The sequence below is a fragment of the Desulfatiglans anilini DSM 4660 genome (genome assembly GCF_000422285.1).
Classification (GTDB): domain Bacteria; phylum Desulfobacterota; class DSM-4660; order Desulfatiglandales; family Desulfatiglandaceae; genus Desulfatiglans; species Desulfatiglans anilini.
On sequence record NZ_AULM01000019.1, the window covers coordinates 1 to 57,671 of the forward strand.

Sequence of the window (57,671 nt, forward strand, 5' to 3'; positions counted from 1 at the left end):
CAGACCCTGACCCAGAGCAAGAGCATCGAACTGCAAAAGACCGGAACCCTCCAGGACAACGACGGCACCCCGGGCGTGAGCGCCGGTGACACCATCTCCTACACCTTCTCCGTCAAAAACACCGGCAACGTCACCCTGACCAACGTCACGATCACCGACCCGAAGATCACCGTCTCCGGCGGACCCATCGCCTCCCTGGCTCCGGGCGTAACCGACTCCACGACTTTTACGGGATCCTACACCCTGACCCAGACCGACATCAACGCCGGCACCTTCACCAACATCGCCACGGCTACGGGCACCCCGCCAAGCGGTGGAAACGTCATCGACACCGATGACGACACCCAGACCCTGACCCAGACCCCGGCCATCGAATTGCAGAAGTTGGGTGATTACATCGACAACAATCCGATCGGCGTGTACAACCCGGGCGACGAAATTTCTTATGCCTTCAGGGTGAAGAACACCGGGAATGTGACACTGACCAACATCACCATCAGCGATGCCATCCCCGGAGTGACCGTCAACGGCGGCCCGATCAATTCCCTGGCTCCGGGTGAAACCGACACCATGACTTTTACGGGATCCTACACCCTGACCCAGAATGACATCGACGCCGGGGAATTTAAAAACACCGCAACGGCATTTGGCACGCCGCCAAGCGGCCCAAATGTCAGCGACGATGACGATGACACGCAACCCATGACAACCAGCCCGGCGCTTGATCTCGTCAAGACGGCCGACCCCATGGAATATGGATCTATTGACCAAGTAATCACCTATACCTTTGAAGTCACCAACATCGGCAACGTCACCATCAAGGGACCCATCACCATCAACGACGACAAGGCCACCGACGAGTCCTGCCCCGCCGGCGACCTGCCTCCGGGCGGCTCCATCACCTGCTTGGCGACCTACACCATCACCCAGAATGATCTCGATTTCGGGTCCGTCACCAACACAGCGACCGCCTCAGGTCAGTACGACGAGCAAACCATCATCTCCAACGAGGACACGGTGACCATCGTCGCCGCGATAGGAGTGTGCTGCCTGCCTGACGGACAGTGCGTCATTCTCACCGAACAGGAGTGCACTCAACAGGACGGGATTTTTGACGGCACGCTTCGGTCATGCGTAGGTGTAGACTGCTTCATTGCGCAGGGGCTGGGGGCCTGCTGCCTGCCTGACGGGACTTGCGTCGACAGACTTCACGAGGCCGAGTGCATCGATCGCGGCGGGGATTTCATGGGCGTTGGCGTCGAATGCACACCGGGGCTCTGCCACCGGCCCGCCTTGCCCGTGCCGACGATTTCGCCCTGGGGGCTCATGCTGTTGTCCATGCTGACGGGAGGACTCGCGGTTCTGGCCCTGCGCCGCAAATCGAGAAAGAGCTGAAGCATTTCCTGCTGAATGTCGTTCAAGAGCCGATGAGGCCTTCGGGTCTCATCGGCTCTTTCCCCGCCCGCCCCGGCGGCTGCATGAATGATGCACCGGGACCAAACCCTCTGTGTGCGGCGTCCTGCCTGACGCAAATGTCCTTTCATACAAAAAAGACAACGACTGCTGCTGCTCTTCGAGCAGCAGTTCCATCCACATTTAAACCGTTTGAACCCTGAAAAAAGAGTCGTTCCCATTCAAGGCTTTTCTAAAGAAATCAAGTGTGAATGTTTTACGACAAACAATGCATGCTCGATTCATTCTATATTTTCCTTGACTTAAAATGAGGCGCCCCCGGCCGCATTTATCGCGGCTGCGGCCAGCAGAGGGGCCGAGCGGGAGGAAAACGCCGCCGAACCATCCGTTCGGAAAGGGTTTTCACACTGGCGGATTTACACGAAAAGGCAGGAAATATCCCCAAACATCAGTCGACGGCAGAAATGTCGAATTTGCGGAGCTTGCGATAGAGCGTCGCCTCGCCGATCTGCAGCAGTTTGGCCGCTTTTCGGCGGTTGTACATGGTCTTTTCGAGGGCATTCTCGATCGCCGCCCTTTCATAGTCGCTGTACGTGTCCCCCATGACCTGCTCACGGTGATTCCCGTCGTTCGCATCCGATCCTGCGCCGGTCAAATCCAGATCTACAGACCGGATCTCCGCATGCCTGCCGAGGGCAACGGCGCGCCGGATGACATTCTCCAACTCCCGTACATTCCCGCGCCATTCCTCCCGCGCGAGAAGATCGAGGGCATCTTTCGAGATGGACTTGACAGGAGAGCGGGCTGTCTTGAAGCGTTCCAGGAAGTAATCAGCCAGCAGCGGGATGTCGTCACGCCGCTCCCGGAGGGGCGGAACATGCATATTCACAACATTGAGGCGGTAGAGGAGGTCATCACGGAAACGGCCGAGGGCCGCCTCTTCGCTCAAGTCCCGGTTCGTCGCGGCGATGATCCTGACATCCACTTGATAACTGCAGCTGCTCCCGATCGGACGGACCTGACGCTCCTGGATCGTGCGCAGGAGCTTCGACTGCAGATTCAAGGCGAGTTCCCCGATTTCGTCCATGAAGAGCGACCCCCCTTCGGCGGATCGAATCAGCCCTTCGGAGCTCTTGTGGGCGCCCGTGAAGGCCCCTTTGACGTGGCCGAAGAGTTCGCTTTCGATGACGGTCTGCCCGATGGCTGCGCAGTCGACGGGGACGAAGACCTCGCCGGCCCGTTGGCTGTGATGATGAATTGCCTTCGCCACGAGTTCCTTGCCCGTGCCGGTCTCGCCCTCGATGAGCACGGTGGCGTCGGTCGGCCCTACGCGGGCGATGAGGTCTTTCAACCTCAGCATGGGAACGGACCGGCCCACCAGGGGAGCGAAATCGAAGCGGGGAGAGGCCTCAGATTCCAGGCTGCGGCGCTCCTCTTCGGTGGCTGCACACTCGGCGATGTTCGCTATACGCTCGAGCAGCTGGTTCGGAGTGAAGGGCTTCTGCACAAAATCGACAGCGCCGGCCTGCACCGCCTCCACGGCCTCCTTGACGCCGCCTATCCCCGTTAAAATGATGACAGCAGTCTCCGGATGCAGCATCCGGATCTTCTTGAGAAGCGTGATCCCGTCCGTGTCCGGCAGGCCCAGGTCGACGAGCGCCGCATCGAACTTGTGGGAAGCCAGCATCCTCAAGGCCTTCCGCCCCGTTTCGCAGGTCATTACGTCGTAAGGTTGGGAGCTGAAGATCTCCTTCAGAAGCATCAGCACAACCCGGTCGTCATCGACGACCAGCAGGGAAAATCTGGAGGGTTTCTCGCTGGTTGAACTGTTCATATCACCTGTCCCCAAACAGAGATTCGCTCCAAAGACCCTGAGGACCCACCCGGAGTCCGAGAACGAACGGGCAGGCGCAGGACACTGCCGGACCCTTCCCCTGAGGCAGGAGGGACGCCGAGCCTCGGAACGAGCAGCATTCTGAATTGAGTCGGATATCGGTACGTGGATGCACAGCGGCTCTTGACGGCATCAGCATCGGGGTCACCCCCTGCCGGGGGGGTAACCTGCCAAAAGCGCTGTTCAATATTTGAACCACTTATAATACAAAACGTTGATTTTGTCAAGAGAGTTGGGAAAGATTCGCTCGAAACAAGCCGCATCCGGCATCTGGGCAATGCCATCTTTCCGCACATGTTCCTGGGTGCGCCTGCTCCCTGCGGGAAAAATCTCCAGCCCAACGAATCTCCGGTCCGGAATTGGCCGCAACCCCGTTCGGTCATTTTGAAAACGGTTGACAAGAAGCCGTTCAAAAGATAGGGTTTCCACTACTCATAATAATTTTCCAGAGATTGAGGCCGCTCCAACCGACGCGGCTCGGATCGATGTTGTGTGCTGTGGCTGCTGCACCCGCTCCGATGGACGATGGATAAGGAATCACTCCGAACCCTCGTGATCCTAGATCAGACTCCATCGCTCGATCCGCCCTCTCCCTTGCCGACACCAAAGCGGGGCCGGCCGTTTTCCTAGAGTCGCTTTTCAGCTTGAACCAAAACACCGTGCAAATTGAGGCAGTTCCGAGTGTAAAACGCTGTTCTCAGCGCTCGAACCGACGCAGGGGGTGATCCCGGAGCGGCACCGAACCCCACGGACCAGGCGGCCGGCTCCGCCTCCCGGAAGGCAGGCGGGTGTTTTTAACCCGGGAAGGCAGGATCTGCCTGCGGGCGGGACAGATAAGGCAGTCTGGCGGGTGGCAAAACGGTTTGAACCTTTTAGGACATGGAGGTGCATGTGAGAAAGCTGATTCTTTCGTTCCTGTGCGGGGCGGTTCTGCTGTTCAGCGGGTCCGCTTTCGCCGCCGTTCCGGTTCAAGACATCTATTTGACCGGTTCCAGAACCACCCCGGAAGCGTCTGGGGTGAATGCGACCGGAGGCTACATCGAAGAAAACGGAGGGTTCAAGATCGCCTGGGAGATCTGGTTCGACGGGTCCTACTGGAACTATCAGTACACCCTGACCGACAAGGACGGGTCGACCATCCACCCGGACGTGAGCCACTGGATCGTGGAGATCAGCCCCGAGATCCCCCTCGATGAAATCACCGATTTCATCTTCAACGCCAACGCCACCATACAAACCCCGGGAAAGGGTGTTTGGGGCGCCGATCCAAACTTCCCGAACACCACCCAAGCGGGCGAGAACTCAGGCAATCCGAACCTGGGGACCGACCTGATCGGCGTCAAGCTCGACACCGGTTCCCAGGCAGTCGGCGGGGTCTACTTCTTCCAGAGCGTCGAACCTCCGGTCTGGGGCGACTTCTACATAAAGTGAGGGGGGAACCCTGTTTCCACGGCGTGGAACACCGGCATCGGCACAGACCCCGACACGAACACCGAGAATTTCATCGATTGGATCCCCACCCCCGACAGCGCCCTGATCATCGACCTCGAGCCGCCTACAGCCGTCAACACGGTGGGAGAAACGCACGAGGTCATAGCCACCCTCACCGACAAGGACGGGATGGCTCAAAACGGGACCGTGATCTTCTTCACCGTCATTTCAGGGCCGAACGAGGGCCTGAACGGGACGAACTCGACCAATTCTACCGGGCAGGCGGTCTTTTCCTACACCGGTTCGACGAACGGAACGGACACGATCCAGGCCTGCTATGAAAACTCCGCCGAGCAGAGGATCTGCTCCCAAACCGTGACCAAGGTATGGAATCCGTTGATTATCGACCCGCAGCCACCCCACATCGACCTTACCCCTCCCTATGATTTGAATCTTGTCGGCCAGGAGCACAACGCCACCGCAGCCATCACGAACGTCAGCGAGGACCTGCCCGTCACGATCACCGTCATCAGCGGCCCCAACCAGGGCATCTCGACAAACGCGACGATGAACACGAACGGAACCCTCTCGCTCGTTTACAACGGGACGGCGGGCATCGGCGTCGATCGCATTCAGGCGTGCCTGGTTTTTGAGGGGCAGGAGATCTGCTCCGACATCGTAGAAAAGGAATGGACCATCGAGGTCATCGAACTGGATCCGCTCCTGGATACCAACCCCGTTGAAACCGACCACACGGTCACAGCAACCATCAAAAATCTCAAGAATGGCGATCCCATTCCGGATGTTCTGGTCTCTTTCGAGGTCAAGGCCGGCCCGAACGCAGGCCAAACCGGGCAAAACGCGACGAACGGGACGGGCCAGGCGAGTTTTACCTACACAAGTAATGGCGACACGGGGACGGATGCCATCCGGGCCTGCTTCACCAACGCCGCCCAGCAGCAGGTCTGCACCGATTACGGCGACACCTTCGACAAAGACGCCATCAAGCATTGGGAGGACGATGGCCCGGTCTGCCCGGCTATCAAACCGAACCCCGCGTTCCTGCCTGACGGCCGCATCGGAGAACCCTACAGCCAGACCATCACCGGGTTCGGGGGCTCCGCGCCCTATACGTTCGAAGTCACGGCGGGCGAACTGCCCGAGGAACTGAGCCTCGATCCCGATACAGGCCTTCTTTCCGGCACCCCCATCGAATCAGGGGTCTTCACCTTCACCATCACAGCCACCGACGACAATGATTGCACGGGCGAAAGAGAATACACCCTGACCATCTGCCCGGGCATCGTTCTCTCCCCTGACACGAAGACGCTGCCCAACGGCCACGTCGGTGTCTTCTACTCGCAATGGATCACCGCCAGCGCCGGCAGCGGCGCTTCGCAAGGGCTCGGCTCCAACGGCGGGCAAGGCCCCTATCTTTACGCTCTGACCGCCGGGAGCCTGCCGGACGGCCTCTCTCCCGAGCAGGGACCGGGCGGGCTGCGGATTTCGGGATGGCCTACGACAACCGGGACATGGCATTTTACCATCACGGCCACCGACAGCGCCTTCCCGAGCTGTTCCGCATCGCAGGACTATGCCATCTCCATCGGAGAGGCCCCCGCGCAAGTCCCCGTGCCCGCCCTTTCGGACTGGGGGGTCCTCATGGCTGTCCTCCTGCTGCCCCTGGCGGGATACCTGGCCTTGAAACGCCGCTCAAACCGGCAAAACAAAACGTCTTCACTGTAGGGATTCGAAGCACAATCCCCTTTGAACGATCCACCGAGAAGTCCGGGTTCGAACCCCCGCCCGGGCTTCCTCGCTCTATGAACGACGCCACATCCTGGAATGGCCTTGTTCGTCGATCCCGGCGTCAAGCTGCGCATCTGCCTGCGAGGTGGCCTGCAGGTCGCCGCACGGGCAATCGCTTGATCTTCCTTCGATCTGAAAAAGCCGTGACCCGCCGCCGTGTGGTGGAACGGACCATCCGAAGCGTGCCGGGTTGCACCGGGAAATCATTTCCATATCATCTTGCCGTCCTTCGATTTGAAACGAATGATAATGTAACAGCCGGTCAAGCCCTTGCGGAGAGCTACTTCACATAATTTATCTTGACAAATATCTTTTGAGGTGTTAGCAGCAAACAAATTTCAGCTTAGCCTTGGAGGAGCTGTGCAAATGAAAGATGTGGTGTCTTGTTTTGTCGTTGCAGTGTTCTGTTTTTTGCTCCTCGACAGTATGGCCTGGGGGGCCTATCTTCAGGAAGTCAATAAGAATTTAGTTCAAATTCCTGATGAAACGAATGAAGAGATTAAAAAACAAGGTACTTGTGAAGCTGACGGATTTGCTCAGGCCAGATCAGAAGTTGAAGATGATTTTGCTGAGGTTAATGCCATAAGTTGGGCGACGGTCAGTGGTGATGAAACATGCACTGCCATTTCTTATTCTTCTTCCGTTGCGATAGCTGAACTCGAACTGATCGTACAACCGGATCAAAATGATGAAATCGGTGATTGCATACTAATATCTTATGCAAGTGCTTATAACTTAACAGCAGACACAAACGGAACCGGATATGATGCCAAAGCCTTCGTTGGCGGTGGCGATGATTTTCGCACGCCTGTTCAGATCGTTCTGGATGAGGGCAACCGCTCCTGCGCAGTGCTTCAATATGGGCCCAAGACCGTTAAATACGGCCACGATGAAAACTTTTATTCAGGCAGCTTCATTGCAAGAATCGGGGACAAGATTGTTCTGAAAATTGCGACTCGATCCCTTGCCGAGGGGTCCGGTGTGGGCAGCGCCTTCTCAATGGCACTCGGAGCTTCGATTTCGATCAAAACCGAAGATTTAGGGCCGTGCGACGCGCCCAGTCCTTGCGAACCGGCCGTTCCCAAGCCGGTTCCGGCTATGGGCTGGTATGGGTCCGGGATTCTCGTGATTCTGCTGAGCGCTGCTGCCGTACTTTTCATGAGACGCAGAAGACTTCATCGGTAACGGAGCGCGTTCAGGCCCTATTTTAGGAGGGCTTTGCAGGTCGGGCAGAAGGAGAGCGGCAGACGGTCGAGGGCTTCGAGGTCCATCGAAAAGTGCATCAGGCACTGGTCGTCAAAGCAGTGAACGAGGTCGAAGAGGTGCGCGGCCTCGTGGAGGGCGACCTTGAGGAGGCGGTCGAGGATCTGCGGACCGGGCGGCCTTTCCGGATGGAGGTCCTGGCCCAGCCGGTAGAGCGAAACGAGGGCGCAGGGGCCGCCTTCGCGCGCCTCCCCGAAGACGTGGGTGAAGACCGGGACGAAGAGATCCACGTTGAGGACGGCCACGATCTTGGTGCAGCCCGGCACAGGCATGGCCTCGAGGGTCCTGAGGATCGTGGCCGCGTTGTACTGCATGCGGTTGCGGTCGAAGGCGTAGTCCGGTTCGGCCAGGGGCGCGAGGACGGCCGCCTCGAGGCCGAGGACGCTCCTCACATGCGCAGCGACGGCGCTGCACGCCGTCTCCGGCACCTTCCCGATCGGCAACACTCCAATCGATCCGTTCACGGCCTTCGTTTCAGTCCCTGGAGTTCGATCATCTCGCCCGCAGTTCCCGCCGCTGTAAGATTGTCGAGATCATCACGATGAAAAGAAACCACAGAGATGCTCGAAAGGAACCTGGCGGGGCGGGCTCTCCCGTCATTCGGAGCGCTTCAGGCCGCGGCGCTTGATCATCCTGTGCGCACTTCCCACGGCGGCACCCCGTTTTCATCGACATTTTCAAGAGAAAGCCGAAACACGATCCAACGGCAACAGGGGGGCTCGACCCTCTGTCACTCGGGGCGTTTCAGGCCGTAGCGCTTGATCATCTTGTGCAGGGTGACGCGGTTGATCCCGAGGGCCTGCGCGGCGTGGGAGATGTTCCAGTCCTCCTCTTGGAGGATCTCCTCGACATGCCGCTTTTCCATCTCGCGGAGGTCCCTGGGGCGGTCCGGGCGCAAGCGGGCTCCGCCGAGGAAGGCAAAATCCTGCGCGTCCAGGGTGCGCGATTTCGAGAGCACGACGGCCCGCTCGATGGCGTTTTCGAGCTCCCGGACGTTGCCGGGCCAGGGGTACTGCTTCAAACACTCGAGGGCCTCGTTCGTCACGTGGTCCACCTGCTTGGTGGTCTCGTGGCTGTACTTGCGCAGGAAGTGGCGGATGAGGAGGGGGATGTCGTCCCTGCGCTTGCGGAGCGGCGGGATCTCGAGGCGGATCACGTTGATGCGGTAGAAGAAATCCTCCCGGAAGCGACCCTCGGCCACCTCCTTTTCGAGGTCGCGGAGGGTCGAGGAGATCAGGCGGAAATCGACGTCGATCGGGTGCCGCTCACCGATCCGGAGGATCTTCTTCTCCTCGAGGACCCGCAGCAGGTCCACCTGCATCTTGGCGCTGATCTCGCCGATCTCATCGAGGAAGAGGGTCCCGCCCGAGATGACTTCGAGGAAGCCCTTGCGGTTCTTGTCCGCGCCGGTGAAGGCGCCCTTCTGATGCCCGAAGAGCTCGCTTTCGAGGAGGCTTTCCGGCATCGCCCCGCAGTTGATGGCGATGAAGGGGCTGTTGGCCCGGTGGCTCTTGGCGTGGATGGCCTTGGCCACGAGTTCCTTCCCCGTGCCGGTCTCCCCCGTGATGAGGACGGAGGAATCGCTCTGGGCCACCTCGGGGATGAGATCGAAGATGACCTGCATGGCTTCGGACTGCCCGATGATGTTGTCGAAGCGGGTCTTCTCGGCCAGGAGTCCCTTGACGTAGCGGTACTTCCCGAGAAGCTCCCGCTGGCCGGCGATCTTCTCGAGGACAAGGGTCATCTGATCGGGGCGGAAGGGCTTGAGGAGGTAGTCGCTCGCCCCCATCTTCATGGCATCCACCGCCGAGGCGATCGAACCGTAGGCGGTGATGATCACGACCGAGGTGTCCGGATACTCCTGCTTGACACGCTCGAGCAGTTCGAGGCCGCTCATCTTGGGCATCTTGATGTCGACGAAGAGGACGTCGAAGGGGACCTTCTCGAGCTTTTCGAGGGCCTCGAAACCCGAGGCGGCGGTCTCGACCACGTGGCTGAACTTCTTGAACCACTGGTAGAGGGACTCCCGGACGATCTGTTCGTCGTCGACCACCATGATCTTCAGCTTTTCCTGCATGTCACTCCCCCTCTTCCGGGTTCAGGACGGGAAAGCTCAATGTGACGCGGGTCCCGCGGCCCTCATCGCTCTCGACCCCGATCCGCCCGTCATGCCCCTTGACGACGCCAAAGACGATCGACAGCCCGAGACCGGTCCCTTTCCCCTCCGGCTTGGTGGTGAAAAACGGGTCGAAGATCTTGGAGAGGGTCTCCTTCGCGATGCCGCAGCCGGTGTCCTCCACGCTCACCTCGGCCCAGTCGCGGCCCTCCTCGGCGGCCGCCCGCGACCGGATGGCGACCGTCCCTCCTTCGGGGGTCGCCTCGATGGCGTTGAAGATCACGTTCAGAAAGCACTGCTGAAGCTGGTTCGGATCGCCGCGGATGAAGAGCGGCCGGCCGGACAGGGAGAGGTCGAGCGTCAGGTCCTGGAGCTGCATGTGGTGCCTCGTCAACGTGATGACGGACTGGAGGGTCTCGTTGATGTCCACCTCCTTCCGCTCCATCGAGGACTCCCGGGCGAACGACAGGAGCCCGGATACGATCCGTCCGCAGCGCTCGAGTTCGCTGCACATGAGCTCGAGGTACTGCTTGAACTGCTCCAGATCGCCCTGTTCGGGGAGGGCCTTCTCCTCGAGGATGGTGCGCATCAGGTGCCCGAAGGTGAGCATTCCCTGGATGGGGTTGTTGATCTCGTGGGCGCAGCTCGCCGAAAGCTTGCCGAGGCTCAGGATCCGATCCTCCTGGACGAGCTTGCCGAGGTTCGTCTTCAACTCCTCGAGGCGCATCTCCCAGCGCGACGGGAGTTCCTGGGTGATGTCGCGGCGGATCTCGATCACCCGCACGACCTTCCCCGCCTCGTCCTTGACCGGGTAGGTCTCGAGGGTGGCGTAGGCGCTGCGCCCGTCCGCGTCGATCCGTTCGTGGATCACGTGCGCGCGCTCGCCGGTGCGCATCGTCTCGAGCATCGGGCAGGGCATCTCCGGCTGCCACTCCGAGCAAGGCGAGTTGAACCCGTAGATCGTCTCGTAGCAGCGCTTCCCGACCGCCTCCTTCAAGGACCGGCCGACCGCCTGCAGATAGGCCTGATTGGCGTCGAGGATCGTGAAATCCGGGTCGAGCAGGATGATCGCCTCGTGGGTCTGGTGGAAGAGGAGGTCGGCCATGCTTTTTTCGAGGAGCACCTGCCGGTCGGCGTCCTGGCAAAGGGTTTCGCCGGAAAGGAACCGCTCCTGCAGGAAGCGGAAGAGGTCGCGGTCGACCACCCACACGCCCTGCGGACGCCGCCGCACAAGGTCCACAAAGACCTGCGGGTCGCGCGTGAGGTCGAGGATCCCGTCGAGGTCCGGCGCAGCGAGGACGGAGGCGTAGTCCTCGGCCGTCGGGATGCCCATCTCGGCGGCCAGCCGCATGCCCTCGGCGGAGGGGTCGGGGTCGCAGACGGCGCGGATCTCCACCTTCACCCGCGAGATGGCCGGCTCCCGCACGGCTTCGAGAAGGGAGCGACAGGTCCGTCCGCCGCCCACAACGGCGAGGCGGAGGACGGATCGGGATGGACCGGTGGATCGTGCGGCGGGCGCTTTCATAGGCAGGCAGGTCCCCGATTCAAAACGTTTTTTTGTCTCATCGAAGCAGCATAGACTATTTCGAGGCCGTGCACAACCAGGGCCCCGAAATATCGGGGTGCGCACCTACGAATATCGGCACGACCTTCGGGTCATTCTACAAGGCACAACCAGGACGGCGAAATTTCCTGGCGCGCACCCCCGGGGCGGAGCCGAATCTCGGGGCAGGCTTGACGGCTCCGGGTACCCCTGGGGCCCGCGCCCTTGGGCGGATGGCCGGAAGCAGAATTCAGATCTGGTCGATCATCGCCATGATCTGGGCGTCATCGAACCCTTTCAGGCGGATGGCGCCGCTCCGGCAGGAGGAGACGCAGAGCCCGCAGCCCTTGCAAAGGGCCGGGTTCACCTCCGCCGGACCCTTTTCGGAGAAATGGGGCGCATTGAACGGGCAGACCGTCACGCACACCCCGCACTGGCTGCACAGGCCGGTTGCCACCTCGGCGACGGTGCCGCTCACCGAGACCTTGGCCGCCGCGAGGTAGCCGGTCGCGCGCGATGCGGCCGCCAGGGCCTGCGAGATGCTCTCGTCGAGCGTTTTGGGGTAGTGGGCCAGGCCGCAGAGGAAGACCCCCTCCGTCGAGAAGTCGACGGGCCGCAGCTTCGCGTGGGCCTCGATGAAGAAGCCGTCGCTGCTCGTCGGGATCTTGAAGAACTGCGCCAGGGCCGTGCCGTCCGGCGGGACGATCGCCGTCGCGAGGACGAGGAGGTCCGAGCGCAGCTGCAGCGGGCGCTGCAGGACCGGGTCCGTCACCGTGATGTCCACCCCCTCGGGCGTGGTGCCCACCCGGGGCTTGTCGTCCGGCTCGTAGCGGATGAAGACCACGCCCGCCTCCCGCGCCTGGTGGTAGAGCTCCTCCCGCTCCCCGTAGGTCCGCAGATCGCGGTACAGGACCGTGACGGCCATGCCGGGGTTCAGCCGCTTCAGCTCGAGCGCGCTCACCATCGAGTGGGTGCAGCAGACGCGGCTGCAGTAGGGCCGCTCGGGCTCGCGCGAGCCGACGCACTGGATGAAGACCGCCGAGCCGATCTGCGCGAGGGACGGGTCGCGGTCGAGGAAGCGCCGGTCGAGCTCGAGGTGGGTCAGGATCCGCGGGTCCGTGCCGTAGGCGTATTCCTGCGGGCGGTGCTCGACCCCGCCGGTGGCGATGACCGCGACCCCATGGCGGATCTCCACCGGGCCGGCGCCGTTGCCGTCGATCCGGGAGACGAAGTTCCCGACGAAGCCGTCCACCCCGGTCAGCTCCGCCCCGAGGTGGAGATGGATGTGCGGGTGCCCTTCCACTTCCACGACCAGGCCCTTCAGGTAGGACTGGATGTCCTCCCCCTTCCAGGTGCGCGAGAGGCCGAGTGCCTGGCCGCCGAGGCGCGGTGAGCGTTCGACGAGGTGGACCTCGTAGCCCTGGTCCGCCATGTTCTTCGCGGCGACCATGCCCGCCACCCCGCCCCCGACAACGAGGGCCGACGGTTCGACGCCGAGCTGCTCCTCGCGGAGGGATTCGAGGAGGCCGGCCTTCGCCACCGCCATGCGGACGAGGTCCTTGGCCTTTTCGGTCGCGGCGCGCGGGTCGTTGCTGTGGACCCAGCTGTCCTGGTTCCGGATGTTGGCCATCTCGAAGAGGTACTTGTTGAGGCCCGCGTTCTGGAGCGTCTCCTGGAAGAGCGGCTCGTGGGTCTTGGGCGTGCAGGCGGCCACCACCACGCGGTTGATCCCCTGCTCCCGGATCACCTCGGCCATCTTGACCTGGGTGTCCTGCGAACAGGTGTAGAGGTTGTCCTCCGCGTAGACCACGTAGGGGAGCGTTTTGGCGTACTCCCGGACGGAGGGGACGTCCACCACGCCGCCGATGTTGATCCCGCACTGGCAGACGAAAACGCCGATGCGCGGAGGCTCGCCGACGACCGGGCGCTCGGCCGGGAGGACCTTCTCCTGCGTGCAGCTCCAGCGGGCGCCGCACAGGGAGCTGCCGGCGGCCGCAGCGGCGGCCGAGGCCTCGGTGACCGACTGCGGGATGTCCTTGGGGCCCTGGAGCGCACCGCAGACGTAGACGCCGGGGACGGAGGTCGCCACGGGGGCGAAGCTCGTCGTGGCGGCGAAGCGGTTGGGGCCGAGCTCGACGCCGAGGCGCTCGGCGAGCTGCACCGCCGCCTCGGGGACCTGGAACCCGGTCGAGAGGACCACCAGGTCGAAGACCTCGCTTTCGAGGTTTCCGGCCTCGTCCGCATAGCGGATCACGAGGTCGCCGTTGCCCGCCGGCTCGACGCTGTGGACGCGGGAGCGGATGAAGCGGACGCCGTGCTCATCGCGCGCGCGGTCGAAGTACTCCTCGAACTCCTTCCCATGCGTGCGCATGTCCATGTAGAAGATCGCCGTGTCGAGCGTGCCGTGGGCGTGCTGCTTGGCGATGACCGCCTCCTTGATGGCATACATGCAGCAGACCGAGGAGCAGTAAGGCTTCCCGCCGTTGTGGCTGCGGGACCCCACGCACTGGAGCCAGGCGATCTTGCGCGGCTCCTCGCGGTCGTAGGGGCGCATCAGGTGCCCGCTGAAAGGCCCCGAGGCGCTCAGGATGCGCTCGAACTCGATGCTCGTGATGATGTTGGGGGACTCCCCGTAGCTGTAAGGCTTCAGGTCCGAGGGGTCCATGACCTCGCTGCCCGTCGCGAGGACGACGGCGCCGATCGTGACCTCGCTGTGGCGCGGCTGGTCGTCGTACTGGACGGCGTCGGCGAGGCAGACCTTCTGGCACATCCCGCAGCCGATGCAGAGCTCGCGGTCGATGATGTAGGCCAGGGGGACCGCCTGCGCGTACTGGATGTAGGTGGCCGTCCGGCGGCCGAGGCCGCAGTCGAACTCGTTTACGGCCGTCACAGGGCAGACGGCGGCGCACTGCCCGCAGCCCGTGCACTTCGCGGGGTCGATGAAACGGGGGTTGATCTTCAGAGTGGCCCGGAAACGACCCGGTTCCCCTTCCAGGCTCTCGACTTCCGTGTTCGTCACCAGATGGATATTCAGATGCCGGCCGACCTCGACCAGTTTGGGTGAGATGATTCACATCGCACAGTCGTTGGTCGGGAAGGTCTTGTCCAGCTGGGCCATCATCCCGCCGATGCTCGGCGCGCGATCGACCAGGTGGACATAGTACCCGGCGTTCGCGAGATCCAGGGCCGCCTGCATGCCGGCAATACCGGCGCCGACGACCATCACCGAACCTTCAACTCCGCCTTGATTCCCTGGAAGCATGGCATTCCTCACTTGTCTTGTGCTGCGGTTTATGCTGTCGCCGCGAACCTGAGGGGTGTTTTCGTCGCACCCCGCCAGATGGGCGGCGTGGGTTCTTTGCTTCATCCTGCGCTTCAGGCAGTCGCCGCGAAACTTGGGACTCGTTTCGTCGCACCCCACTGGGTAGGCGGCGTGGGTCCTCTGTCGATTCCCGCGCTTCAGGCAGTCGCCGCGAACCGGGGGGTCGTTCCGTCGTACCCCGCAAGGTGAGCGGCGTGGGTCCTTTCGAGATCATTCAGCCTGACGGAAGCCGCGTGGATCGGCAGCCCGGTTTCGAAGGCGATGTCGCGGAGGCTCATGGGGCCTTCGGCGAGCGCCACCAGGATGAGCGCCTTCTGGAACTCCTCCTCGATGGTCTGCCGGAGCATCCGTTCGTAGGCGGCCTCGTCGTAGTGCTCGCCGTAGACATTGCCCCGCTCCGTGATCTGGATCTCCATCCCCGTGAGCCAGCGCAGGCGCGGGGTCGAAAGCGCGCGGAGCGCCGCGTCGAGCGTGCCGGCTGCCGCCTCCGTGTCGAGGGGGCCGATGGCGCCGAGCGTCTCGGTATACTCCCGGACGTACTGGGCGAAGACCTGCCCCTCCGCCGCACTCACCCAGCGGAGGCGGACCCGGTCCTTTCCGAGCCCCGCCGTCTCGAGGAGGGTCTCGACCGTCTTCATCTCGCATGCCGCGTAGACATTACCAGACTGGTAATGGCATTCCCCGATGTGTCAGCCGGAGACGAAGACGCCGTCGAAGCCGCTCCTGAGCCCCTTGATGACGTGGATGGGGTCCACCCGGCCGGAGCACATCACGCGGACGGTCCGGAGGGAGGACGGGTACTGGATCCGCGAGACCCCGGCGAGGTCCGCCCCGGCATAGGCGCACCAGTTGCAGAGAAACGCGAGGATTTTCGGTTCGAAGGTCTGTGGCATGGCTTCTCCTCCTGAAAGGTCAGGCATCCGTCCTGAGGAAGGTCTTGACGAGCCGGTCCCAGCCGAGCTCGGGGAAGTGGCCGAAGAGGTCCTTCACCGGCTCGCCGCCGGTCGCGGCCAGTCGTTCGTATTCCGGGCCCAAGAGTTCGAGCAGTTTCTTCACCTCGCCGTCCAGCCATCGGCGGCTCTCCTGCCCTTTGCGGACCCGCGTCGGGTCGATGTAAGGGGTCAACGGGTCGAGGACCAGGAGCCAGCCCTTGTCGTACGGGTCCTCCGCGACGAGTTCAGGGTGTTCGAGGGCCTCGCGGTTCACCATGAAGACCTTGCCGGTCGCCGGCCCCAGGAAGTCCGCGCGGTTCCCGTTGCGCCGGATACGCCAAGCGCGGCGGTCCAGGCGGAGCGTGGATCCTTCGGGCGGCAGTTCGATCCGTTGGGCCGGACCGAGGACCTTGCCGGCGAAGTCGTCGATCCCGACCCGCAGACGTCCGCCCTTTTCGATGCGCATCCAGGTGTGGCCCACGTGGTAATAGTAGTCGTCGGCGACCCGGTAGCCGGAGACGGCGTAGACGGGGCGGGTGGCGGCCTTCAGGCGGCGCTTGGCCTCGAGGGCGCTGTCGCCCCCGGCCTCGACCGCGGCGATGATCTGCCGGTCGCGGAAATGGACCATGTCGATGGCCTTCTGGGGGCAGCCGGCCGCGCAGACGCCGCAGCCCTTGCAGAGGGCCGACAGGTTCCGCGCCCGGTAGCCCTTGCCGGTGACCTTTTCGAGTTCGATGGCGCCGAAGGGGCAGGCCGAGGCGCAGTAGCCGCAGCCGACGCACTTGTCGCGGTCGACGGCGGAAACGAGCGGCTCGACCTCGACCTCCCGTTTGACCAGGAGGGTGGCCGCCCGAGAGGCGGCGGCGCGGGCCTGTGCGATGCTCTCTTCGATGGGCTTCGGATAGTGGGCGACGCCGCAGGCGAAGAGGCCGTCGGAGGAAAACTCGACCGGGCGGAGCTTCGCATGGGCCTCGAGGAAGAACCCGTCGTCGTTCAGGGGGACCTTGTAGAGCTGGGAGAGCCGGTCCTGCCCGGACGGGATGATGGCCGTGAAAAGATTGAGGTAGTCGACCGTGAGCGACAGGGGCGCGCCGAGGACGTGGTCGCGGACGCGGATCCGGAGCCGGTCGCCGTCCACGGCGACCTCGGGTTTTGCGTCGAGGTCGTAGCGGATGAAGACGACGCCCGCCTCGCGGGCCTTCCGGTAGAGTTCCTCACGCTGGCCGTAGGTCCGCATGTCGCGGTAGAGGATGTAGACGTCGAGCTCGGGGCGCCGCTCCTTCAGTTCGATCGCCTGCTGGACGGAGGCCGTGCAGCAGACCTTGGAGCAGTAGGGCCGGCCGCCCTCGCGCGACCCGACGCACTGGATGAAGGCCACCGCTTCGGCCTCGGCCAGGGCGGCGGGCTCCGCGTCGAAGCGCGCCATCAAGTCGTGCCAGCAGGTGACCCGGTCGCTCTGCCCGTAGGCGTATTCATCGGGCCGGAGGTAGTCCCCGCCGGTGGCGAAGACGGCCGCGCCGTGCTGGATTTCCTGCGGGAGGCCGCCGGCGGCCGCGACCGTCGTGACGAAGTTTCCGACAAAGCCCGAGGCGGACTGGATCTCCGTGTCGAGGAGGACCTCGATCCGCGGGTGGGATTCGACGCGCTCGATCAGCCGGGCGGTGTAGGCGGGGATGTCCTCGCCCTTCCATGTCCGGCCGAGCCGGAGGCCGTAGCCGCCGAGGCGGGGGGCCCGCTCGACGAGATGGACCATGAAGCCCTGGTCGGCCAGATCGAGGGCGGCATTCATGCCCGCCACCCCGCCGCCGACGACGAGCGCCGACTGCTGCATGGCGAGCCGGATCCGTTCGATCGGCTCGAGGAGCGCGACCTTCGAGACCGCCATCCGGACGAGGTCCCTCGCCTTGTCGGTCGCCGCCTCGGGCTCCTTCTGGTGCACCCAGGCGTCCTGGTCGCGGATGTTGGCGAACTCGAAGAGGTACGGGTTCAGGCCGGCCTCCCGGATGGTCTCCCGGAAGAGCGGCTCGTGCGTCCGCGGGGTGCAGGCGGCCACCACGACCCGGTTGAGCCGGTGTTCGGCGATGGTTTCGCGGATGATCTTCTGGGTGTCCTCGCTGCAGGTGAAGAGGTTTTCGCCCGCGTAGACGACGTTCGGCAGGCCGGCGGCGTAGTCGCGGACCGCTGGGACATCGACGACGCTGCCGATGTTGATCCCGCAGTGGCAGACGAAGACGCCGATCCGCGGGGCTTCGCCGGCGACGGGGGTCTCGGGCGGATAGGTCTTTTCGTGGATGAGGGTGTTCCGCGAGGCGGCCAGGAGGGCGGCGGCTGCGGAGGCGGCGGCCGAGGCGCTGACGACGGACTGCGGGATGTCGGCCGGGCCGCCGAGTGCGCCGCACGCGAAGACCCCGGGCCGGCTCGTCTCCACAGGGCCAAGGCAACCGGTCTGGACGAAGCCGTCCGCGTCGAGGGCCACGCCGAGCCGCTCGGCCATGGCGCGGGACTCGGCGCCGATCTCGAGGCCGACCGAGAGGACGACGAGGTCGAAGCGCTCGCTCAGGCGGGCGCCGTTCTCATCGACATAGGTCAGGACGAGGTCGTCGGAGCCGGGTCCGGCCGTTTCGACCGTGTGGATCCGGGAGCGGATGAAGCGGACGCCGGCCTCGCTGCGCGCCCGTTCGTAATAGCGGTCGAAGTCCTTGCCGTGGGTGCGCATGTCCATGAAGAAGATCGCGGTGTCGAGGGCGCCGCCCGCATGCTCCTGGGCGATGACGGCCTCCTTGACGGCGTACATGCAGCAAACGCCCGAACAGTAGGGATGCGCCCCTTTGGTCGTCTCGCGGGAGCCGACGCACTGCAGCCAGGCGATCTTCTCCGGGGTCTTCCCGTCGGAGGGACGGGTGAGGTGCCCGCGGAAGGGCCCGGTGGCGCTCAGGATCCGTTCGAAGGCCATGCTGGTGATGACGTTCGGGAAGCGGCCGTAGCCGTAATCCTTGTAGAGGACGGGGTCCAGGGCCTGGGAGCCGGCCGCGAGGAGCACCGCGCCGACATCGACCCGGTGGGTCTTGGGCGTCTGCTCGAAGTCGATCGCCCCGGCGGGGCAGAACTTCTCGCAGGCGCGGCAGGTCCCCTTCTCGAAATAGATGCAGTGGTCCCTGTCGATCGCATACTTGAGGGGGACCGCCTGGGGGTATTGGACATAGATCGCCTTGCGTTTGGCGAGGCCCTCGTTGTAAGGGTCATCCACCTTGCGGGGGCACTTCTCGGCGCAGACGCCGCAGGCGATGCACTTCTCGGTGTCGACGTAGCGGGGGGCTTCCTGGAGAACCGCCGTAAAATGTCCCGGTTCCCCTTCGAGCGCCTCGACTTCCGTCAGGGTATGCAACGCGATGTTCAGATGCCGGCCGACCTCGACCAGTTTGGGTGAGAGAATTCACATCGCGCAGTCGTTGGTCGGGAAGGTCTTGTCGAGGGCGCTCATGAGCCCCCCGATCGCAGGCCCCTTCTCGACCAGGTGAACGAAGTATCCGGAGTCTGCCAGGTCGAGGGAGGCCTGGATACCGGCGATCCCCCCGCCCACCACCATCACGGATCCTATAGAAACGGGATTTTCACTCATTGAAGACTCCTTGCTTTTTTCAATTCAAGGCTTTCTGCGAAAGCCCCCGGCCGGTTGGCCTGCCGAGGCTCTCATTCTTTTAGAGACTCATTCGGAGACTCATGGTTTTCGTGGTTTTTTTACCCAACGCCTCCTGCACCCACCTCCCCGGGAGGCCGGCCCTCGACGGAGCCGTTCTCCCGCCGCTCAGACGCCGGTCGCGCAGTGAACCGAGGTTGTTCCCGCACTCGGCTAAGGCTGCCTACGGCTGACGCCGCCTGCTTGAAAGAGGCGCCCGCGTCCACCACCCCGCGCGCCGCCTTGCCCCGCCAAGTCGCGGAGCGCGCACGCCGGGCACGGTGAAACACCAGCGGCAGGTGCCTCACCCGGCGTGCGCGTCCGGACCGGCGGTCCGCAGAAAGGTGCGCACCAGGGGATCCCAGCCAAGCTCGGGGAAATGGCCGTAGATGTCGGAAACGACCTCGCCGCCGGTGGCCGAGAGTTTTTCGTAGCCCGGACCCAGCATCGACACCAGTTCACGGGCGTCGTGCTCTATCCAGAGCGCGGCCTCCGCACCCGAGTAGAGGCTCTGGGCCTCATGCTTCAGATCGTAGGGCTCCATCTGGAAGAGCCAGCCATCGCCGTAGGGGTCGTCGGAGACGGTCGCAGGCGCTTCGACCACCTTCGGATTCACCGCCAGGATCCTGCCCGTCAACGGGCAGAGGACCGGGGCGCGGTGGCCGCCGTGGGACAGCACCCAGCCGGCGCGGGTCCGTTCGAGATCGGAGCCCGGTGCCGGGATCTCCACGCCGTCGATCGGCCCGAGGAGCTTGCCGACGAAGCCGTCCACGCCGACCCGCACGCAGCCGCCGTGGATGACATGCACCCAGGTATGGCCGAAGTGGTAGTAGTAGCCGTCGGCGACCGGGTAGCCGGTGACATTCCGGCTGGCCGGGCGCTCGATGGGGCGCGGCTTGCAGGTTTTTTCACCGGCGATGGCGCGGTGCGTCGGGCACTCGTGGCAGGCGTAGTTGGAGGCGCACAGCGGCGGGGCGTCCGTGCGGCCGATCAGGGCATAGATGCAGGGCCGGATGACCGGCTCGACGGCGGCGCCGATGGCGGTCAGGACGGCGTCCCCGGCCTTCGGCGGACCTTCGAGCATGGCCGCGCGCATGCTCCGGTCGAACTCGCAGTGGTAGCAGTCGTAGTCGTTGTCGCAGAGGTGCATGCCGATGATGCCGGCCTTCATCCAGACGCATTCGTGGTTGGGAAAGGGAAAGCCGAGCGGCCGCTCTTCCGCCTGGGCCGCACCGGACTGCTGTTCATCGCGGCGAGCGGCGATGGACTGCCGGAGCGGTTCGTAGCCGAGCGCGAGTTCGACCGGGCAGCTGTCACAGTCATAGTCGCGCAGACAGGCCTCGGGTGCGCCGCTCCGTTGATCGAGGAAATACACGCAGGGTTTTTGCCGTCCGAGATACCGGCTGCGCATGGCGGCCGGCCAGCCAAGCGGCCGTGCGCCGGCGCTGCGCGGTTTCTGGGCGTCCATGGCGGCCCGCATGGCCCTGTCGAAAGGACAGTTGAAGCAATCGTAGCCGCGGTCGCAGGTGCGGAAGTTGACCACCCCGGCCTTCATCCAGACGCATTGGTCCGCCAGCACCTTGAACCCTGGAAGATCTCCGCCTTCTCTGTGGTTTGTCATATTCTCGTTCATCGATCAGCCTCCTTCGGGAAGGTTTTCTTCCGGGCAGGAGCGTTTCTGACCGCTGACAGACCAACGCATGGACGCTCCACTCCCGTCTTCGAGCACCGATTTCACAAGGTGCTCCACGTGCGCTCTTGATATTGCAAGGATGGGGCCAGAAAATGTAAAATTGGCAACAGTTTGATATGTTTCATATTTTATATGATGATCGCCCTCCTGAGACAATGGCGGACAACCGCTGAGAGTAGCTTTTAGCTACACTGCTTCACATCTTTGGAGGGAAAATCAGGGCAGAGGCCGGAAATTTAAGGGAAACAGAGGAGTGATTATATTCGCTACACCCGGTGTAGCTTTTTTTCGGAAAGGACGGCCGCCTTATTCCGCCTCATCCCTTCCTGCGGTAGAGATAAGCACCGCGTGACAGGTGCTCTATCCAATAGGGATATGGGAATTCCGCTATGATCTCGTAGCGTTCAGAGATCCACTCCCTGCTGGTCGGCGAAAAAATGCCATCCCAGGAAGCCACCAGATATTCAGGATTCCATCGCGTGTAAGGAAAATCCATGTCGCCGGAAAGGATCCTTTGAGCAACCTGCGGGCTCGTAAGGCCGAGGAGATCGATGACGTGGTAAGCGGGCCCCAGATTGAACCCAACTACACCGGGCTCGGCCATCGCCAAAGATGTGCCGTGGGGAGCGTTTGCTCTCACGTACTCGACGACAGGATCATAAGCATGAATATGCGCATTCGCGGCACTGCCGGCCGCCCACAGATGGAAACTCGACAGTGAGGCAACCGCTGGAGCAACGGCTGCGAGCGATGCTGTAATCAGGAGAGGCTTGAAGAAACGGGCGGATTGACCTTTTCTCACCGGCTGCAGGAGGATGAAAACGGAGACAGGGGCGGACAAAAACAGCAGGAGCAGCACAGGGGTGTAGTACCACCACCAGGCGGTGATGCGGATAAGGTGGTAAAAGACGGCCTGTCCTGAGGCGAAAGCCCCGAAAGAAAGCAGAAAAAGCATCCCGGACGTCTCGAAAAAGCGGCGGAACGACGCCTTTTTCGCAAAAACGACGAGTATGCTCAAGAGCGGCAGTAAAAACAAGAGCGAGGCTGCGATCGGCCCAAACACCCCGAGCGACTGTTCAACAAGGAGGGAAAGGGAGTAGGTATCCCAATGTCCGAGCAGCACCTGGACCTGTTTAGCCTCCAGCGTCACGGGGAGCCATGTGCCAAAATACGACCTGCAAAAGAGCATCCAGCCCGATATCGGCGCCAGATAGGCAGCGAGAAAGATCAAAACCCGCCTGGCCGCTGCGGATCCAAGGCAAGACCGAATGAAGAGGAAACACGCTGCGATGAGGAACGCCAGGAAGCAATCGGGCCTGACGGTGGTGGCGAGCACGAGGATGAACGCCGGGGCCGCAGTCTTCTCGAGAAAATAGATCAGGTAAAATGCAGTGAAGATCAGCGAAAGATAAAAAAGAGTTTCATGGCCAGAGACGGAATTGAGGTAATGTGCCGGATAAAGCATCAGGGCTGAGGCCAGGGCAAGAATGGCGGCGGCGGCCTTGCCTGCTGTCCTCTCCCCTATCTTGAATAGAATCCAGACGATCATTCCGAGGGAGAGCGCTGAAAGCGCGTGCGCCAGAAACGGGATGGTCGTCCCGCAGGTCGCGAGATGTCCTTCAAATCGAATCGATCCGCGGGTCGGAAAGTCGATGAGAAAAGAGGCCACCCCCAGGATCAGGGCGAGACCCATGGCGGTCGAACCGAAATGCCTCTCCCCGGGGTTGAAGCAGAGACCCTCCCCGGCGGCGAGATTCTGTGCATACCGGAAGGTGATATAGGAATCGTCCAGACCGTAGTTGAAGTTATGCCTGAACCACAGGAGGGACAGCCCGGCAAGCACCAGGAAAACGACAAGGTCGGTGACTCTCGAGTAACGGAACGGTGCGGCCGGTGGCAGGGTCATGCTGAATCCTCAGCCGGTTTCCGTCCAGAAATGAGCTTTCTGCCCAATCTCTGCGTCAATCTGCGCGCTTGCCTGTGCGGCGACCAACAGGTCGCCTATGCGCAATCGCCTGATTTCCTTGATCCTGGCCAAACCGGGATCCGCCGCGAAGGGGGGGGGTCCGAGCACCCGAAGGGTGGCGGAAAATGCTCATTTTCGGATTGGAAACCGGGTTCTACTGCAAAATCGTGTCCGGATGGATGACAGCTAAACTGAAAGGGTTTTAACTAATATATCCTTGTGATGCCTGTCAAGAGCAAGTCTCGGGACAGGTTCTTCGCCAGGGTCTTCCCGGCCTCGAGTCGTTTCGGACCTCTTATTCCCTGACCAGCACCGACGTAAGCACGAATCGCCAACGAATTCCGCTCATTCGATCACGATCCAGCCACGATTCTTCTGAAACGGCAAAAGCGCCCCGCTCCCAGTGAAGGAGCGGGGCGCTTTTCATGCGGTCGACCATCCTGCCGCGAATCCCCGGTCGGTGAGACATTCCGCCGGCAGCGGGGATGCCCGGGAGGCAGGCTTGCAGATCAAGATTGGGTTTCTTCCTGATGCAATTCCTCCATGCGTTTCGTGATCGCGTCCAGTTCGGCCTTGACCATGCGCGCCTGCTCCTTGAGCATGGCGACCTCATCCTGGCTGCTCATCGGGTAAGAGGCGCCGTACGGAGGAGCATAGCGTCCGTAAGGCGCCGGGCCATAGGCCCCGCCGTAGACCCCGGCCCGGCCGAAGCCGCGGCCGTAGCCCCGGCCCCAGCCGGCGCCGCCGCCCGCGCGATAGCCCCGCCCACGCCCGTAGCCGTAACCGGCACCATAGCCCGGACCATAACCGTAGCCGGCCCCGGCCGGGTTGCAGTAGCCGTGTCCACCGCCCGTCATGGGGCCTTCGCCCCAGGGCCCTGTTCCGTCGAATCCTGGCATAATTTATGCCTCCTTTCTGAATCGTCGAACATCTCAGGTTCGGGATGAGTCTTCACCGAAGTTCCTGCAGCGCGCAGCCTGCGCTCACCATCCCAGGCAGCGAAAGCCACGGCGTCCGCCGAAGCCGCGTCCGCGGCCGCGGGCAAAGCCGAAGGCGCGGCCGAACCAGCCGCCCCGGGCAGCGGGGACAAAGGCTGGGGCGGCTCCGTAGCCATAGCCACGGGCGCCGTACGTCGCCGGCAAGCCACCGTAAGGCCTGTTCGCCAAAGCAGAAGGGTTGCAGTTTCCGCGACCCCATCCCGTCATGGGCCCCATTCCTGCGGGACCCGTTCCATCGAAAGCCGGCATGCCATCCACCTCCTTTCATGCTGCGTCCGAATGCGGGGAAATGCCTTGCAGACCATTCCCCGTGCGAACGATTTATGAGCTTACGCCCATAACATATACCCTGGAGTTCTTTTGTCAAGGATTTTTTTGGGCATGTGCTCATAATTGCTTGGCGGGGCCAGATGCTGCGGCTGGTTTACCCTTGCATCGCGGGTTCTACTGCACCGTCGAACCAAGGCGCAGCAAGATCTTTTACATGTTCGAGCCAAGAGAGAGTCTTTGCCCTGTCAAGACAAGGCGCGAGCGGCATGGCAGGCCGGATGGCGTTCGGCCGGCCCCAACGGATCAGATTGTCCGGGGTTTTTTGGCGCCGGGGGATTTCACCGGCGGAGCGCAGCGATTTTGCGTAACGGGGCGGCGTGCGCAGCGTGAGAAAACCGCCGGCACGAGGTCGTTTGGGAGGCCTTCAGCAGGCAGGGCGTCGCCGCAGCGCGGGACGCGGCACCGCGGCGGCGTGCGCCTGTCGCTTATCTGAAGTTGAAGCTGCGGGACCCAGCCTGCGGTCAACGAGCGTTTTATCGGAAATCCCCCTTGCAGGGCGCGGCCTGCAGTCAACAGGCGCCAGGCACGACGCAGGCCTCGCCGAGTAGTTCTAAGCGATCTTTTTACCGGCGTCCGGTCCGGGAGAAACCGAAAAGATATCTGTGATCTTGATCACCACCGCGCCCTTGGATTTGAGCGGAAGGCCCAGCTTTTTGCCCTCTTCCTCCGTCCAGGCGGCGGTGTCGTTGAAGATCGGTCCCTCGGTATGGATGGTGGCCGAACCTTTGAACTGGTAGCCGGCGAAGCCTTCCCAGACGGAGATGGCACAGACCGGATTTTCCTTGATGTTGCTGAACGTCTTCGTCATGAAGACAGCCGAGGCGAGGATCGTCTCGTCATCCAGAAGCTTCATGAAATTGATGGGAACCACGTTGGGAACCCCCTTCTTGTCGGCGGTCGCCAACTGTTTGAGCCCCGCGCGGTTGAACATCTCCTGCATTTCCTTCGTCATCTTTGCCATGGTCATTTCTCCTTTCTGTTGCATTTTTTCTGGTTTCAGATCCCGCTTCCGCGCGGAGACAGCCGCGGCAAGGCTGCAAGCTGTCGAACCGGCCGGGAAGCTTGCTCTGAAAGTTGTGCAGGGCAGTGGAGGCCGTCCCCCCAGGCCCTCAGAAATAGGATTGCGGCGCCCTGCTCACGTCGTGCTGCGCTTTTTGGCGAGCGTGCGCTTGTCGGGCACCTGATCCGATTCATCGACAATCTCGCTTCCGAGGATCTCTTCGAGGATATCTTCGAGGCTCACGACCCCGGAAATCCCTCCGTATTCGTCCAGTACGACGAACAGATGCTGCCGCAGCTGGAGAAACTCGGTCAACAGTTTATTCAAAGGTGCTGTTTCGACAACAAAATGCACCGGGTGCATCAGATCCTCCAGACGCGACTCCTTCCGGTCGGCGGCGAAGGCCATGAAAAGTTCCTTGGTGAGGACAATCCCCACGATATCTTCGGAACCCTGGTCATAGACCGGAAAGCGGCTGTGCTCCCAGCGTTTCTCTTGACTGCAGACCTCTTCCACCGTCAGGTGCGCGCACAGCGAAAACACGACGGTGCGGGGCGTCATGACATGCCTCACCTGCTTTTCGTGCAGGGTCAGGATGCGCTCGATCGTCGCCTCCTGGTATCCTTTGATGCCTCCGCACTGACGGCTCAGCCGAGCCAGGGTGCGGATCTCGTCGGCGGTCACGACGTCGGCGGTCTTCCCCTTCGAAACCCAATGGGTCAGTAGGGAGCTCACCCAGATGAACGGCGCCATGACGACCACCATCGACCGGATGATATACCCGCAAAAGCCGCCGATCGACCTTCCGTACACGACGCCGATCGTTTTGGGAAGGATCTCCGAAAGGGTCAGGACGAGGATGGTGAAGACCGCGGAAAACCACCCGAGATATGCCTGCCCGAAGACGGCTGCAGCGGCCGAGCCCGCGAAGGCCGCGCCCGCGGTGTGCGCAATCGTGTTGACCGAAAGGATGGCCGCAATGGGCGCATCCGGTTCAGCGCGAAGAGCCCGGAACACCCGCCAGTGGCGGTTGCCGGACTGGACTTTGGCCTCGATGAAGCGGCGGGGGACTGAAAGGAGGACCGCTTCGAAAACGGAGCAGCCCCCTGAAACAATCAGCACGAACAGGACGATCAATACAAGCTCGAGCATGTGATTCCTCTTTGTCATTCATCCAATCGCGCCCGTGGTCACCCCCGCTCCGCGATAAGACGGTGATTGCCGATGGTGTTCATGGAGTCAGGGGCAAGGTGGAACCTCGATCCCGTAGAGCGAAGAAAAGGCGCTCGGGGGTGATAGGCAGCGTGTCGATCTTGATCCCGGTCGCATGAAGAATCGCGTTTCGGACGGCAGGTGCGACGGAGACGATCGGAGGCTCCCCGAGGGCCTTGTTTCCACAAGGCGCCGTGGACTCGTCCGTTTGAAGGAAAAATGCGCTTACAGCCGGGTAATCGATGGCGGTCATGATCTTGTAATCCGCCAAATTCGGGTTCAAGGTGCGCCCGGTTTTCCGGTCGAACAACAACTGCTCCCACAAGGCGTAGCCCAGGCCCATCTGAACGCCTCCCTGGACCTGCCCTTCGGCCGCCACCGGGTTGACGATCCGTCCGGAGTCATGGACGTTGTAAAGCTCGAGTATAGCCACCCTGCCGGTCTCCGTATCCACTTCGACCTCGACAAAGGTGCAGCCGAACGCGAGCGCGTTGGTCTTCACGTTGCAGCTCACATCGGCGGCGATGCGGGAGGCCGTGTCCGGATTGTAGTAGCTGTCGAGGGCAACGTCCACGACGGGCACGAGCCGGGCGCCCGCGCGGCGCTCGACCACCCATCCGTCGGCGATGTCCAACGTGGAGGCGGCGGACCCGGTCATGGTCTGCGCACGGTCCAGCACCGCGGCCTTCACGGCCTCCGCCGCCTGTTTCACCGCCGTCCCCGAAACGGAGGTCTGGCGCGATGCATAGGCCCCCGGGTCGTAGGGCGACCTGTCCGTGTCCTGTTCCCATGGGATGTGCACCATGTCGATGGGGATGCCGAGGGCGTCGGCGGCAATCTGGGAAAGGGCCGTATCGCTCCCCTGCCCGATCTCAGCAGCGCCGACCTGGAGTTGGACCGAGCCGTCCTGGTTCAGGACGATACGCGCGGCGCCCACCTCCAATCCGGCGGGATAGATGCCCGTCGGGTAGCAGAAGCAGGCCATCCCGACGCCACGCCGCTTGAGGCCGGTTGTGCGGCCGGCGCTTCGCTTCGCCTCCCATCCGATCAACTCCCTTCCTTTGCGGAGGCATTCGGCCAGGGCGGCCGTGTGCTCCATGACTTTGTCGGACGGATCGACGGCGCCTTCCGGGTGCAGGTTGATTTCGCGAAGCCGCACCGGGTCCATGCCCAGCGCGAGGGCGATGTCGTCCATGTGGGATTCGGTCGCGAAAATGACCTGCGGCGCGCCATAGCCGCGCATGGCCCCGGCGGTGGGCGTGTTCGTGTAAACCGTGGCGCTTTCGAAGCGAATGGCATCGGACGCATACATCTGCCGAAAAAGGGTCCCGCTCTTGGAGACGATGGCATGGCCATGGGAGGCGTAGGCCCCGTTCATCGAATGGGCATCGAGGACACGGAACGTCAGGGTTCCGTCGGCCCTCACGCCGCTCTTGAGGGCGAGTTCCATGGCATGCCGGACGCGGGTGCCGACGAAGGTGTCCTCGCGCGGCAGCACGAGTTTGACAGGCCGCCCGCCGACGATCGTCGTCAGAAAGGCTGCCAGTGGTTCCACAACGGCATCCTGTTTGCCGCCGAAGCCACCGCCGACCGAAGGCCTGATCACCCGCACCTTCCCCCAGGGGATGCCCAGCGCCTGGCCTATGATCCGGCGGCAGATGTGGGGAATCTGGGTCGATGTGTAGACGACGACGCACCCCTGCGGGTCCAGGGCGGCCACCGCGCCGTGATTTTCCAGTGCGCAGGGATGGACCACCTGGGTCACGTATCTCCCCTTGACGGTGACATCGGCCGCCTTTAGCGCCGCATCCACATCGCCGAATGAATAATCGCTCCTCTGCAGGAGGTTGCCGGTGCCCTCGTGGATCTCAGGAGTTCCGGACTCCCGGGCGGCCGTCATATCCAGGAGCGGCGGCCGCTCCTCGTATTCCACAGTGATCTCATCGAGGGCGCGTTCCGCCGTCGCTTCGTCGACCGCTACGACGGCCGCGATCTCATCCCCGTAAAAGCGGATGCGCTGCGTCAAAAGGTGCCTGTCGGCGATGTCTCGACGTGACGGGTCCAGGCTGAACGGATGGCCCGCCGTCGGAAAAGTGTGCGATGGAACATCCCGATACGTGACGACCGCCCGCACGCCCGGGATCGCTTCCGCCCGGGCGGTATCGATCCACTTCACCCACCCGCTGGCGATGCGGCTCCGCAGGAGCCTCGCATGCAGCATCCCCGGCAGTGCAATATCATCGACATACCTGGCCCGTCCGGTCGCCTTCGCTCGGGCGTCCACCCTCGAGACACTCGTCCCCACAAAAGCCATTCACAGACCTCCGTTACCGTCCTCATCTCAGCAACAGCGATGGTACCACCCCACGATTTGAAAAAAAAGACCAGCCACAACCTTTCCCAAACATATTCATATCTTCTACACAATCCCCCTCTAAAATGAACTAAAGGGGTCGGACCAAGCTACCACATTGATTTTCCATCAAAATAGATTATTTGAGAACCATATTGTGACCTTAGAACCGACTTTTCAGCCCCAAAAAGGACCGTCTAAGCTTTGCCGTTCGCAAATGATACTCCGGGTCTGCCAGCATTATATGAAATCATAATTTTTATGTAATTTGTAAATTAAGGGGTCGGACCAACATATCATGTTGATTTCACGTGAGAACAGCATGTTCGAGAGCCATATTTCGACCTTAAACCCAGCTTTTTAGCCCCAAAAAGAACTGTTTAAACTTTGGGGGTCGTGGAGGATCCGTCCAACCCGATTCCATAGGGGGGACACTCCATATTTTTGTAAATCCAATCTTTTGATCCAAATTATTAAAATGCCCTGAGGATTCCAATCCCAGCGAAGTAATCTTTTTTGCTGGAGTGGGATTTTTCCTGTGCAAAAGGGTTTGGAGCGGGAGTCGTGTCTAGGATCCCAAATAAATCCCAGAAAAATCACTTGATAGACATCAAGCTAACCCACACATCAGCAATCTCGCAACTGAAATCAGTTTCTTGTGCGCACTGTAAAATTTAGCTGGCCTTTTTTGAAATCAAAATAAGCGTTCTAAGCCAAAAAGAGAGCATCTATTTAATTTTCTTTTATAACATTTTAAAGTATTTATCTTTTTAGAGCTCTTTAAAAAAAGGAGGACATATGAAAAAAATTATCTTAATGATCTTAATCCTGCCTCTGTGCTGTATTTCATGTGCCGCTACAATTGGAGCGCACGGTACTCATGTGGACGTAGTTCCTCCGCTTCCTGTCACGGTTGTATTAGCTGGTCCATACTATTTCTCCGATGCATATTATCCTTATTACTATTGCTACTACGATAACTATTATTATTACTATTACAGCAACCGTTGGTATTATTCAAGATATAGACACTCAAAGCACACTTATTGTAAGCCGCTCCCTAGCCATCATTATCCACAAAATTTCAGTTATAAATCTCATCGCCAAGAGTATAATCATAAGAAATATAAAGATCACCACAATAATCATAAAAAAGAACATAGAAATTATCACAGTGATGATCATAAAAATAAAAAGCGACAAGATCATGAAAAAAAATATGGCAATATTAATAAATGTATAAATCATCGTTACATTCGTAAAAATTCAGAACACAGACGCACAAATTATCAAGCAGATCACGGGGTGAAAAAAAGCCATGTCCAACAGGAAAGAAGCCGCGGATATAATAAGAGATATAACAAACAAAATGACAACAAGTCCTTCAGCCCTCTAAAAATTAAAGATAGCACCCAGCAGAACAGCAGAAGGCGTTAAAGCATTTCGGTAGCCTAAATTAATTTAAGAGCTTGATATTAATAGAAAATATCATCCATAACTCCGACAGGGGGAGTAAATAGCCTTCGATTAGGAGCCTATTTTCTCCCTCAAAATGGGCCTTTTAAGCTCCAAAATAGGCTTTGATATCGAATAATTCTATGTAATATTCATGTATTACCTTGGTCCGACCCCTTAATGCTTGACAAAGTGGGGGGACATCGGTTATTAGGGGGGTAAACTTAAGTTATAAATCTCTAACAATGAGGGTATTATGGGAAACGCCCGTACCAGAGAAAATTCCACAGAGAGGCCTTTGACATCCGTCATGGAAGATTATCTGGAGGCGATCTTCGATCTCAGCCAGGACAAGAGGATTATCCGGGTCAAGGATATCGCCAGACGGATGGATGTCAAGATGCCCACTGTTACGAGCATGCTGAAGACGCTAAATGAGCGCTGCATGGTTCATTACGAGAAATATGAATATGTGGAACTGACCGAGGAGGGGGTCAGTGTCGGAAGAGAAATGCGGCGGCGGCACGAAATCCTGCGGGAGTTTTTGACCGAAATCCTCCGAGTCGACTTCGCCACAGCGGACGAAGACGCCTGCAAAATGGAGCACGCACTGAGCCCCGCCGCACTGGACAGCTTGACCGACTTCATCGAGTTTATCCGCACATGTCCGCGAACGGGAGAAAGCTGGCTGAACTACTTCGAGGAATACCGCCTGCACGGGCGTCGACCTGAAAAATGTCAGTCACGCAGCACTTCCTTTTCTTGTGAATTCAAGCACCAGCTCGACTCCGAAGAGGGTGACCGGCAATGAGGCTGGGGTCGCGATTTGATGCCGCGCCGCAAATGAAGGACGTTTTTGGTTGTGGGCGGATTTGCGGTGGAAGGTCTCTTTGAGAATATTTTTTTGGAAATATTGTTAGGCCAGTCTAATATTATAAATAAAATCTAATATAATCATGGGAAATAATCACAAGGATCTACTGGCCGCACTCAGCACAAGCGTCAGAGAACTGCAACAGGGCCTCGACCTGCACTGTTGCCTTATCACATCCCTGATGGAGGGAAGGCTCACCGAGCCGCATCTACAAACCCTCATGGACCGGTGCCCCAAACGGGCGCGGGAGCGTCGGCTCGAGAAGGCCGTCCGGGAGGCGATCGACGTCCTGGATGAGAGCCGGAAGGCGTTCAAATCCAAGGCCCTTGAACGTCTGCGCAAACAGCTGACTGAGGCGCTGATCGACCCGGATTGACCGTTTAAAAAAATGCTTGACAAAAAGAAATAGATAAGTATTTTAGAGCTTCATTTTTTAGTTTTACAGGTCTAATTTAGAAAGGGATGTCTTACGGCCTTCGGTCCAATTGCTTGGGCGCGGAGGAAGTGAAGGCGCCGCTCTGAACGCACCACGCGTATCGGGCAGCGCCTTTTTTGTTTTCAGAACCCTGCCAAGGAAGGCGCGACATGACACTGAATGAAATGAAGCCCGGGGGTGCATGCCGGATCAGGCGATTGCTGGCCGGAAACAAATTGGGACAGAGGCTTTTGGATATGGGGATTTATCCGGGGCTGCAGGTGCGTGTAATTCGCAACGCCCCTCTTGAAGACCCCATGGAACTCGAACTGGGCGGTTATTTCATCAGCCTCCGCCACGAAGAAGCCCGTTTCGTCGAAGTGGAACCGCGATGAGGACCTCCAGAAAACGACTCGTAGCGCTCGTTGGGCAGCCCAATTGCGGTAAGTCCACACTCTTCAACGCGCTGACGGGCGCAAGCCAGCATGTCGCGAATTACCCCGGTGTCACCGTCGACAAGATGACCGGGTGGTACAAGCACGACGGCGCAAGAGTGAAAGTGGTGGACCTGCCCGGCACCTACAGCCTTACGTCCTTTTCTCCGGAGGAAAGGGTATCGCGGGATTTTATCCTGCATGAACGACCTTCGGCGGTGGTCAATGTGGCGGATGCCTCGAACCTGATACGCTGCCTCTATCTCACCTTCCAACTGATAGAGATGAATATCCCGCTCATCCTGAATCTGAACATGATGGACGTAGCAGAAAAGCGCGGGATCAAGATCGATGCCGGACGGCTTGCCGACAGGCTCGGAATCCGTGTCTTTCCCACCTCGATGAAATCCGGCCGTGGAAAGGCCGCACTGGTCGAAGCGATAGCTGCCCTTTCCGGGGAGGTCGAACCCGCAAAAGGAGCGCGCATCGACTATGGGAAGATGGAGCCGTTTCTGCGCAAGATACGGGAAAAGCTCACATCCGAGACCACTCTCGGGGAAAACTACCCCGTTCGATGGCTGGCTATCAAACTGATGGAAGGGGACGCAGAAGCCCAGCGGCTGGTCGAGGAAAACCACCCTGCCCCGGCGGTCTTCTTGGAATCCGTGGCACAGAACTGGGCGGTTTTTACCGCACACTCCGATGAAATGCCCGAGATTCATATCGCCAACCGCCGCTATCAGACAGCCGGCGAAATCGCGGCATCATCCATCGAACCTCCGTCAATGGCCGCCCGCCCCCTGTCCGACACCATTGACCGGTTCGTGTGCCACAGGGTGCTGGGGCCGGCGATCCTCATCGGGGTTATCTGGCTCCTCTACTACCTTTCGATCGTCCAGGGATATCGTCTCACCGGGCTTACCTGGCCGCTTCTGGCAGGGTTGCGCGATCTGGTGGAGGGCGCCGCACCTGCGCCGGGTTTCATCGACATTCCCTTGATGCGGTCTTTCGCGCTCTGGTTCGTGGACAGCATCAATGCGCTTTTGAACTACATTCCCATATTTTTCATCCTTTTCAGCTGCATCGCCATCCTCGAGGACAGCGGATACATGCCGCGCATGGCCTTTATCATGGACCGGGTGTTCAACCGCTTCGGCCTGCATGGACAATCCACCCTGCCGATGGTCCTGGGGGGCATTTATGTTGGGGGCTGCGCCGTGCCGGGTGTCATGGCTTGCAAGGGGATTCCCGACGAACGTTCACGCCTGGCGACCATCCTCGTCATTCCGCTCCTCAACTGCCTCGCCAAGGTGCCGCTTTACGTACTTCTGATCAACCTGTACTTCGCCGCCCACGCCGCCTGGGCCATGTTTTTCATCTCCACGATCAGCCTCCTGCTGGTGCTGCCCATTGCCAAAATATTGACCCTAACCGTCCTGAAGGACAAGGAAACGGCGCCGTTCGTCATGGAAATGCCGCCCTATCATCTGCCTACGCTGCGAGGCGTTCTGGGACCGGCGGTGGAGCGGGTATGGCTCTTTCTGCGCAAGATCAGCACCATCGTGGCAGCCGTCGCCGTGGTCCTTTTCGCGCTGCTGCAGTTTCCAGGGCTAAGCAGCGAAAGGACGGACCACTATCGCAACCAGAAAGAGGCTGCCCTGGAGTCCTTCTTCAAGGGGATCAGAGGCACCCCGTACGCCCAAGACCTACAAGACGAGGAGCGCATCATGGATCTCATCCTGTATGGGGATGCGTACAGAAATGCCCGGATGAAGGCTTCCGGCCAGGGGGCGATGGAATCCCTCGCGGAGGAATTCAAGCGCCGTGATCCCCTGTATTTCCAAATTGTTCAGCCGGGAGGAGACAGGGATGCCCGGCAGGTGAACCGGGCTTTCAAGGAGCTCCACCAAACGCGTAGAGAGCTCTTGCAGACGATGCGCAAGGAGCGGATCGACAACAGCCTTCTGGGATGGCTCGGAAAGCGGCTGGAGCCCTTCACGCGCGCGGCCGGTTTCAACTGGCGTATCAATGTCGCGCTCCTCAGCGCACTTGCGGCCAAAGAAAGCAGCGTGGCCACCCTGGGGGCGCTGTACGAGCAAGAAGAGAGCGGTGAGACCCTCGAGCAGCGAATGGCAAGGGAGGAAGGCGAACTGACCTCGCTCCACGCCCTGGCATTGATGCTGTTCATGGTGCTCTATCCGCCGTGCCTTGCCGCCGGCATCGCGGTGAAGATCCAGGCGGGCGCCTTGAAGTGGATGCTCTTTTCGATGATCTACCCGATGGCGCTCGGACTGGGGGTCGCGAGCCTGGTCTATTCAGGAGGAAAGACCTTGAGGCTTTCCGGCCTTGAAGCCATGTTCGCATTCTATGGGCTGGCCCTGGCTTTTACTGTCCTTATGGGCCTTTTCAAAAACAAAACACACTACGAATGAGGGAATGAAAGGAGGACCGTTTGCATGTTCAAACGAAGAATCATCATCACGGGAATTTTCGCGCTAGGAATCTTTTTGGCGGGCGCGGCGTCCGCTCACACTCCGCTTTGCTCCTGCTACGACAATGGCGATGGGTCCATTACGTGCGAGGGCGGCTTTTCGGACGGCTCGTCGGCGCGCGGTGTGCAGATCCGGGTAATCGGAAAAGACGGCAAATTGCTGTTTGAAGGCAAGATGGACGAATTCAGCGAGTTTAGATTCGACAAGCCGGCCGTCCCCTTCAGCATCGAATTCGATGCGGGGCCAGGGCACCAGGTGACCATCGAAGGGGAAAAGCTCTGATGCATGCGCCGAGGAAGGGTTGTGCCCCCGCCGGCCCCGGTCCCGGTGGCAAGGCGACGAGTCGAAACCGCCCCGGGAGAGTCGACAAGTGGACATCATCGTCAGAGCGCCGACGGATCAAAGGCGCGTTTGGCGCGCCCATGAACTGAAAGCATCGAAAATCACACGGAAACGGGACAGTCTTTTAAAGGGAAAAACCTGTACGAGGAAGGAGCTAATCAAATGAAAAAAACCACCAAGAAAACATCGATCATGTTTGCCTTATGGATAAACACTGTTTTCGCGGCCTTTGCGGTCTCTGCGGTCTTCGCCGCCCCTGCTGCAGCTCATTTCCAAATGATCTACACCCCGGAATCGGCCCTTGATAAGGCGGGCGCCATCGATCTCAAGCTCATCTTCACACACCCCTTCGAGGCCGGGCACACCATGGACATGGGGGAACCGGGGGAGTTTTTCCTGGTCCGCAAGGGGAAAAAGCAGGACCTGCGCGGGCAGTTGAAACCGATCGTCTGGAAGAGCCTGACCAACAGTGGCAAGGCGTATGAAGCCGCCATCGAACTGCGGGGCATGGGCGACCACGTCTTCTGTCTGCTCCCGTCGCCCTACTTGGAGGAGAAGGAAGACTGCTACATCCAGCAGATCACCAAGCTCATCGTCAACACGAGCGGATTCCCGACCGACTGGGACGCAGACATCGGACTGCAGGCCGAGATCGTTCCGCTCGATAAGCCCTACGTGCTCTGGACCGGCAATGTATTCAGAGGGGTGGTCAAAGGAGGCGGAAAACCGGTGCCGCACGCTGAGATCGAAGTGGAGTATCTGAACCATGAACCTCAAATGGACACCAACTCCTTTGCAGAGCGGGCTGATGTCAGCGCCCCGCAGGACGCCTTCGTCACCATGACGATCAAGGCCGATGCGAACGGCCTATTTACCTTCGGAATCCCGAAGGCTGGATGGTGGGGGTTTTGCGCACTGGGCGTCGGCCCGGAAAAGACTTGGGACGGCAAAGAACTTTCGCAGGACGCGGTCATCTGGGTGCAGGCAAGAGACATAAAGTGACAATTCTTTGTTACCTTTGACCACGACAATAACCGACACTGAATCGGGCAACCCTTTGAATCGTCGAATTGTCCTATAACTGGATCAACAGGAGAGAGGAATTGAAAAGAATTGTGAATACGATCGTTTTCTCACTTATGCTGTTGTTTTGCGCCATGAGTGCGGGGCCGTCATCAGCGGCCGATGTATCCACCGCTCAACTGATGGAGGAGTTGGAAGCCATGCAAAGGCGGGTCCAACAACTCGAAGAACAGCTGCAACGAACCGCAGCGGCGGATGAAGTTCAGAAGGACAGCGGGCGGGCGGCCTCCGTCAAAGAGGAAGGTCTGCCGGAAAGAATCCGAAAAATCGAGGAACAGCTGAAAGAAAAAACGCTTCCAGACACCTTGACAAAAAGGGTGACCCTGAGCGGATTGATCGAGGCCGAAGCCGGCTATGAGAAGATTCGTTATGCCGACCCCGCCCAGGCCGATGAGGATTCGAGTGACATCATCCTGTCGACGGTGGAATTGGGCGTCGATGTCGACATCGCCAAACATGTCAGCGGGCACGTCCTGTTTCTCTGGGAAGAAGACGACACGGAACCGGTTGATATGGACGAGGGTTTCATCACTCTCGATGGTGAAGATGTCGTGCCTTTATATCTCACGGCAGGGAAAATGTACGTCCCCTTCGGCACATATGGAACCTTCTTCATCAGCGACCCTTTGACACTCGAGATCGGGGAGACAAGGGAAAGCGCCGTCAGGGCCGGGTTCTACAACGAGCTGTTGGATGTATCCGCGGCTGTCTTCAATGGCGATGTGGGCAAGATAGGGGATGACGATTATATTGACTCATTTGTCGGAAGCATCGCCTTCTCCCTTCCCGAAGAACTGGTCCCCGACCTTGGGTTGACTGCCGGCGCCGCCTACCTCAGCAACATCGCCGACAGCGACGGCCTGGAGGGCGAAACGAGCGGTGAAATCCAGGATGAAATCGGCGGGCTCGGAGCCTTCCTGAGCCTGGCTTATAGAGAAAGGGCCTTCCTGCAATGCGAATACGTGGGCGCGTTGGACCATTTTGAGGCGGGGGAGCTGAGCTTCGACGAGGGCCGTGCGGCCAAACCGCGGGCGTGGAACCTCGAATTGGCGCTCGTCCCGGTCGCCGACCTAACCGTGGCCGTCAAGTATGAAGCCAGCCGGGATCTGGGGGCGTTTCAGCCCGAAGAACAATACGGCGCGGCCGTCACCTACGGCCTATTCGCCAACACCGCGATCTCTTTCGAATACCTTCGCGGCGAACACGAAAACGGTGACCGAAGGGATCTCCTCACCACTCAGCTCGCCATCGAATTCTAGGGGGTCGGACCAAGATAACATTCTGAAATTACATTTTAATAACATCAAAAAATGCCCTTTTCCAGCCTTAGAACCATCATTTCAAGCCTAAAAAGGGGCATCAAGGTTTTCGCGTAGGCTGAATAAACGTCCCCAACCGAATCAGTGCGGTGCAATACAGTGCAGGAATGGCATGTTTCACTGGCTTCGTCCGCGTACTCCATTTCTTAAAGAAAGGGGGTGCGCAGGCTCAGCCAGCCAGAAAACTCGATTATCCCGAATAAGAACACCACCTCCCCCAAAAAGCGATTATCCGCGAGGAACATGCCCTATCTCGAACTCCGCGATTTTTTTCCACATCCGAGCTACCCAATAACAAAGGCATCCGCTCCGCCGAAACGATTAGAATCATTCCAAATAGAGATGGCACAGCTTGACTTGTCTCGGTCAGCCAAAGATCTTAAACCCGGCTTTTTGCGTGGAAAATGATCCACCTAAGGTCAAAAAATGGCATTCGTATGAATAAATATAATTTCATATCAGTGGCTTGGCTTGGTCCGACCCTTCCATGCTGCATACTTCATAGACAGCACGTTCGGCGGCTGCCAGGGCCCCTTCGAGGTATCCCCCGTGTTCGTCGGCGGTTTCGGTGCCGGCAAAATGAACGGTGCCGTTCCAAATAGAGGTCCGACCGGCCGGGGGATGATAAAGAGGATGCTCGACCATCGGAGGCTGATCGTACGGCGTGGCAGTAAATCGCTCGCGGGCCCAGTCCCGGTAGAAAAAGGCGGTCGGGTTCAGAGCTTCTTTCCCATAGAGGGATGCGAGTTGGCAAAGAATCTCCTCCAGCAGCAGGTCCGGCCTGCTGCGCTGCACAGCCGGGATGCCGACAAACCCGGTCAGACCGTAGGGGCCGCCGGCATCGTTCGATCCGTCGTGAATCTCCCCCAAAGGCCCACGCTCGCTGAATCCTTCCCCGGAAAGACCGGCTGTGCGCCAGAAAGGTGCATCATAGAGTGCACAGAATTTCGCCTGCCCGGCCATCCACGTACCGATCCTCAGCATCGCCTGGGCAAGATCATGCGGAAGTTCCGGTTCGAAAAGCATGGTGGCAGCTGCGAGACGCGGCGGGAGAGCGAGGATCAACTGGCGGGCCCTGAACTGCGCCCACGGTTCCCGATCCAGTTCGCCGACGCTCACCAGGGCACCCTCTTCTGTTTTCTCAATTCGACAAACCGGATTATTGATGTGAATAGCACGTTCAGGAATCCGCTCACAGAGCCTCCGCACCAAAGCCATCATCCCGCCTGCCAATCGAAAGGAAGGCGGCTCCATGACGTATCCTCTGACAGTTTGAACCGAACCGTTGAAGCGCTCGAAGCGGCCACAGCCGCTGTCAAACTGCGGATAGCCCTCGAGGCCTAACGCCTGGATGAGATGAGCCATTTTCGGATGGATCGCCGGCCAATACCATGAGGGACCCAAATCACAGAAAAAACCTTGATATTCGGGGCTGAGAATCCGACCGCCAAGTCTTTCTCGGGCTTCCAGGATCAAAAAAGAGCCTTTCGTTCCCGCGAGGAGACTCGCGGCATAAACACCGCTCAACCCCCCACCGACAATGATCGTATCGAACGTTTCCGCGTGCATGGTTAATCGATCTTGTGCATCGTTATTTTGTCGAGAAAGTTGGCGCCATTTCGAACCGTCTCCAGCCGCTGCAGCCGCAGAAAAACAGCATGGCGGGCAGCATCCTCAGCCTCTGCGCCCTCACCTGCCTCACTCAGACAGTATCGCCGCGGTGTCGTCGTTAGGCCGATGGTCTGTTCAACCACGAACGTTTATCTTTTCCAACCAGCTGCGACGTTTTTTCTACGATCCAGTCAAAAGGGAGATCGGCGTAAAACGGGAATTTTTCGAGGTATTCGATCCAGGGCTCCCCTTTGCGATTTAGACTTGGAAGCACCGCATGATTTTCACCGTCAAATTCAACCAACGGCAGATCGTTTTTCTCTGACAACGCTTTGTCGAAAGTCGGGGCGAGATTGATCCAACGCCCGTTCAACAAAAATTGCGTGTACCCATGGCGAGGCAGGATGTTGCTTTTCGTGAGGTCCAAGACATGCTGAGGCATCAGGTGATTCTTGATCTTCGCAAACACCAACCGCGAGGGAATGCCGGCGGCTCTTCCCATAGCTGCAAGCAGCACAGCCTTTTGTACACAATAACCCTTCTTCCATTCGAGAACGCGGGAAGCCGTGAAATCCTCCAAGAACACCGAAATCATATAGGGGCTGTAGCGGATTTCATCCCTCACAAAATAGAAAAGTTGAACGGCCTTTTCGGTGTCGTCTTTACATTTGAGAATCAGATCCTTGGTCGCGCGCTCGACATCCGGGTGGCCACAATCAAGGGTGGACGTAGGTCTCAAGAATGCCTGAATCTCATCGCCGTGGCCGGTTGTTCGATCGTTATGCATAAAATCATCTCCGGAATTCAAAAAGGCCTTAAAATGGCCGCTCTAAGCCTCAAATTGAGCCTTTTTTCGACACATATTCGTTTATTATCAAAATGTTATCTTGGTCCGACCCCAGTTACACAGTTATACCCGATACTAGTCGACCAGCATCAGGCAGTAAAGATTCTGCGTTTCGGTCTTGTCCCTTAAGGGCTGGATGGGAAACCCGTTGTTGCGTGCAGTTTGGTAGACGTCGATCCCGCACGCCTCCATAGCCGGTCTTGCGCGATCGCGGAAGCGGCAGGGAGCCCCTTTCAACTTCTCACATGCCTCGCATAGATGGCAAGGCCCCTCGAGCAATATAAGAGCCTTGTAATAACCATCTTTGAACATCTCGCCTTCCAGCGTCACGAGTTCGTCCAGGAACCTCCGCGTGGCCTTTATTCTGCTTTGTCCGGCTTCATGCGCAGCCACTCTATGAAACAAGATCGCCCGCGTGTATTGATCCAGTACCTCACGCATCTGGTCGTGGGTCGGAGAATCAGGAGGGCATGAATAGCGCATTCCATAGCCAGGGCATCCGAACTGGCATTTGATCCTCACCCAGGGGGCGGTCACAACGCTGCTCGGATGGATCACCTTTGCATGGCTCGCTCCGGCGTTTATGGCTCTGCTGCAATATGAGACAAGGTCGTCCTGCTGCATGGCTTTGCCCTCCTTCTCCTGAAAAAAATCGTCCGTTCTGGACCAAACTCACCACAAGCGACTCTAGCCCCTTATCCTGAAAATCGCAAGTCCGCACCTGCTCGGCCCGGCGGAATTAGTTCTTTAGCGCCCAGGCATTTTCTGGTAGAAGTCACTGAGATAAGGCTTCACTCCAATCTCTTGTCCGGTCGCCCAAGCCATTGGCCGAGAAAGGATCTGCAAATGGATGCATACGATATCGCATTCGTCGGACACGTCTCATACGATGAAATCGTGCCGTTCGAAGGTCAAACAACCTTTGCCACCGGAGGTTCGGCTTTTTTCAGTGCCATGGCGGCGGCGCCGGCCGGAAAACGCATCGCCCTGATCACGAAAATGCACGAGACCGATCAACATCTTCTCGATCCCGTAAGAGCGGCTGGAATCGACATTATCCGGATCCCTGCGCCAGTAACGACGGCGATGCGGGTGGACCACCCCACGCAAAACGTCGATGAAAGGGAGATGCTCGAACCCCGGACGGCCGGCTTCATCACGGTCGATGAAATGCCCGACATCAAAGCGGAACAAATGCATTTCGCCGGGTTGACGGACCAGGACTTCCGCTTCGAACTGATGCAGTACGCTCGCGAGCGCGGCTGCCGCGTTTCCGTCGACATGCAGAGTTTCGTTCGACAGGTCGATCCGGTGACAAGGAGGATTTCATTCAGGGATGTACCCCGAAAGACGGACATCCTGAAACTCGCCGAATGGGTCAAGGCGGATATGGTTGAAGCGGAACTCCTGACTGGGACGGCCGACCCGGAAGAGGCCGCCGGCCGTTTCGAGGATTGGGGATGCGGCGAAACCATGATTACCCGGTCCGACGGTGTCCTGGTGCGCCACCAGGGCAGAAACTATTTCGAAAGGTTTTCCAACCGCAATTCGTCCGGCCGCACCGGACGCGGAGACACTGTCTTCGGAGCCTACCTTTCCCGCCGACTGGAACACGACGTCCCCGAATCCCTCAAGTACGCTGCAGCCCTGGCATCCATCAAAATGGAACGCCCCGGCCCCTTCACCGGCACTCTTCAAGAAGTGATGAAGCGGGTCGGACCAAGGTAACCATCTGAATGGAAAAGAAAAACGACATAAATTTGACCATTTTACACCCTTAAAAGCAGCATTTGGATCAGAAAAAACGCGTTCTAAGCACCGGGTAGTCTTTAATGAGAACTCCCCGGTCAAGCGAAAAATTCAAAATCCTTCGTTCTGGGAGGCAAGACCGTACGTTACGAAATGAAGGCGCAAATCAAGCCATGGGACGACTTTCACATGAACAACCGTCTCGTGCAGGCAAGATAGCCTGTAAGACTTCCCCATCAGCGGCGGGACCTTTTATGGCAGGTGGAGGTAAAACCCGAGAGCTTTGATCTGCTCAAAGTAGCTTTTTTGCCCCCAAAAAGAACCCTCTAAGACAGAAAAATGCGCGTTTTTAGGGTGATAACATCGTAATTTCAAAGATATAGCTTGGTCCGACCCCAATTATATCCAGTATTTGAATTTTTCCCAGAATTCTTTGTCGTTGCGCCGCCATTCAGGGCCGAATCTCTTGTCGTAATAATCTCCCCACTTTTCCAGCCAGCCGGACCAGAAATGTCTGCCCTCTTTCTTGGCCTGGAGTACTTCCTCCAGATAGGAGGCGATTTCCGAGATCTTTTCTTTCGGCAGATAGGAAGCGGCACCCCCTTTGAAAGATTTCTTGATATCCTCGGGACTGAGCGCGTGAGCGGTCAGCATCACCGCGATAATCTTTTTACCATTAGCGATCTTCAACAGTTCGTAACCGTCGACACCCATGATATCCAGCACAACGATATCGAAGCGTTCGTTCTCCAACAGATCTTTCGCCGACTGAAACGAACCCGCCTTCGCTATGGTGCACATGGTCAGAAGCTCTTCCAACGCCTCCAAAACATCCGGCTCATCGTCGACAATGAGAATTCGTTTTCCTGGAAGCAACTTCTCCATTCACTTTCCTCCACCCCTCGTATGGCGCCGGATCGTGCGATCCTGCGACAGGGTCCAAAAGACATGCAGGATAAATGCTCTACCTCTTCAACAATCTAGATTTTTCGATCACGATCCGTCCAATACTTGTGTCTGATCTCCTTCTTGAGAATTTTTCCAGCCGGATTCTTGGGCAGATCGGGCACGATCTCCACCGACTTGGGGGCCTTGTATCCAGCCAACCGCTCCTTGCAGAACGCGATGAGATCCGCACCGGTCGCCCGTGCTCCGGCCTTCAGAACCACCACCGCGTGAACCTTTTCGACCCAGTAGGGGTCAGGGATCCCAATCACCGCCGCCTCCAGGACATCGTCGTGCTGGTGGAGCACTTCCTCCACCTCACGCGGGAAAACATTTTCCCCGCCGGAAACGATCATGTCCTTTTTCCGGTCGACGATGTAGACGTAGCCGTTTTCGTCGTAGCATCCCAGATCCCCTGCAGACACCCAGCCATCCACCACTGTCTGCTGCGTATCCTCGGGCTTGCGCCAGTATTCTACCATGGTGGCCTTGCTCTTGACAACGATCTCCCCGACCTCCCCAGGCCCGCAATCCTCCCTTTCGCTGTTGACGATCCGCACATGCACTCCGATGTGCGGGAAACCCGCCGAGGCAAGGATCTTCTGCTCTGCGACCGATTTATGCAGGACATCATGCTGGCGCTTCGAGAGGACCAGGACATTCGGGCCGTTCTCCGTCGCCCCATAGAACTGCATAAAGACGGGGCCCCATTTTTCCATCCCCTTTTTCAGCAGTTCCACCGGCATCGGCGAGGCGGCGTAAAACATCCTCTTGAGGTGGCTGAGGTCGTAGTGGTCTACGTCTGGAAGAGCCAGGAATGCGGCGAGATGAGTAGGAACAATATGGATGTCGGTTGCCTTTTCGTCCTGCAGCACCTGCATGGTGGCAGCCGGATCGAACGATATTTGCGGCATGAGGACGTTGCTGCCTGCCACAAAAAAGTAACCCCACAGATTCTTCGTCCCGCCAACGTGGAAAAGGGGCATGATCTGCACGTGCCTGTCACCGGTTTCGAGGCTCAGGGCCGTGGCGAACCGCCTGGTGTCGTCCATGCTCCGGACCTGCGTGTAAAGGGCGCCGCGCGGCACTCCGGTGGTCCCGCTGGTGTAGAAAAGGAACAGAGGATCGTTCTCTTCGGCATAGACATCGGGTTCCCGGTCTTCCCGGCCGGCAGCCCATGCCCTGTATCCCAAAACGCCCTCCGGCGCATCGCCGAAGGCGACGACGTGCTCTACCCCAGGGAGCCGCTGCTTCAATGAAAGCGCGGTTTCGAGCAGTTGTGGGCCGACAAAGAGCACCTTGCACTCGGAGTAATTGATGACATAATCCAGCTCATCCTTTTTCAGCCTCGGATTGAAGGGCGAAATAACAAACCCGCCTTTCATGGCAGCTCCGTAGACATCCAAGTATTCGAGGCAATTCCAGCTGAGAACCCCCAACACATCTCCCTTTTCGATGCCGATGGATCGCAAGGCCTCAATGAGCCGGTTTACCGAAGCATTGAACTGCGAGAAGGTCACCCTCTCCTCACCGTACTTGAATGCCTCCTCATCCGCATAAAGCAGCGCATTGCGATAAATGATGTCGGCATAGGTGCCGATGTCATACCGTGACAATTCTTTCAGTAGAAGCTTTTTCGACATGATTCTCCTTTACATTTCACGATCCCACTATTTTTTCACTCATGCCTGCAAGAGAGATCGGGGCGCTGATTTGAATGTGCGCAGCAACACCCTCAATGCTTCATAAAGTGCGGTAAAACGGTTGCTATGCTCGGGAAAAACAGGATCATAACCATGACTGTCAGGTCGATCAAGACGAAGGGGATTACAGATCGATAAATGTCCAGCATGGTCGTCTTTTCCGGTACGACACCTTTCATCACGAAGAGACAAAGCCCGAGCGGCGGTGTTTTCATGCCGATCTCCATGTTGATGAGCGTCAACAACCCGAACCAGATGGGATCGAAGCCCAGCGTCTTGACGATCGGTGTGAATATCGGGAAGGTCACCATCATGATCGAGACCGGCTCCATGAAGGTCCCGAGAATGATCATGAGCATCTGCATGACGGCGATGATCGCCAGGTGGGGAAAAGGAAAGCTGACCACCAGTTCCACGAGCCCCCGGCTCGCACCCGTAAACGCGAGGATCTGGCTGAAGGCCGTCGAGCCGGTCAGGATCATGAGCATCATGACCGTGATCCTGAGCGTGGAATCCAGCGAACTGCGCATCACCTTCCATTTGAGTTTCCCATAGACCGCCACCACGGCGGCGGTCGTCATGACCCCCATCGCAGCCGATTCCGTCGGAGTGGCCAAGCCAGCGAAGATCAGGCCGGTGACCACGAAGATGATGACCCCGAAAGGCAGGACATGGGTTGCAAGGGATTTGAACTTTTCGGACCAGGAAACGGCTTCCGGGGCATAGTCAGGAGCAAGACTCGGCTGCAGCTTGCAGCGCAAAACGATATAGGCGACGTACATACTCGCCAGCAAAAGACCCGGCACAACACCCGAGAGCAGCATCTTCCCGATGGAGATCTGCATGAGCGATCCCAGCACCACAGCAAGTGCGCTCGGAGGGATGATCATTGCCAGGGCCCCGCTCATGCAAGACCCAATCGCGATGGTTTTGTGGTAGCCTCTCTTCTCCATCTCGGGGAGCAGCAGAGAGCCGAGCATGGCCGACGTGCCCATGCTGGAGCCGCTCAGGGTCGAGAAAAGGGTCCCGCCCCCGACACTCAGCAGGCACAACCGGCCCGGGATCCGCCCCATCCACTTGTCCAGGCTGTCCAGTGCGCGTATGAAGACCCCGGAGTGAAACAGCAGTTCACCCATCAACACGAAGAGAGGCACAGGCAAAAGAACGAAGCTGCTGATCGATGAAAAAATCGACCGTATGAACTGCTCCAGTCCATGGCCACCCCCCCAGAGGAAATAGATCCCTACCACATCCACAATCGTGAAGGCGAGAAACACAGGCAGACCGGCGGCCAGAAGGACCAGAAAAGATCCGACGATGAGCACCAGAACCACGTACCATTCCGCCATCAGTTGACCTCCTTCAGCCGCCTTAGGTGCTGCAGGCCTTGTCTGGCAAACTGTCCCATGAGGAGAAAATAGCCAATGCTGATAAGGGCCAGGAAAAAGAATTCATACATGGTCATGGTTTTGGTGATCAAAACCCTGTTAACGTAAGAATTCCACGCTGCAGCGGCACTGAACCAGACGACGACCCCCGAAACGAAGACACCGGTGGCCGACGAAAATACCCCCAACCACCCCTGCAGCTTCGGGTTCAGGCGTTCGACAAGGATGTCCACGCCGACGTGCCCCCCCTTCTTCAGGAGCCAGGGCGCGGCCAGAAAGGTCATGGTAAAGAGGATGTATTCACATACTTCCACCGTCCAGATCAGTGGTTTAGCGAAAAAATATCGCATGAAAATTTCAACAGACATGATCAGGACGGCACCCACGAGGAGCACCCCTCCCAGCAGCGCCAGGAAATCGATGATCGAATCAAAAAGTCCTCTCTTCTGCATATACAAGACCCCTGTGCAGGAATGGTGGGGTGTCCACCGTACACAACAGTACGTTGACACCCCTGTCACCGGTTCCTTCAGCGTCTAAGCCGCTGAAATCTGGGACGGCACGCAGTCCCCGGCAGACAAGCACCTCCCGGCATTCACCTTCCAACGGTCAGCGTTGCTCCGCGAGATAGGGTGATCGCCAGCAGCGTGAATCGATCATCGGCGACCACCCGATGCTTTGCGCGTTGAGGGCGAGTCTGCCCAGGCGGCAGAGCGATACTGCAGCCTCTAATCCCACGGGAACACGTCTTTGGGAATCGCCTTTCTCGAGGTCAATTCCCTCAGTTTGGGGCCGTATTCGGGGGCTGCCTCGATGACATATTCCCAGGTCTTGTCATAGGCGATGGCACGGAATTTCTGCGCCTCCTCCGGCGGCAGGGTCAACGTCTCCATGCCGGCCGCCTTCCGGACCTTCTCTTCCGTCTGTTCGATCATCGTGTTGCGCATCGTACCGATGTACTCCATATCCTGCATCACATCCATAATCAGATCCTGAACATCCGGGGGGATCTTCTTCCACTTGTCGAGGTTGATCATGGTGGCAGGCTCCATCTGAAAGACCCCCGGCTCGATCGCGTATTTGGTCACCTCCTGCAGGCCCCAACTGATAACCCCTACGTTCGGCCACATGAAGCCATCGACGACACCGCGTTCCATGCCCGTGTAGATCTCGGTCGGCGGGATGCTGACCGGCGTGGCGCCCAATGCCTTGATAAAAGGGATGTAGAGGGGCTGGACCCTGATTTTCAAGCCCTTGATGTCCTCCACCTTTTCGATCTTCTTGTTGACAAACAGCTTGAACGGGAGAAAGCTTTGCAGCCGGCCCAGGTACTTGGCATTCGCACGCTTTTCGAAAATCTCGCACCAGAGGTCGTAGGCCCCGGTCTTGCGCTCTTCCCATTCAGCCAACTCCGTCAACCCCTTTGCCCAGGCCTCCGGCATGATCGGCTTAAGGTATCCGAACGGATAATAGAGAATCATATCGATGGTGCCCGCCTTCAAGGCGTGGATCTGATCGAAGCTCTGGATGACCTCCGGCCCACCCACCCATTCAATGCGCAGTTTGCCCTCGGCCCTCTTGTTGATCTTGTCCACCAGGATGGGAACGGGGTCGTTATTGAGGTGATTTTTGGGAAAACCTGTTACGGCCTTGAGTACGATCATCTCGCTTTTCGATTCGATGGCGGTTAGCCCCAGGAACAGGGTAATACAGGCGATGAGCAAAAAGGCTTTCTTCATGTTTCCCTCCATTCTTTCCGTCATGCTGTCACAATGTTCATAGAAAACAAATCTTCCCATCCAATGATTCAGGCAGTCCGACAACCGGATTCTGTATCCTCGCTTCTCCGCGCTTTGCATCCCCCCCTTCAAAGCTTCGGCAAGCAACCTTTCGCAGGGCGTCCTGCCATCCCGCAACTGGTTTACCGCTTGTCACAGCTAAGGCCGCCGCCCGGGACCCATTGCAGAAAACATCGGTGCGACGCATCGCTAAAAAACCCTACCTTCGTCGATCCAGGAGGGAAACCATTTGTAATAGTCCAGGGGAAAGGCCTTGCCAAGGCCTTCATAGCTGGCCTTCGCCAGCGCGATGCCTTTCTTGTCGCGGACCAGCCGTACGTGGCCTTTCGCCTCGAGATCGACGAGCACCCGGTCGAGATCCTTGTCTTCCACATCGAAATAGGCCTTGATGTCCTCCCGGCTCATGTGGAGCCCTGGATTCGCACGGTAATCCTCGGCCAGGATCTGGAGAAGGCCCTCCTCATCGATCGAACGCGCCTTTTCGGGTTCGGTCGCGGCCGGGACCGGCACGCCGAGCTCTTCATGAATCACCCTTCGGCACATCTTCAGATCCTCGGCCATCTGCTTCATGGCGGCCCGCTGGATCACCATCCTGCAGGCCTCCATGGTCCCGCCCGCGATGTTTTCCACCTTCGAGACGCCGTAGATGGCCGAGACCGGGTAGAATGGCGTCAGCCCGTCCCCTCCCATGACCTGGATGGCGTCCAGGCTTGCGGCAACCGCCCCTTCGCAGTTGTAGACCTTGGCCACATTGGACTCGAGGGTGATATCCCAGCCGAGGTCCCACAGGTAGGCCGTGTAATAGGTGAGCAGCCGGGAGATCTTCACCCGGCTCACCATGTCGGCTATCTTGAACTGGTTGTTGACGAAGCTGATGGTGGGCCGGCCGAACTGGACCCGCCGCTCGGCATAGGGGACCGCATTACGGAGAAGTTCGCCCATCCAGGCCGCGGTCTGCGCGCAAATCAGCGTACGTTCGAAATTGAGGCCGGCCGTCATGATGGACCAGCCCTGCCCCTCCTCGCCAAGGACCTGGTCCATGGGGACGGGAACGTCCTTGAAATCGAGCGCCCCGTTCTGGATGTTTTCGAAGCCTATAATCTCGTTGATTTTTTCGACCGAAAAGCCGGGGGAACCCTTCTCGACGACGAAGGCCGTCAAGTGCCGGTACCTTTTTCTGTCTTCGGGATTGTCGCTTGTCCGTGCATAGACCATGTAGCGTTGGGCCACGCCCGCGGAGACGATGTAGCGCTTTTTCCCGTTGAGGAGATAGACATCTCCCTCGCGCCGGGCCGTCATTTCAATGGCTGCCGCATCGGTGCCCGCGACGGGCTCCGTAATCACGATCGCCCCCATCTCTCCCCGTGCGATGCGGGGGAGGAAGCGCTTTTTCTGCTCTTCCGAGCCAAACTCGATGATCTGGCGCAGTCCGCCGAGCATGTTTCCAATGAAGACACGGCCCGGTCCGGGCATGCGGCTGAAGGCCTCGGCGGCGATGCAGGCCCCCGTCGCACCCAGCCCCAGGCCGCCGTACTCCTTGGGCACACCGGCGCCGGTGTAGCCCCTTTCACCGATCTTTTCGAAGATGTCCCACGGGAACTCCCGTTTCCACCGGGATTCCGCATCCCGCGGCATGAGCTCACGCACAAAGGCGTGGACATCTTCTGCAAACGCCTTCTGCTCATCCGTCCACCATGGATAAATGTCCATCATCATCCTCCTCCTATTGTTTCCGGTTCCGCAGGGCCATCACCACCTTCTCAGGGGTCAGCGGCTGCTCCTTGAACCAGATGCCGGTTGCATGGCGCACCGCCGTAAAGACAGACGGCGGGGTGCTTACGATGGCCCCTTCGGAGGCCTCCTTGGCGCCGAACGGACCCGATGGGTCGTCCGTCAGGATGTCGATGACCTCGATCCTGGGGATGTCCGGGGCGAGCGGCATCTTGTAGTCCGCCAGGTTCGGGTTGAGCGTCCTGCCTTGGTCCATCCGGAACTCCTCATAGAGCGCCTGCCCCATGCCCTGGATCGCCGCCCCCTGGTTCTGCGCCTCCACGTTGACGGGGTTCAACGGTCTGCCGCAGTCGTGTGCGATCACCATGTCCGTGCAGCGGATGAAGCCGGTTTCGAGATCCACATCCACCTCGGTCAACTGGGACGTGAAACTGTACGAAGTGCCGCAGTTGCCGATCCCCTTCTCGAAGTCGAGCACGTCGATGCCGTAATCGGAATACCCTTTCCCGATGATGACCGCCCCGGAGCCTGAATAGCAGGCGATCTTAGCAAGTTGTTCGAAGGGCATGGTCTTTTCGGGGGATCCGGCTACGCTGACCATGCGATTCTTGAAGACGATGTCCTCCGGGTTCGCCTCCCACTCCCGCGCGGCGAAGCGGGCCAATTGATCCTTGATGTCGACCGCCGCGCGGCGGGCCGCCTCGCCGGCGAGCACCGTGACGCGGCTCCCGTAGCTTCCCGCATCGCAGGGTGTCACGGCCGTGTCGACGCGTTTGATGTCCACGTCCTCCATGCCGACACCGAGTTCCTCGGCCACGATCTGGCAGAGGACCGTGTCGGAGCCCTGTCCGCAGTCAGTGGCACCGGTGAGGTAATCGATCGTCCCGTCCTCGCAAAGCCGGAGGACAGCCGCGCACGATTGGTGGCCGCGCTGCCGGGCGCCGCCGAGATAGGACGTGGCGGACATACCGGTGCCATGAACCACGGGTCCGCTCCCTTTCCGCTGGTCCCTGTTTTTCCAGGAATCGCTTGCGGCCAGGGTCTGGATCCCTTCCACCAAGCCGCAGGACTTGACGGTGACCTTGTTGACCGTCTCGTGGGGCGCCGTGATGGCGTTCTTGAGCCGCACGGCCACAGGGTCGATGCCGAGCTGCTCGGCCATCATCTCCATCTGGAGCTCCGCGGCGAATCGCGTGTGCGTGACGCCATGGCCGCGCATGGCGGCGCCGATCGGGTTGTTCGTGTAGATGCGGTAGGCGTCGTGTTTGAAGTTGGGCAGTTTGTAAGGAAGGGTGCTCATGGACCCGCTCAGGTACATGGTGAGCGGGCCGATAGCGGTGTGGGCCCCGCCGTCGGCGATGACCCGGCTGTGCATGGCGGTAATGGTGCCGTCCTTCTTCATCCCCATCTTGTTGTAAACGATCATGTTGTGGCGCCGGCGGCAGGTCATGAGGACCTCTTCCATCGTGTAGACGAACTTCACCGGCTTGCCGGTCCGCTTCGAGAAAAGGACCGAGCAGAAATCGCCTGCGAGGGAGTCATTCTTCGTTCCGCCGAAGCCCCCGCCGATGAAAGGCTGGATCACCCTGACCTTGTTGAGCGGGAGGTTGAAGCAGGCCGCCAGGTGCCGATAGACGAAATAAGGACTCTGTTTGGCCGCCCAGATGGTGATGCCGGATGAGTCGTACATCGCCACTGCGGCGGGCGGCTCCAGGTAGCCGGTAATGACCCGGCCCGTCACGAAGCGGTCTTCGTGGACGAGGTCGGCTTCGCGGAAGCCCTTTTCGATGTCGCCGAAATCCATGTGGAAGTCCCAGCTGACATTGTTTTTCACATGGTCATAGAGCTGCGGAGCCCCTTCCTCCATGGCTTTTTCCGGGTCGAACACGCCGGGAAGCGGTTCATACTCCACCTGAATCAGCTGAGCCGCTTGCTCCGCGGTGTCCTCGTCAACGGCAGCGACCGCCGCGACGGCTTCGCCGAGATAGCGCACCCGCTCGGCTGCCAGAGGCTCCTCCTCGCGGGTCTTGGGCATCCAGCCCCATTTCCACCCTTTGAAATCCTTCCCTGTCAGAACGTCCTTGACCCCCGGAAGCCGCTCGGCACGGCTCGTATCGATGTTCAGGATCTTGGCATGGGCGTGCGGGCTTCTGACGATCTTGCACCAGAGCATGCCTGGCATCTCATAGTCCGCGGCGTATTTGGCCTCCCCGGTGACCTTGGCGAGGGCATCCACCCTGGGCATGCGTTTCCCGATTACAGAAAAGTCCTGCATGTTTACTCCCCCCCTTTCATGAGCTCGGCGGCGGCCTGGATGGATTCGATGACCTTGGTATAGCCGGTGCATCGGCAAAAATTCCCGGCGATGCCTTCTCTGATATCCCCGGAAGACGGTGTCCCATTGCGATCCAGAAGGGATTTGGCGGACATGATCATCCCGGAGGTGCAAAACCCGCACTGCATTCCGGAGTGCTCCACGAACGCCTCCTGGAGCGGGTGCAGCTTGTCCCCTTCTTTCAAACCCTCGATGGTCGTAATCTCCTGACCGTCCGCCTCCACCGCCGGCACGAGGCAGCTGTTGACGGCCCGGCCGCCCATAATGACCGTGCAGGCGCCGCATTCCCCCAGCCCGCAGCCCTCCTTGGCGCCGGTCAACTTGAGCTCCTCACGAATGAGCTCGAGGAGGGTGCGATGAGGCGCAACCCTCAACGTGTGTGATTCGCCGTTGATGACGAGTTGGATTTCCTTCAGTTCCATCGTTCGCTCTCCCTTTGTCGGTTTGGTTTTCATATGGAAACGGCGTGGCGGATGAACCCCGATTCAAACCTGCAGTCTTAGGCTGCGAGGGTGCCGGAGCCCGACAACCGCCTTCGGGCAAGGGACAGGCTCCACTGGCCGCGGCGAAAAATTCTTTCTGGCCCCCTCTGGAAAGGCAGGAAGGCACGACGTCCGATTCAAAGAATTCGGTTTTTCTATATGCGGCGAAGAAGTCAATACGCTGCTTCATCCCTGACTCGAGGACACCTGTCTTAGGGCCCGCTTGACCAGGACCTCCACCATCAAGCGGCGGTACTCAGCCGATGCACGGTGGTCGTCGATCGGTCTCGATTCATCGGCGGCGATTTTCGCCGCCTCCGCAATCACCTCATCACTCACGGGCCGGCCCTCGAGGAACGTCTCACATCGGCCGGCCCGGATCGGTGCAGGAGCGACAGCGCCCAGTCCCACGCGGACTTTCGAGAACGCTGCATCGCGCGTCTCCGCCAAAGCGGCTACGCCTACAACGGCTAGATCCATGCGGCTGCGGGGTGAGAGCTTGATGTAGACGCCTCGCCCTTCAGCCGGGGGGACATGAATCTCCTTGACGAGTTCATCCGGTTCGAGAACTGTCTTACCCGGACCGGTAAAAAATCGATTCAGTTCGACGACCCGTTCACCACGCGGGCCGGCGCACAGGACCCGCGCCTCCAGGCAAAGCAGCGCCGGAGCAGAGTCAGCGGAAGGAACGGCATTGCAGAGGTTCCCGACGATGGTTCCGCGGTTGCGGATCTGATGGGAAGCGATGCTGAATGCGGCTTGGTGTAGCATAGGAAAACGACTTTTCACTGCTTCGGACTCTGCAACGGCATTGATCGAGGCAAGGGCGCCGATCCGCAAACCTCCGTCCTTTTCAGCGGTGACATAGTCGAGTCCCATCACGCCCTTCAGATCGATCAGGGTTTGAGGCACCGGGTCGGTTCTCCGTTTGATTTTCGGTAACACGTCCGTGCCGCCTGCATAGACACGGAACGTTCCGACAGGATTCCCCTGCATAAAAGCCAATGCTTCTTCGATTCCCTCGGGTTTGAGGTAGTCGAATGGCGGCAGCCGTCTGAAAAAAAGTGTCATAATCCTGCTCCTCCATTATCAATGTGAAATGATTCAAATTTCCGTAGTCTGCTCCAGAGATATAGAAAGCAATCCCGGAACATTTCTCTACCCTGGTTCAGCCTCCGCCAAGCGGCGTCAAACAGATATCGAGCCAATCACCATCCTCGATGACCGATCGCAGTCCCTTCGGATAGAAAGCGATGTCCTTTCCACGGAGCGTCAGTTCGATGTCGGGTCTGAGTTTCTCCCCTTCGGCATCGATCAGAATAAACCCGGTCTCTCTTTCAACGCGGTGCAGGAGATCAGCCACGGTATCCGCCGCATCCGCAATCTCCAGATCCCCGAACCCAGCCTCCCGGCGAAGAAAATTGGTTGAAAGTTTTATCTTTTTAGGCATATCGATCGTTCCTCTGGGCCTGCATTTTTCTGGAGGTCTCAGACAACATGTTACAAGAGGAATGCGACCGGCCGCCCGGTCGGTCCACGGCCAAAAAATAATGTGGTTGTATTTTTCCGTTTAAATCGGACCACATGAGAAATTTTCTATTCGCCTTCAAAAGCCCTTTCACATTTAGAAATGATCTATTTCGACAACCCCCGCAGAAAGATTTCAACATAGGTATCGGCTAGTTCACGTGCTGATTCCTGCCGGGAGTAATCGAACCAGTAAAAGATCCAACTACACATTCCCAGGGCGCCGAAGGTGGCAAAAGTCATGTTCACATCTTTGGCTTTTCCCGCGGCCTTCATTTCGAGAAGGGCATTTCGGATCAAATCGAAGCCCCTTCTCCAAACGCGGTCGATCCTGGCGCGGTGCGTCCTTGCAAGATTTTGGGTTTCATGAACAACCACGCGTACGGAGGGGTCTTGAGTCATAGCATGCAGGATATACTCCCGCATGAAAAACGCTACTCGTTCCGTCGGGTCCGCGATTTTCTCCGCCTTTTCCAGGACAGGAATGAACGTCCGCTCCATCTGCCTTTCATGAATCTGGAAGAGGAGTTCTTCCTTGCTGCTGAAATAATGGTACAGCCCGGCCTTGCTCAAACCCAATGCCTTGGCGACACGCGACAAAGGGGTCTGTTCATAGCCATCCCTCAGAAACAGCTCAAGCGCCTTGTCACAGATTCTGTCCCGTTTATCCAATTCAACATCCTGTCACTTGTTCTATCAGGTAGCCCCGAGAAGCCCTTTTAACGCCGTCCCAGGTCTAATTGCACCCTCATCGTCACACGTCAGGCGGACAAGCCCCAAGAAAGCGTCCATCATCTCTCGTCAAATTACCTACCGGCCGCACGGTCGATATCATCCCTTTTATCTCTTCCGGTGTCAAGCAAAAAACACCCAAGGGGTCGGACCAGGCGAACACGCTAATTACAATACAAAAAGAATGATTTTTGGGTCCTTTTACCTGCTTAAATGCCCCATTTTCATTCTAAAAAGTCTATTTTAAGCGTTGGGCTATAGGGCATCACACTTCCGCTCCAAGAAGGATAAAATTTTGGGTTCATCCGATTAATGCGTACTTTGCCTCGTGCAGGGCCATGATCTTGAGCTTGAAAAACTCCATCTCCATGAATCCGTATGTCTGTTTCTGAAATGTTATAATTTGTTATCAATATGCAAAGATGCGCATAAATCAATAGCAGATTTTAATCTGATATATATAAATGGCCAATTTTTAAATAATTTATAACATTTCAATCAATTTTCACCTTATTATAAGCAGCGTGGAATTCTATCTATGGCATGACGAAGTCTGTCAGGGATGGAACCTTCAGACTGTTAAATCAGCTTTTTGGCCCCTAAAAACTAGCATCTAACACAGAAAACGATTTTTTTTAGCGCTATTAAATTGTAATTTCAAACACATAGTTTGGTCCGACCCCCATCGAGCCCATCGAGCAGTTCGCGAAGGGCGCGCTGGGGGCCGGGTTCGCCGTGCACCAGTTTCACGGCGCCTGGTTGGACGGCTTTTACCCATTCGAGCAATTCCTGCTGATCTGCGTGGCCGGAGTACCCGCCGAGCTGATGGACGGCAGCCAGCACGGGAACGGGCTTGCCATCCAGCACAACCTCGCGCTTGCCCCCTTCCAGGGTCTGGAGGATGACTCTGCCAGGGGTTCCCGCGGCCTGATACCCGACAAAAAGGACATCGGTCGCGGGGTTGGGCAGTTGAGCCTTGAGATGGTCGATGATGCGGCCGCCCGTGCACATGCCGCTGCCGGCGATTACAATGGCCGGCCCCTTGAACTCAAGCAGCCTTTGATGCTCTTCATAGGTCTCCACCCCGTAGAGTCGATCGAAGCTGAGGGGATGATCACCCTGTTTTAGGCGGCCCTGGGCCTCATCGCTCCAATACTCCGAAAGCTCGGCATGGATTCGGGTGATCTTGAGGCCGAGCGGGGTATCGATGCATACCGGAACACGGCTGCCTCTTTCAGAAAAGATGCCTGCAGGATCCGAAAACAGGCGGTCCATTTCATAGATCAGTTCCTGGGTACGCCCCAATGCGAAGGCGGGAATGAGGACTTTGCCGTTGTCGGACAAGGCCCGCTGGAGAATATTCTGCAATTGCTGGAGGCGGTTGGTGCGATCCTCGTGGCGGCGGTCGCCGTAAGTCGATTCGAGCACCAGCAGATCACAGGGCGCCGGTATATCCGGATCAGGCAGGATGGGCGTGCCGCGCGCGCCGAGATCCCCTGAAAAAACGATGCTTTCACCACCTGGCAGGTCGAAACGGATCCAGCACGAGCCAAGGATGTGTCCGGCACGCCCAAGAGTAAAACGGATGCCCTTGCGTAAATCGAAGGTCTCCTGGTACTCAAACCCCCAGCAAAGCTCATCCAGTTCCTCGAGCAGATGCTCCATCTGCCGGCGTGAGAGATGGGTGAAGCTCAAGGCGTCTTCCAGCATTGGCACCAACAATGCCTTGGTGGCATGGGTGCAGAGGATTTCCCCCCGGAAACCTCGCTGGATCAGCCCAAGCACCCGCCCGATGTGATCGATATGGGCGTGCGTAAGAAATAAAAATGGAATATCGGCTGGATGCACAGGCCATTGATCCATAGGTACGACCGTATCAGTCCCTTGTGTCGATCCACAGTCGATGAGGATGGCGATTCCGCTGGCCTGTAGCAGATGGCAAGATCCGGTGACCGTCTTTTCGCCGCCAAGATGGGTGATTCGTGCATTTTGCATCGATCTTTTTTTATCTCCATTTATTGAACAATCAGTTAAAATGCACTGCAGCGATTGAAGAAAACCTTTCAGAAGGCGCCATCACCTCCACCGGGGGACTCCGGGCGGGGTGACAAGTGGGTCGATTTCATTCAACTATGGATTGCCTGTCACCTGACTTGGAGGAAAATCCTTGAAAATCGCTCCTTCCGAAGCGCCCCGGCTTCCACTTCGATCCGCCGGAAAACTCCCTCCCGACTCCTGGAAATCAAGTGGGACACCGATTGCGATCCTTTTCGTACTCCTATGGAGCACCGGTTTTATCGGCGCTAAATTCGGACTGCCCTATGCCGAACCTTTTACCTTCCTCCTGATAAGATTCTGGCTGGTGGCCGCCATTTTATTGGTGCTATCCCTCGTCACCCATTCCACCTGGCCTCGAAGCCCCCGCGAAATCATTCATCTCGTCGTAACCGGCCTCCTCATTCATGCCGTTTTCTTGAGCGGCGTCTTTTCATGCATCTACAGCGGCGTCCCAGCCGGCATCACTGCTCTCATTGTAGGAATGCAGCCTGTGCTGACCGCCATCGCAGCCGGACCCCTGCTGGGCGAAACGGTGCGCCGCCGCCAATGGCTGGGGCTGGTGCTCGGAATGATCGGGGTAGCCCTGGTCGTACAAAACAAGCTGCTTCTCGGCCCTGAATACGTCAAGGGCTTCGTCTGGAGCTGCGCTGCGCTCCTGGGGATCACCGCCGGGACCCTTTATCAGAAAAAATTCTGCAGCATGACCGATCTTCGAACCGGCACCCTGGTTCAATACACCGCAGCCGGCATTGCACTGGCGGTGGCAGCTCCCTTCTCCGAATCCATGGCGGTCGCCTGGACCGGAGAATTCCTATTTGCGCTGCTTTGGCTCAGCCTCGTCCTTTCCGTTGGGGCGATCTTCCTCCTGTACACGCTTATCCGCAAGGGGAAGGCATCCTCGGTGGCAGGGCTTTTCTACCTGGTTCCACCGTGCACCTCTCTGATCGCCTATTTTCTTTTCGGAGAAACCCTTACCCTCTATTCCATCTGCGGCATGATTATCGCCGTAGTCGGGGTGGCGCTTGTCATCCGATGACTAAGAATCACAAAAAAGGCGGGCGCCGATCGCTTTCCCCTGGTTTTAAAGCCTACAAAAGACCCTCAAAAACCCTGTTCTAAAGCCGGAAAAAGCCCTTTTTTGGAGGAAAGACACTTCGTTTTCAAATAGATAGCTTGGTCCGACCCCATTAAGAGTATTGGGTGGCGAGGATGTCGGCGACGGAATCATCGAAGAGTTCGCGCTTCTGGATGCGGTCGAAGGTGGCGATGAGGTCGGGGGCGCGGACGCGGTGCTTGCGCTCCCGCTGATAGTCCTCGACGATCCGGCCGCGGTGCATCATCACGATCCGGTCGGGAAGGTCGACGGCCTGCTGCATGGAGTGCGTCACCATGAGGGCGG

At 58.8% G+C, this 57,671-nt stretch carries 43 protein-coding genes and 2 pseudogenes (1 of these 45 running past the window's edge); 14 read left to right on the forward strand and 31 right to left on the reverse strand.

Translation table 11 applies throughout. The annotated features are described in order from the left end of the window. Positions 1-1,395: IPTL-CTERM sorting domain-containing protein (locus tag H567_RS24840; RefSeq protein WP_035254425.1), on the forward strand; the 1,395-nt coding region annotated here is incomplete at its 5' end. Between the two features lie 466 nt (positions 1,396-1,861). Here the strand turns inward: H567_RS24840 and H567_RS0113205 are convergent. Further along, complete coding sequence (locus H567_RS0113205) at positions 1,862-3,247, reverse strand: sigma-54-dependent transcriptional regulator (protein ID WP_051184835.1); 1,386 nt, start codon at positions 3,245-3,247, stop codon at positions 1,862-1,864. A gap of 951 nt (positions 3,248-4,198) precedes the next feature. Here H567_RS0113205 and H567_RS0113215 point away from each other — a divergent pair. The 3 genes from H567_RS0113215 to H567_RS0113225 all read left to right on the forward strand — a co-directional run bounded on the left by H567_RS0113215 (position 4,199) and on the right by H567_RS0113225 (position 7,732). Continuing rightward, on the forward strand, positions 4,199-4,738 hold the full coding sequence (locus H567_RS0113215; protein WP_153306188.1) for a hypothetical protein: 540 nt from the start codon (positions 4,199-4,201) through the stop codon (positions 4,736-4,738). Between the two features lie 141 nt (positions 4,739-4,879). Continuing rightward, positions 4,880-6,484 carry a putative Ig domain-containing protein gene (locus tag H567_RS0113220; RefSeq protein WP_028321765.1) on the forward strand — a complete coding sequence of 535 codons (1,605 nt, stop codon included), beginning with the start codon at positions 4,880-4,882 and terminating at the stop codon, positions 6,482-6,484. 429 nt (positions 6,485-6,913) lie between these two features. Continuing rightward, positions 6,914-7,732, forward strand: coding sequence for a hypothetical protein (locus H567_RS0113225; RefSeq protein ID WP_028321766.1), 819 nt, complete (start codon positions 6,914-6,916; stop codon positions 7,730-7,732). Positions 7,733-7,749: 17 nt separating this feature from the next. On the opposite strand, the gene H567_RS0113230 is transcribed toward H567_RS0113225, so the two are convergent. From H567_RS0113230 to xdhA, 14 genes and pseudogenes are all read right to left on the reverse strand, one after another. Then, the gene (locus H567_RS0113230) at positions 7,750-8,274 is read right to left on the reverse strand and encodes a hypothetical protein (protein WP_028321767.1); all 525 of its coding nucleotides are present in this window, start codon (positions 8,272-8,274) and stop codon (positions 7,750-7,752) included. Between the two features lie 266 nt (positions 8,275-8,540). Continuing rightward, positions 8,541-9,887, reverse strand: coding sequence for a sigma-54-dependent transcriptional regulator (locus H567_RS0113235; RefSeq protein WP_028321768.1), 1,347 nt, complete (start codon positions 9,885-9,887; stop codon positions 8,541-8,543). A gap of 1 nt (position 9,888) precedes the next feature. Further along, positions 9,889-11,451 (reverse strand): ATP-binding protein, encoded by a 1,563-nt coding sequence (locus H567_RS24850; protein ID WP_035254437.1) that lies wholly within the window; start codon positions 11,449-11,451, stop codon positions 9,889-9,891. 268 nt (positions 11,452-11,719) lie between these two features. Then, the gene (locus H567_RS0113245) at positions 11,720-14,731 is read right to left on the reverse strand and encodes an FAD-dependent oxidoreductase (protein ID WP_153306192.1); all 3,012 of its coding nucleotides are present in this window, start codon (positions 14,729-14,731) and stop codon (positions 11,720-11,722) included. A gap of 533 nt (positions 14,732-15,264) precedes the next feature. Next, positions 15,265-15,684, reverse strand: a pseudogene (locus H567_RS29855) (hydrogenase iron-sulfur subunit); the annotation flags it as partial. A gap of 19 nt (positions 15,685-15,703) precedes the next feature. Then, positions 15,704-16,204, reverse strand: coding sequence for a glycine cleavage system protein H (locus H567_RS29965; protein WP_315861787.1), 501 nt, complete (start codon positions 16,202-16,204; stop codon positions 15,704-15,706). Positions 16,205-16,294: 90 nt separating this feature from the next. Beyond that, positions 16,295-19,342 (reverse strand): annotated as a pseudogene (locus H567_RS24860) (FAD-dependent oxidoreductase); the annotation flags it as partial. A 361-nt stretch (positions 19,343-19,703) separates the two neighbouring features. Further along, positions 19,704-21,032 carry a glycine cleavage system protein H gene (locus H567_RS27265; protein ID WP_028321772.1) on the reverse strand — a complete coding sequence of 443 codons (1,329 nt, stop codon included), beginning with the start codon at positions 21,030-21,032 and terminating at the stop codon, positions 19,704-19,706. Between the two features lie 376 nt (positions 21,033-21,408). After that, positions 21,409-22,998, reverse strand: coding sequence for a DUF8728 domain-containing protein (locus H567_RS0113275; protein WP_028321773.1), 1,590 nt, complete (start codon positions 22,996-22,998; stop codon positions 21,409-21,411). 9 nt (positions 22,999-23,007) lie between these two features. Next, positions 23,008-23,130, reverse strand: coding sequence for a hypothetical protein (locus H567_RS29860; RefSeq protein ID WP_279614991.1), 123 nt, complete (start codon positions 23,128-23,130; stop codon positions 23,008-23,010). A gap of 437 nt (positions 23,131-23,567) precedes the next feature. Then, entirely contained in the window at positions 23,568-23,957 is a 390-nt protein-coding gene (locus tag H567_RS0113290) for a DUF5320 domain-containing protein (protein WP_028321774.1), read from the reverse strand. Positions 23,958-24,936: 979 nt separating this feature from the next. Then, positions 24,937-25,347 (reverse strand): pyridoxamine 5'-phosphate oxidase family protein, encoded by a 411-nt coding sequence (locus H567_RS0113300; protein WP_028321775.1) that lies wholly within the window; start codon positions 25,345-25,347, stop codon positions 24,937-24,939. A 174-nt stretch (positions 25,348-25,521) separates the two neighbouring features. After that, the gene (locus H567_RS0113305; RefSeq protein ID WP_028321776.1) at positions 25,522-26,538 is read right to left on the reverse strand and encodes a CNNM domain-containing protein; all 1,017 of its coding nucleotides are present in this window, start codon (positions 26,536-26,538) and stop codon (positions 25,522-25,524) included. A gap of 79 nt (positions 26,539-26,617) precedes the next feature. Continuing rightward, positions 26,618-28,912 (reverse strand): xanthine dehydrogenase subunit XdhA, encoded by a 2,295-nt coding sequence (gene xdhA / locus H567_RS0113310; RefSeq protein WP_028321777.1) that lies wholly within the window; start codon positions 28,910-28,912, stop codon positions 26,618-26,620. An 837-nt stretch (positions 28,913-29,749) separates the two neighbouring features. Here xdhA and H567_RS28595 point away from each other — a divergent pair. From H567_RS28595 to H567_RS0113350, 8 genes are all read left to right on the forward strand, one after another. Further along, positions 29,750-30,388, forward strand: coding sequence for a hypothetical protein (locus H567_RS28595; protein WP_153306190.1), 639 nt, complete (start codon positions 29,750-29,752; stop codon positions 30,386-30,388). Positions 30,389-30,662: 274 nt separating this feature from the next. Next, positions 30,663-31,217, forward strand: a complete 555-nt coding sequence (locus H567_RS24880; RefSeq protein WP_051184838.1) for a metal-dependent transcriptional regulator — start codon at positions 30,663-30,665, stop codon at positions 31,215-31,217. A gap of 145 nt (positions 31,218-31,362) precedes the next feature. After that, a complete protein-coding gene (locus H567_RS24885; RefSeq protein ID WP_153306191.1) occupies positions 31,363-31,656 on the forward strand; it encodes a hypothetical protein in 294 nt (97 codons plus the stop codon). Between the two features lie 209 nt (positions 31,657-31,865). Further along, positions 31,866-32,090 carry a FeoA family protein gene (locus H567_RS0113330; RefSeq protein WP_028321779.1) on the forward strand — a complete coding sequence of 75 codons (225 nt, stop codon included), beginning with the start codon at positions 31,866-31,868 and terminating at the stop codon, positions 32,088-32,090. Beyond that, positions 32,087-34,561: a ferrous iron transport protein B gene (gene feoB / locus H567_RS0113335; RefSeq protein ID WP_028321780.1), complete on the forward strand. Its 2,475-nt coding sequence runs from the start codon at positions 32,087-32,089 to the stop codon at positions 34,559-34,561. Before H567_RS0113330 ends, feoB begins: the two co-directional genes overlap by 4 nt. A 24-nt stretch (positions 34,562-34,585) precedes the next feature. Continuing rightward, complete coding sequence (locus tag H567_RS0113340) at positions 34,586-34,903, forward strand: hypothetical protein (protein WP_028321781.1); 318 nt, start codon at positions 34,586-34,588, stop codon at positions 34,901-34,903. Between the two features lie 252 nt (positions 34,904-35,155). Beyond that, positions 35,156-35,965: a DUF4198 domain-containing protein gene (locus H567_RS0113345; RefSeq protein ID WP_028321782.1), complete on the forward strand. Its 810-nt coding sequence runs from the start codon at positions 35,156-35,158 to the stop codon at positions 35,963-35,965. Positions 35,966-36,066: 101 nt separating this feature from the next. Beyond that, a complete protein-coding gene (locus H567_RS0113350; RefSeq protein WP_028321783.1) occupies positions 36,067-37,305 on the forward strand; it encodes an LbtU family siderophore porin in 1,239 nt (412 codons plus the stop codon). A 513-nt stretch (positions 37,306-37,818) separates the two neighbouring features. Here H567_RS0113350 and H567_RS0113360 read toward each other — a convergent pair. The 3 genes from H567_RS0113360 to H567_RS0113375 all read right to left on the reverse strand — a co-directional run bounded on the left by H567_RS0113360 (position 37,819) and on the right by H567_RS0113375 (position 40,447). Further along, positions 37,819-38,934 carry a flavin monoamine oxidase family protein gene (locus H567_RS0113360; RefSeq protein ID WP_028321784.1) on the reverse strand — a complete coding sequence of 372 codons (1,116 nt, stop codon included), beginning with the start codon at positions 38,932-38,934 and terminating at the stop codon, positions 37,819-37,821. A gap of 160 nt (positions 38,935-39,094) precedes the next feature. Then, the gene (locus H567_RS24890; protein ID WP_051184839.1) at positions 39,095-39,763 is read right to left on the reverse strand and encodes a transglutaminase-like domain-containing protein; all 669 of its coding nucleotides are present in this window, start codon (positions 39,761-39,763) and stop codon (positions 39,095-39,097) included. A gap of 135 nt (positions 39,764-39,898) precedes the next feature. After that, positions 39,899-40,447, reverse strand: a complete 549-nt coding sequence (locus tag H567_RS0113375) for a DUF2284 domain-containing protein (protein ID WP_028321786.1) — start codon at positions 40,445-40,447, stop codon at positions 39,899-39,901. A gap of 222 nt (positions 40,448-40,669) precedes the next feature. Here H567_RS0113375 and H567_RS0113380 point away from each other — a divergent pair, with 222 nt between their 5' ends. Then, positions 40,670-41,551, forward strand: a complete 882-nt coding sequence (locus H567_RS0113380) for a carbohydrate kinase family protein (protein ID WP_028321787.1) — start codon at positions 40,670-40,672, stop codon at positions 41,549-41,551. Between the two features lie 420 nt (positions 41,552-41,971). Here H567_RS0113380 and H567_RS0113385 read toward each other — a convergent pair whose 3' ends face one another. The 12 genes from H567_RS0113385 to H567_RS0113440 all read right to left on the reverse strand — a co-directional run bounded on the left by H567_RS0113385 (position 41,972) and on the right by H567_RS0113440 (position 56,209). After that, entirely contained in the window at positions 41,972-42,457 is a 486-nt protein-coding gene (locus H567_RS0113385; protein ID WP_028321788.1) for a response regulator, read from the reverse strand. Positions 42,458-42,552: 95 nt separating this feature from the next. Next, entirely contained in the window at positions 42,553-44,160 is a 1,608-nt protein-coding gene (locus H567_RS24895; RefSeq protein ID WP_051184841.1) for a class I adenylate-forming enzyme family protein, read from the reverse strand. Between the two features lie 92 nt (positions 44,161-44,252). Further along, the gene (locus tag H567_RS0113395) at positions 44,253-45,569 is read right to left on the reverse strand and encodes a TRAP transporter large permease (RefSeq protein ID WP_035254453.1); all 1,317 of its coding nucleotides are present in this window, start codon (positions 45,567-45,569) and stop codon (positions 44,253-44,255) included. After that, on the reverse strand, positions 45,569-46,060 hold the full coding sequence (locus tag H567_RS24900; RefSeq protein ID WP_035254456.1) for a TRAP transporter small permease: 492 nt from the start codon (positions 46,058-46,060) through the stop codon (positions 45,569-45,571). The genes H567_RS0113395 and H567_RS24900 overlap by 1 nt, the downstream gene beginning before the upstream one ends. Before the next feature lie 276 nt (positions 46,061-46,336). Next, complete coding sequence (gene dctP / locus H567_RS0113405) at positions 46,337-47,347, reverse strand: TRAP transporter substrate-binding protein DctP (RefSeq protein ID WP_161626623.1); 1,011 nt, start codon at positions 47,345-47,347, stop codon at positions 46,337-46,339. 249 nt (positions 47,348-47,596) lie between these two features. Then, positions 47,597-49,123 carry an acyl-CoA dehydrogenase family protein gene (locus H567_RS0113410; protein ID WP_208598381.1) on the reverse strand — a complete coding sequence of 509 codons (1,527 nt, stop codon included), beginning with the start codon at positions 49,121-49,123 and terminating at the stop codon, positions 47,597-47,599. Positions 49,124-49,130: 7 nt separating this feature from the next. Then, positions 49,131-51,413 (reverse strand): xanthine dehydrogenase family protein molybdopterin-binding subunit, encoded by a 2,283-nt coding sequence (locus H567_RS0113415; RefSeq protein WP_028321792.1) that lies wholly within the window; start codon positions 51,411-51,413, stop codon positions 49,131-49,133. Positions 51,414-51,415: 2 nt separating this feature from the next. Then, positions 51,416-51,895: a (2Fe-2S)-binding protein gene (locus H567_RS0113420; protein WP_035254460.1), complete on the reverse strand. Its 480-nt coding sequence runs from the start codon at positions 51,893-51,895 to the stop codon at positions 51,416-51,418. 246 nt (positions 51,896-52,141) lie between these two features. Further along, a complete protein-coding gene (locus H567_RS0113425) occupies positions 52,142-53,026 on the reverse strand; it encodes an FAD binding domain-containing protein (protein WP_035254462.1) in 885 nt (294 codons plus the stop codon). A gap of 97 nt (positions 53,027-53,123) precedes the next feature. Beyond that, positions 53,124-53,405 carry a hypothetical protein gene (locus tag H567_RS0113430; RefSeq protein ID WP_028321795.1) on the reverse strand — a complete coding sequence of 94 codons (282 nt, stop codon included), beginning with the start codon at positions 53,403-53,405 and terminating at the stop codon, positions 53,124-53,126. Between the two features lie 185 nt (positions 53,406-53,590). Further along, positions 53,591-54,154: a TetR/AcrR family transcriptional regulator gene (locus H567_RS27270; protein WP_051184844.1), complete on the reverse strand. Its 564-nt coding sequence runs from the start codon at positions 54,152-54,154 to the stop codon at positions 53,591-53,593. A gap of 717 nt (positions 54,155-54,871) precedes the next feature. Further along, positions 54,872-56,209, reverse strand: coding sequence for an MBL fold metallo-hydrolase RNA specificity domain-containing protein (locus H567_RS0113440; RefSeq protein WP_028321796.1), 1,338 nt, complete (start codon positions 56,207-56,209; stop codon positions 54,872-54,874). A gap of 262 nt (positions 56,210-56,471) precedes the next feature. Here H567_RS0113440 and H567_RS0113445 point away from each other — a divergent pair, with 262 nt between their 5' ends. After that, positions 56,472-57,308 (forward strand): DMT family transporter, encoded by an 837-nt coding sequence (locus H567_RS0113445; protein ID WP_028321797.1) that lies wholly within the window; start codon positions 56,472-56,474, stop codon positions 57,306-57,308. Positions 57,309-57,459: 151 nt separating this feature from the next. On the opposite strand, the gene H567_RS0113450 is transcribed toward H567_RS0113445, so the two are convergent. Next, a protein-coding gene (locus tag H567_RS0113450) for an ABC transporter ATP-binding protein (protein ID WP_028321798.1) crosses the window boundary here: on the reverse strand, positions 57,460-57,671 show its 3' end. The gene runs 601 nt beyond the window's last position; the window shows 212 of its 813 coding nt (coding positions 602-813); the start codon falls outside the window, past its right edge; it ends in the stop codon at positions 57,460-57,462.

What these genes read in the sequence shown, in the direction of transcription:
- H567_RS0113205 (WP_051184835.1), bottom strand. Translation starts at nt 3,247, where the DNA reads ATGAACAGTTCAACCAGCGAGAAACCCTCCAGATTTTCCCTGCTGGTC.
- H567_RS0113225 (WP_028321766.1), top strand. Translation starts at nt 6,914, where the DNA reads ATGAAAGATGTGGTGTCTTGTTTTGTCGTTGCAGTGTTCTGTTTTTTG.
- H567_RS0113235 (WP_028321768.1), bottom strand. Translation starts at nt 9,887, where the DNA reads ATGCAGGAAAAGCTGAAGATCATGGTGGTCGACGACGAACAGATCGTC.
- H567_RS24850 (WP_035254437.1), bottom strand. Translation starts at nt 11,451, where the DNA reads ATGAAAGCGCCCGCCGCACGATCCACCGGTCCATCCCGATCCGTCCTC.
- H567_RS27265 (WP_028321772.1), bottom strand. Translation starts at nt 21,032, where the DNA reads ATGAACGAGAATATGACAAACCACAGAGAAGGCGGAGATCTTCCAGGG.
- H567_RS0113275 (WP_028321773.1), bottom strand. Translation starts at nt 22,998, where the DNA reads ATGACCCTGCCACCGGCCGCACCGTTCCGTTACTCGAGAGTCACCGAC.
- H567_RS0113290 (WP_028321774.1), bottom strand. Translation starts at nt 23,957, where the DNA reads ATGCCAGGATTCGACGGAACAGGGCCCTGGGGCGAAGGCCCCATGACG.
- H567_RS0113300 (WP_028321775.1), bottom strand. Translation starts at nt 25,347, where the DNA reads ATGGCAAAGATGACGAAGGAAATGCAGGAGATGTTCAACCGCGCGGGG.
- H567_RS0113305 (WP_028321776.1), bottom strand. Translation starts at nt 26,538, where the DNA reads ATGCTCGAGCTTGTATTGATCGTCCTGTTCGTGCTGATTGTTTCAGGG.
- xdhA (WP_028321777.1), bottom strand. Translation starts at nt 28,912, where the DNA reads ATGGCTTTTGTGGGGACGAGTGTCTCGAGGGTGGACGCCCGAGCGAAG.
- H567_RS28595 (WP_153306190.1), top strand. Translation starts at nt 29,750, where the DNA reads ATGAAAAAAATTATCTTAATGATCTTAATCCTGCCTCTGTGCTGTATT.
- H567_RS24880 (WP_051184838.1), top strand. Translation starts at nt 30,663, where the DNA reads ATGGGAAACGCCCGTACCAGAGAAAATTCCACAGAGAGGCCTTTGACA.
- H567_RS24885 (WP_153306191.1), top strand. Translation starts at nt 31,363, where the DNA reads ATGGGAAATAATCACAAGGATCTACTGGCCGCACTCAGCACAAGCGTC.
- H567_RS0113330 (WP_028321779.1), top strand. Translation starts at nt 31,866, where the DNA reads ATGACACTGAATGAAATGAAGCCCGGGGGTGCATGCCGGATCAGGCGA.
- feoB (WP_028321780.1), top strand. Translation starts at nt 32,087, where the DNA reads ATGAGGACCTCCAGAAAACGACTCGTAGCGCTCGTTGGGCAGCCCAAT.
- H567_RS0113340 (WP_028321781.1), top strand. Translation starts at nt 34,586, where the DNA reads ATGTTCAAACGAAGAATCATCATCACGGGAATTTTCGCGCTAGGAATC.
- H567_RS0113345 (WP_028321782.1), top strand. Translation starts at nt 35,156, where the DNA reads ATGTTTGCCTTATGGATAAACACTGTTTTCGCGGCCTTTGCGGTCTCT.
- H567_RS0113360 (WP_028321784.1), bottom strand. Translation starts at nt 38,934, where the DNA reads ATGCACGCGGAAACGTTCGATACGATCATTGTCGGTGGGGGGTTGAGC.
- H567_RS24890 (WP_051184839.1), bottom strand. Translation starts at nt 39,763, where the DNA reads ATGCATAACGATCGAACAACCGGCCACGGCGATGAGATTCAGGCATTC.
- H567_RS0113375 (WP_028321786.1), bottom strand. Translation starts at nt 40,447, where the DNA reads ATGCAGCAGGACGACCTTGTCTCATATTGCAGCAGAGCCATAAACGCC.
- H567_RS0113380 (WP_028321787.1), top strand. Translation starts at nt 40,670, where the DNA reads ATGGATGCATACGATATCGCATTCGTCGGACACGTCTCATACGATGAA.
- H567_RS0113385 (WP_028321788.1), bottom strand. Translation starts at nt 42,457, where the DNA reads ATGGAGAAGTTGCTTCCAGGAAAACGAATTCTCATTGTCGACGATGAG.
- H567_RS24895 (WP_051184841.1), bottom strand. Translation starts at nt 44,160, where the DNA reads ATGTCGAAAAAGCTTCTACTGAAAGAATTGTCACGGTATGACATCGGC.
- H567_RS0113395 (WP_035254453.1), bottom strand. Translation starts at nt 45,569, where the DNA reads ATGGCGGAATGGTACGTGGTTCTGGTGCTCATCGTCGGATCTTTTCTG.
- H567_RS24900 (WP_035254456.1), bottom strand. Translation starts at nt 46,060, where the DNA reads ATGCAGAAGAGAGGACTTTTTGATTCGATCATCGATTTCCTGGCGCTG.
- dctP (WP_161626623.1), bottom strand. Translation starts at nt 47,347, where the DNA reads ATGAAGAAAGCCTTTTTGCTCATCGCCTGTATTACCCTGTTCCTGGGG.
- H567_RS0113410 (WP_208598381.1), bottom strand. Translation starts at nt 49,123, where the DNA reads ATGATGATGGACATTTATCCATGGTGGACGGATGAGCAGAAGGCGTTT.
- H567_RS0113415 (WP_028321792.1), bottom strand. Translation starts at nt 51,413, where the DNA reads ATGCAGGACTTTTCTGTAATCGGGAAACGCATGCCCAGGGTGGATGCC.
- H567_RS0113420 (WP_035254460.1), bottom strand. Translation starts at nt 51,895, where the DNA reads ATGGAACTGAAGGAAATCCAACTCGTCATCAACGGCGAATCACACACG.
- H567_RS0113425 (WP_035254462.1), bottom strand. Translation starts at nt 53,026, where the DNA reads ATGACACTTTTTTTCAGACGGCTGCCGCCATTCGACTACCTCAAACCC.
- H567_RS0113430 (WP_028321795.1), bottom strand. Translation starts at nt 53,405, where the DNA reads ATGCCTAAAAAGATAAAACTTTCAACCAATTTTCTTCGCCGGGAGGCT.
- H567_RS0113440 (WP_028321796.1), bottom strand. Translation starts at nt 56,209, where the DNA reads ATGCAAAATGCACGAATCACCCATCTTGGCGGCGAAAAGACGGTCACC.